This window comes from Acinetobacter sp. YH12140 (assembly GCF_013418475.1).
Taxonomy (GTDB): domain Bacteria; phylum Pseudomonadota; class Gammaproteobacteria; order Pseudomonadales; family Moraxellaceae; genus Acinetobacter; species Acinetobacter amyesii.
Window position 1 is genome coordinate 55,401 of record NZ_VPBZ01000007.1, and the last position, 57,671, is coordinate 113,071.

Sequence of the window (57,671 nt, forward strand, 5' to 3'; positions counted from 1 at the left end):
ACCTTTCTGAGCGTTAGTTACGCGAGATTCGCGACGTTCACCAGTAGTGATTTGAATCGCTTGATAACCATCAGTTTCAAGCGTTTTGATTTGTGTGATGCGGTTAGGATCAACCTCAATCACTGTTACAGGTACAGAAACACCAGCATCTGTAAAGATACGTGTCATACCGCACTTGCGACCGACTAAACCAATAGCCATGTGCATAAACCTCTAAAAAAGCGGCCTAATTAACTTAGAGCGTTAATTAACCGAAAGCCTTAACCCAAAGCGATCTGAACATCAACACCAGCTGCAAGATCCAACTTCATCAATGCATCAACAGTTTTATCTGTAGGTTGAACGATGTCGATCAAACGTTTGTAAGTGCGGATCTCGTATTGGTCACGCGCATCTTTGTTAACGTGTGGTGATGTTAAAACGTTAAAACGTTCGATACGTGTAGGCATCGGGATTGGACCACAAACTTGTGCGCCAGTACGTTTTGCTGTTTCTACGATTTCTTGAGCTGATTGATCAATTAAACGGTGATCAAAAGACTTAAGACGGATACGAATTCTCTGGTTAGACATACCAGTTAACTCCAAGCCAAATATATAAAGAATCACCCTTGACGCATCTCACCCCACTTTGAAAGAGGCAAGTGTCAAGAGCAGTGAAATATCACTAAGGTCACGATCGATGCCGCGACTGTCACGATGTTAACTACTTTATTCGTAGCCAACCCCCTTCATCAAAGGGTTGCCCATTATAGCTATTGTTTAATGCATAAGCAAATCTCTTTTGCTGTTTTTCTTATATTTTTCATTTTTTATGCAAGATCAATTGCTTAACTTTTAATCAACAGGCATTTTTTCTTAATACATACTCTATTGCTTGGTTTAGTATTTGATTTCCCTCAATAAATTTGTTTTTTGCGCTTTTCCGCAGATCATGTACTGGCTGTACATGTGTTCCTGAAAAAAATGCCAACTCTTCATCATTTTCCAAAAATAAATCGAGTACTTCAGGGGTAATTTCAGGATGAAACTGAAAGCCCAAAACATTTTGTCCAATTTGATACATTTGATTACGACATGCATCATTTTCCGCCAGTAGTACCGCTCCTTTGGGAATTTCAAATGTTTCACTGTGCCACTGCATGACTTTAAACTCTTCCGGTAGTTTGAAACAGCCATGCGGTACGTTAGCGACCTTACGGATGGTCGTCCAACCCAATTCTTGTTGTGCATTTCGACTCACCGCACCACCCAAAGCATTAGCAATCAATTGCCCACCTAAACAAAGCCCGATTGCGGGTTTACCGAGGGCTAAATAGCGTCGCAGCCAACGCTTTTCTATTTTTAACCATGGGAAATTTGCCTCATCATTTACGCTCATGGTGCCACCCATAATGATAAGTAAATCGACATCTTCAACATGCGGCAAAGCCTCGAGATCCAAGGCTTGATCGACAGGTAATGCAAAAAATTCTGTGGCCGTAATTTGAGCCTGATGCTGTTTTAAAAATTCATAACAGCTGCCGAACCCTTCGCCAGCAATATGCTGAAAATAATGTACTTTTAAATGCGACTTCATGCGCTAAACCTATTGTTGTTGCTCTGATATCGGTTTTGCAAGAATGAAGCCAACTTTGCTTTTCACTTAATTTTCTATACAAAAGCATCGTAAATCCATGCGTTTTAGTCGTATTCTTTTGAACATTCATTATTATTTTGATCATTTCAGAGCGCCACGTGAAAAAGAATCCTCAAACTGAACTCATTCATGCACCAAGAAAGGCACCGCAATACATCAATAGTATTCAACCTCCCCTGTTTCGTGCATCCACTATAATTTTCGAAAATACAGATGCGCTTTTTAATCGCCATTGGACTGATGATTATGACTATAGCTATGGCACACATGGCACACCCACTACATTTACCCTAGGCGATCAGATTGCTCAGATTGAAGGTGGCTTGTATCACTTACTCGCACCAAGCGGTTTATCTGCAATTAATTTGGTCAATTCATGTTTTTTAAGTCAAGGGGATGAAGTGTGGGTCGCAGATAATATCTATGGCCCAAATATGGACCATTTACGCAATTTAGAAACCCGCTATGGCATCGTGGTCAAGGTTTATAACCCTATTAATGTCGATTCATTTAGCCCTTCAGCGCAAGCCAAGCTTATCTGGTTAGAAGCGGCGGGTTCTGTCACTTTAGAGTTTCCAGATTTAGTCGGCTTGGTCAAAAAAGCTCAAGCGCAGAACATTCTCACTGCACTGGACAATACGTGGGGCGCAGGACTTGCCTTTAATGCTTTTGATTTTAGTGCTGAGCACCTGGGTGTCGATATCAGTGTGCATGCCTTGACCAAATACCCAAGTGGCGGCGGGGATATTTTGATGGGTTCGGTAATTACACGAGATAAAAAGCTTCATCACAAACTGTTTCGTGCGCACGCCATTCAAGGCATTAGTATCTCTGGTGATGACGCCGCGCAAGTACAACGCAGTCTGGCTTCTATGCGCCTGCGCTATGAACACCAGTCACAAAGTGCTTTAACTTTATTAAATTGGCTAAAACAGCAACCAGCATTTGTACAGGTTTTACATCCTGCTGATGAAGCTTCCGCAGGACATCAGTATTGGAAAGAAATTTGTACAGAACAACACAGTGCCGGCTTGGTCAGCGTGGTATTTAATGAAAAATATAGCTTGCAAGATGTACGCCGCTTTTGCGATGCGCTGAAACTATTTAAGCTCGGTTTTAGCTGGGGTGGTCCAGTCAGTTTAGTCATGCTATATAACTTAAAAGATATGCGTATACTCGAACATTCACACATTCAAGCTGGCTTACTTGTTCGCTTTTGTATAGGACTAGAACATCCTGCAGATTTAATACAAGATATAGAAAACGCACTACAACATTTAAATAAACAGCAACTCGAATAAATACAGGAACATCTATGGGTACACCAATAATTATTGGCAAAAAAACACAAGACACCACACAGGATGTGGTGCTTCATTCACAATTTGCAAACCGCCATGGTTTGATTGCTGGGGCCACAGGTACTGGTAAGACGGTGACGTTGAAGGTGTTGGCAGAAAGTTTTTCTCGGCTGGGTGTACCTGTATTTTTAGCTGATGCCAAAGGGGATGTTTCTAGCCTTGCCAAAGCAGGTGAAAGCAATCCTAAGTTTGACGAACGAATTAAAAGTTTAAATATCGAGAGCATTCCTTTTGCTGCCTCCCCAGTGGTGTTTTGGGATTTGTTTGGTGAACAAGGACACCCCATTCGCACCACCATTTCTGAAATTGGTCCACTGCTCCTTGCCCGAATTCTGAATTTAAACGACACCCAAGAAGGTGTGCTATCTGCGGTCTTTCGTATTGCCGATGATCAGGGCTTATTGCTCATCGACTTTAAAGACTTAAAAGCCATGATTAGCTACGTCAGTGAACATGCAGCCGAATTTAAAAATGAATATGGCAATTTATCGCCTGCAAGTTTAGGTGCGATTCAACGTAATTTACTCGCATTGGCCGATCAAGGTGGTGACAAGTTCTTTGGTGAGCCTGCGCTCAATATCATGGATTTCATTCAAACGGATGCACAAGGTCGTGGCAACATCAACCTGCTCGCCGCCAACAAGTTAATGAATACCCCTAAGCTCTATGCAACTTTCTTACTTTGGATGCTGTCAGAACTGTTTGAACAATTGCCCGAAGTTGGAGATATGGATAAACCCAAACTGGTGTTCTTCTTTGATGAAGCGCATTTATTGTTTGATAATGCCAGCCCTGCTTTACAAGAAAAAATTGAACAAGTGGTACGTCTAATTCGCTCTAAAGGGGTCGGCATTTACTTTGTAACGCAAAACCCACTTGACCTACCTGAGAGTGTTTTAGGCCAACTGGGTAACCGCGTTCAGCATGCGCTACGTGCATTTACCCCGAAAGATCAGAAAGCTGTTAAGACGGCAGCAGATACTTTTCGAGCCAATCCTGCGTTTAAAGTCGATCAAGTGATTACGGAACTGGCTGTAGGTGAAGCATTAATTAGCTGTCTAGATGAGCAAGGCACACCCCAAATCGTTGAACGTGCTTGGGTGATGCCACCCTATTCTTCATTTAGTCCAATTGCTGTAGAAGAACGCAAAGCACTCATGGCAAATAGCGTTGTTGCAGGTGTGTATGACACCGAAGCAGACCGTGAAAGTGCCTATGAACTTTTGCAAAATAAAGTGGCGGAGCGCCAACAACAAGCCGTCCAAGCGGAACAAGATAAAATAGAAGCCAAAGAACAAGAAGCGTTGGCCAAACAACAAGCCAAAGAAGCAGATGCACTCGCCAAACAGCAAGCACGTGAACAAGAACGCCTTGCGCGCGAACAACAAAAAGAAGCTGAGCGTGCAGCCAAACAACGTGAAAAACTGATTCAAGACACGGTAGGAACTTTTGCAAAAAGTGCTGCACGCAGCTTGGGCGGGTCGACAGGTCAGAAAATCGTACGCGGTTTGCTAGGTTCACTGTTTGGTAAAAAATAATTCGCCATTTCGATTATCTATGCTTAATTTATGGGATATTTTAATATCCCATATTTTTTTTATGGTTTTATCAATGGGACATATTGCAAATGCATTTTTAAATATGTATTTTAAATACATCTTATAAATAACAGCCATGAGAGATCAGCTATGACTCCGCAGCAAATTGACCTAGTAAAAGCTACTGTTCCTGTTCTACGTGAAAATGGTGTCGCGCTGACTGGTTACTTCTATAATCGTATGTTGGGCAATAACCCTGACCTCAAAGAAACCTTTAACATGGGACATCAGCGCAGCGGTGCTCAGGCACAAGCCTTGGCGGGTGCTGTATTGGCTTATGCTGAAAATATTGAGGACCCATCTGTACTTTTACCAGTTGTAGAATTAATTGCGCATAAACATGTGAGTCTTAACATTCAAGCGCCAGACTATAATATTGTCGGCGAAAATTTGCTGCACTCGATCAGTGAAGTATTAAGCATTTCAATGGAAGATCCACTGATTGCAGCTTGGGCAGCAGCATATGGACAATTGGCAGACTTGTTTATCAGCACTGAAAAAGCGATTTATGAGCAACATCAGCAAACTAAAGGCAGTTGGTTAGGTTGGCGTAATTTCAAAATCGCGAAAAAAGTGGCTGAAAGTGATGAAATCACCTCATTCTACCTTGAGCCTTCTGATGGTGGTGATTTACCAAAATATGAAGCAGGTCAGTACATCTCTGTACGTGTATTGGTCGATGAGCTGGGTCTAAAACAACCACGTCAATATACATTGTCTACCAGCCCACAAGACAACTACTTACGTATCTCTGTAAAACGTGAAGATCAGAAAGGTGACTTGGTTCCAGGTTGGGTATCAAATACACTGCATGGCTTGGAGATCGGTTCAGAAATCGAAGTGTCTGCACCAACAGGTAATTTCTTCCTGATTGATTCACAAAAACGCAATGTCTTTATCAGTGGTGGTGTAGGTCTAACACCAATGATTGCGATGCTGAATCAGTTGGTGACTTTAGACATGCCACAACCTGTAACCTTTATCCATGCCTGCCGTAGCAAACAAGTGCATGCAATGCATAAACACATTCAGGATTTGGAAGCAAAATACCCACGTCTTAGCACTTTTACAGCGTATGAGTTCCCTCATGCTAATGATAAATTAGGTGAAGATTATGATGCTGCTGGTCGTCTAGACTTAGGCAGCATGGATACTGCACTGTTACCGATCAATGCGGATTATTACCTTTGCGGTCCAATGCCATTTATGGCTGAACAACAGAAAGCTTTAATTGCTCGTGGTATTCCTGCTAGCAATATTCACAGCGAAGCTTTCGGCACTGGTGGTGTAAAACACTAACTAAGCTATTCACCTGAAATACAAAGGGTTAGTTTAGTTATGCTAGACTAGCCCTTATTTATTTCTCTCAGACTCACAGTATTATCATGCAACTCAATAAATTCACCGATTATGCATTACGCATTTTGCTCTATATCGCACGTCCTCGTGATGTGCCTTATAACATTGCTGAAATTGCAGAAGACCTGCACGTTTCGCGTAATCACTTGGTGAAAATTGTGCATTTTATGGCAAAGCAAAACTGGTTAATCACCAGCCGCGGCAAAGGTGGCGGTATTCGTCTAAACCCTGAAGCACTTGACGCTCAACTCGGTCAAATTGTGCGAATTTTGCAAGGTAATCACCAGATTGTTGAATGTAACGACCCACCCTGCGTACTGCGCAGTCAGTGTGGTTTAAAAAGCATCTTAGACCAAGCTTTAGAACAGTTTTATCAAAGTCTCGATCAGTACAAACTTGCTGACGTCTTACAACCAAGCAGCGCATCTAAATTTACAACACAATCTCCAATTCAAATGATCAATCTCTAATTTCACTTTGCCTGCGACAAAATTCGCTTGCCTGCCCGACTTCCTTTATAATGCGTGTTGTTAAATCAGTTATTGAAGTTGGGTTATGCATCAGCACAGAGGAAAATCACGAAACAGTAAAGCGGCCAATGCGCCGAAGCAAAAGATTACTTATGAGAAAAAAGTAGACTCTGCGATTACTGAATATGCTGTGCGCTCGCTCAACTGGCTACGCAAAGCTGAGTTCTTAATGAGTGCGCCTAAACTCAACCTCTGCGTTGAAGATACCGGCTATGAAATTGCCTTTGCTGGCCGTTCCAATGCGGGTAAGTCGAGTGCTATTAATGCGCTCACTAACCAAAAACAATTGGCACGTGCGTCGAAAAAACCGGGTCGTACCCAAATGATCAACTTTTTCAGTCTAGGAAATCCTGATCAACGTTTGGTCGACTTACCGGGTTATGGCTATGCCGCTGTACCTGAAGCGATGAAAATCGTGTGGCAAAAAGAGTTAGAAAACTATCTGATACACCGTGAAAGTTTACAAGGTCTTGTGCTGTTGATGGATATCCGTCATCCACTACAACATTTTGACGTCATGATGTTGGAATGGGCACATTCACGTAAATTGTTCGTGCATGTACTGCTCACCAAATCAGATAAATTAAACCGTGGCCCAGCCTCTAAAGCACTACAAGAAGTGAAAGCGGCATTGAAAAAAATGAAGCTGAACTTCTCTATCCAATTGTTCTCATCATTGAATAAACAAGGTTTAGAAGAGTTAGCGAGTGTCATGGCGGGTCGTCTTAACTTCACTTTAGAACAATCAACAGAGTTTGATCTCGATAGCATTCCTGAAGCATCCGAAGATGATATTGAAATCGATGCAGATGCGGAAACATTCGATGACGTCGATACAACATCTGAAGATTTACCCCAAGCTGAAGGCAAAAATTCAGACCACTAATCCAGTAATTTTAAAGTCAGCGCAAGGATGATTGTCTGACAAAAAGTATCATCTGAAGATAATGAAATGTCCTGTATTGCTAATCACAATGCAGGATTTTTTTTGGATACTGAATACATCAGATGTGCACTCGATCACATAAAAACAAGGATAGGTCATGAAATTACTCTCCCGCTTGAAAAACACAAAACTTGGATCATCAATCGAATATAAAATTAAACCACGTAAAGTGAAATTTGAGTGGCAAGATACTCAAGTTGACTGGGTGCCCAACCAACCTTTTGTCAGCTATTTTATTAATGAAATTAATATGATCTTACCGGCTGGTGAGTTTTGGTTTTGCCGTCTGTATAACAAAGTATTGCCACAAATTAGAGATGAAAAACTAGCCGAGGACGTTAAAGCATTTATCCGCCAAGAAGCCATGCATGCTCAGGCGCATAACTCTGCCAATAAAGAATATCTGTCTCAGCGCAATATCAGTATTCAACGCAACCTTGAAATCATGGATTTTCTCTTTGGCAAACTGCTTGCAGACCAACCTTTAGGGCTCAACGTACCCAAAGCTTTAGATCATCAATGGGATCTCTTTCGTTTAGGGGTGATTGCAACGGTTGAACACATGACCTGTGTACTAGGCAAATATGCTTTATATAATAAAGAGTGGGAACGCCTCGGTGCCGATCCGAATATGCTCGATCTAGTAAAATGGCATGGTGCAGAAGAAATAGAGCATCGTACCGTGGCTTTTGATTTGTATCGTCATCTCGGTGGGGGCTATATTTCTCGCTATTATCAAAGTGTAATCGTGATTGCAGCCGTACTTGGTCTATGGGTCGATGGTGCAGCACATATCATGCAGCAAGACGCGCGCTATGAATCGATTAAACCAGCCGTATATAAACCGTGGATTTGGCGTGAATGGGCACATATCGCGCAAAAAGACAATCGCTTATTACCACATCCACTTTGGTTAGTGTCGCAGCAATTGGGATATTTAATGCCTTGGTACGATCCTGTGCATGAAGCAAAAACTGAAGATGCGATTGCTTACCTCGACAACTCTCCTGCTGCAAAACGTGCCGCACTGAAAGTTGCATAAACACCATTTAAAATCTGTATTAAGCAGGGTTCGCCCTGCTTTTTTTGTGCTCACTTCCATTACGCTCTATTTTTTTATTGAGCAATCAACAAACTTAAGATGAATAGGGTCGTCATAAGTTCGAGGTTTAAAGTACAGTTCTTCCGAACTCCCTATTCTCTTTAAAATGCATTTATACTCAGCCTCATCCTAAAATAAAAATAAGCCATTCAGGAGCATCTCCATGCACGCTCACATCTCCGTCATTACACTGGCCGTGAAAGATTTACACGCTGCATTCGCGTTTTATCAAGAGGGTTTAGGTCTAAATAGCACAGGGATTATTGGGACTGAATTTGAACATGGCGCTGTGGCATTTTTTGATTTACAACACGGTTTAAAGCTTGCACTCTGGCCGCAAGATAGCTTTAGTCATGACATCGGAATCAGCACTTCAGCGTTTTGTCCAACTTAAATGTCTCTGGGACATAACGTTAAAAGTCCCGCAGCCGTCGATCAAATCATGCAACAAGCCCAACGCGCTGGTGCAAAAACAATTAAGCCCGCACAGCCCACGTTTTACGGTGGTTAAGCAGGCTATTTTCAAGACTTAGATGGGCATCTGTGGGAGATCGTCTACAACCCACATTTCAGTACTTTATCTGCTTAATTCGACAATGCTGGTTCATCTACATCTCGCGTATGGCGATCAACCACCACGCTAATCATCATATCGCCCTGTACGTTCACCACAGTCCGTACCGTATCTAAGAGTCGATCTATCGGCAGTAAAATCGCAATGGCTTCCGCAGGGAGTCCGACTGATTGTAAAACCATAATCATTGTCACCATTCCAGCACTTGGAATACCCGGCGCACCGAGTGAAGCAATCATGGCGGTTGCACAGACAATTAACTGCTGCCCCAAACTCAAATCTAGTCCCATCAAATTTGCAATAAAAAGTGCGGCAGCAGCTTCATATAGCGCAGTACCATCCATATTCAACTGCGTGCCCAATGGAATCACAAAACCTGCCGTTTGAGGACGGACGCCTAAATTTTCCTGCGCACATTTCATCGACAGTGGCATCGTTGCTGAACTCGAACTGGTTGCAAAAGCAGTGATTAAGGCAGCTCGTGTTCCTCTAAAAAACGTCAGAGGACTCATTTTCCCAAAGATCCAAAGCAGCAAAGGTAACACCACTGCCCCATGGAAAATCGTGGTCCCTGTGACTACGGCAGCAAACTCCGCGAGGCGACTCAACACCGAAATATCTTCTGTAGCAATCAATTTAGCCAATAATGCAAAAATACCAATCGGTGCAAGCTTCATCACCCAGCCGATGATCATCATCATGATGTCGAAAAATTGCTGACTGAGCTTTCTCACACTTCGGAACTTTTCACCGCCTTTGACCAAGGCCACACCGAGAAATAGTGAAAACACCACGACTGCGAGTACGTTGCCATCACTAAAGGCTTTAAACGGATTAATCAGTGTATTTTGAATAAAATTGGTAAAGAATGAACCTGCTGTGAGGGTGTCAGGGCTCTGATGCTGTTGCATTGCATCTTGGAACATGACGATGTCCACGCCCTGCCCGACTTTAAAAATATGCGCGCATGCTAGACCCAAGATCAGTGCCAAAGTTGTGGTAGTGACACAGCACGCTAAGGTAATTTTCCACGTTCGACTCAGCTGACCACCCGCTTGTAAATTCGACACCCCTACCACAATCGAACTAAAGATCAACGGAACCAAGATCATTTTCAGCAAACCAATAAAAATACTACTGGCAATCCCCAAGCCATACAGGCTGGCGGATAAAAACTGCGTCTCTGGAAACTGAATTAATAAAAAGCCAAATGCCACACCCAATATTGCGGCAATTAAAATCTGCGTATTTAAGCTCATTGTGCCTTGCATTTATCATCCTTTATTCAGGCACTATGCCATGCGCCCCACTGGGAATCGAGGAATTTTTTGTCACATGTACTGCTGCATTTCTGCAAAGCCCGAATTCAGCTTAATTTAACCTATGCCAAAAGACACTAATGAGATAGATCAAATCTACGAGTAGGCTCATACAGATAAATAAAGGTAATAAAAAACCGAATCTTCTGATTCGGTTTTTTCAATATTCAGCTTTTACGACTTAACACATCTTGTTCAAAACTTATTGGGTTTCAATTTCGCGTAAACGGATCAAGCCTTCTTGTGTCGTACTACAGACCAGCTCACCGTTTTGCCACATGCGACCAAAATTTAGACCACGTGAACTAGCGCTGACTGTGGCATCCATGTCATAAAGCATCCATTCATCTACACGGAATGGCTTATGGAAATACATGGCATGGTCAATACTGGCACACTGCAAACTTGGTGATAAATAACTTAAACCATGTGGACGTAGTGCAGTCGTCATCAGCGTAAAGTCTGAATAGAATGCTGCAATGGCCTGATGTAAAGAGATGTCATCAACATCGGCAGCAATCGTGTCATGGGTACGAATATAGTGTGCATACGATGGCGCAGCAGGCTGCGGTTGGTACGGGTTTTGTGGATCAATCGGGCGAATTTCTACATGACGGTCGCGCATAAAAGACGTACGGACGTTTTCAGGGACAAACTCTACCATCATCCGTTTTAGCTCAGCTTCAGATTTTAAATCCTCTACAGCTGGATATTCTGGCTCTGCAACTTGGTAGTTCAACCCTTCTTCTTGCTCTGCAAATGACACCATACACATAAAAATAGTTTTACCATGTTGAATCGCACGAACCTGACGACTCACAAAACTGCGTCCATCGCGAATACGATCCACTTCATAAATGATTGGTGCACTGATATCACCGCCAAATAAGAAATAGGCATGTAAAGAATGAGCAGGTCGATCTGTCGTATAAGATGCCGCACGTAGCGCCTGACCTAAAACCTGTCCGCCAAAGACACGTTTCCCGACCAAATTTCGGCTTTGCCCACGAAAAATATTTTCTTCTAATTTTTCAAGGCTGAGTAAATCAACCAACTCTTGTGTTAAGGCATTCATAACAAACCTATCTATCATTCGGGATTAAGCTAACGCAGGCAACATCAACAGATGTTTAAATATGTTTTCCATTTTGCCATAAATCCAGACTAAAACCCTAAAGATTCGCTGACTGATCTGTCACCTTGCTGATGCAATATAACTGCTAAAAATACGTTTTTTAACGATAAAATCTTACAATATCTATGCAATTTGTCAGAAAATGACATACAGTTTTTAAGTACAATTACGCAGAATAGATTCCCCTCAGAATTTCTGTGGTTTGGTCATGAAAAGTAGGAGTTTGTATGTCCAAGAGCGGCTTTGGTCAGATGTATCGAAAGCTTTCGAGTAAACTGCTTGACCTTGTGGTAACACCGCATGTTTTAGGTGAAGTCCCTGTAGAACCTGTAGTGACTGAAACCGATACAGATACCGGCGTACAGACAACGAAAATTACCTGCTACGTTCTGCAAAATCATTCACGAAGTAATGCTTTAATTGTCGATGGTGAAACCCGTCGTTTAAAGCTACACCCTGCACTCGACCCAATGACTGTGGGTACGCAAACAGAAAAAGCATCTGTGGTGTTTTTACAACATCATGATGAAGACAACTTACTCAATCCACCGCCACATGCCTTTCCACCTCGTTTATTGCGTTTAATTGAGGTTTTGGAAAAAAATCCTGATGCGGATGTTGAGCTCGTTCCTGTAACCGTGCTGTGGGGCCGTGAACCCGACAAAGAAGATTCTTGGTTTAAATTATTATTTACCGATACATGGTCTACACCAAGCAAAGTGAAGCAGTTGGTGAATATTGGTTTGCACGGTCGTCAATCGTACCTCGAATTCCATGAGCCACAGTCTTTGCGTCGTTTGGTTGAATATGCCAAAACTACACATCCAAACTTGTCACCTGCGACTTATATTGTTAGCACACTGAATGATTATTTAGATGCGCAGCGTGAAGTGGTTTTGGGTCCGGATTTATCTGACCGTCGTAATGTGATGCATGGCCTGATCAAATCTACGGATGTGCAAGATGCGATTCGTCGTGAAAGCATTCGCAGTAAAATCAGCATGGTTGAAGCTGAACGTCGTGCGATTGGTTATTTAAATGAAATCGTTTCTGACTATTCTGCATCAACAGTACGTTTTGCTGACTTAGCCCTGACTCGTCTGTGGACACAGCTTTATGATGGCGTCGAAGTGCATAACTTCAGTACCGTTCGTGAACTAGCCAAAGACTACGAGATCATTTACACCCCATGTCATCGTAGCCATATCGACTATTTATTATTGTCATATGTGATCTATAAGCGTGGTTTGATGGTGCCGTACATTGCTGCGGGTGATAACTTGAACATGCCATTTGTCGGGCAAATTTTACGTGGTGGCGGTGCGTTCTTTATTCGTCGTTCATTCCGTGGCAATGGTCTCTATACCACCGTATTTAAAGAATACCTCTATAGTATTTTGGCGCGTAATACACCACTTGAATACTTCATCGAAGGGGGTCGTTCACGTACTGGTCGTTTATTACCACCGAAGACCGGCATGCTCGCCATGACGGTCCATGGTCATTTACGTAATCCAGCCAAACCAATCGTGTTCTTACCGACCTATATTGGCTATGAGCGTTTAATGGAAGGTGCGACCTACGTTGGCGAAATGAATGGTAAGCCGAAAGAAGGCGAATCGATCATTGGGATTATGAAAACTCTGCGTAAGATCGAACGTATTTTCGGTAAAGTTCATTTGAACTTTGGTGAGCCAGTTTTCCTTGATGATATGCTGAAACAGCACAATGCAAGCAACATCAAAATCGAGAAGAATGACGATCCAATTCCGCCAGAAGTTTCGGATGCCATTAACAGTTCTGCACACGTGATTTTAGAAAATATTAACCGTGCAGCAGTGGTGAACCCAGTTTCATTGCTTTCACTGATTTTATTGGCAACATCTAAACACACTTTAGATGAAGAGATTTGCATTAAGCAGTTAGATACCTATCGCGATCTTTTAAATGCCTTACCTTACGATGAGCGCATGCAAGTAACACCGCTGTCAGGTAAAGAAATCATTGCTTATGGTTTAAAACTCAAGCTGATTAAACGTGTTAATCATGTCCTTGGCGATATTATTGCCATTGCTGATAATCAAGCGGTGCTGTTAACCTACTTCCGTAACAACATCCTGCACGCATTTATTTTGCCATCACTCATTGCCGCTTTGGTTGAACATAATGGTTCTATTCGCCGTGGTGATTTGATTAATGTCATTCGTACACTGTATCCATTCTTAAAAGCTGAGTTATTCCTCAAATGGAATAATGAAGAGCTTAAAGATCAGATCTGTGCGTATGCAGAAGTACTGATCAAAGCCAAGCTAATTTCTGAAGATGCAGAAGGCAACCTGATCTCCCCTGCGCCTAACTCAGAGCAGCACAATCAGTTAGTGGTCTTGGCTGCACCTGTGATGCAAAGTCTAGAACGTTACTACATGACTTTGGCTTTAATCACACAACGTGGTTCAGGCAATATCTCGACGCGTCAGGTTGAAGAACTCAGTCACTTGGTTGGTCAACGTCTATCTGTGTTGTATGAATTTAACTCGCCAGAGTTCTTTGATAAGGCCTTATTCCAAAGCTTTATTAAAGTCTTAACCCAACAAGGTTATATCAGCACCAATGAAAACAATGCCATTGTGTTTGATGAAAATTTCCAAAATGTTGCGCAATATGCCAACCTCGTTTTGGATGATGTGACACTCCAAATGTTGCAACACATTACGACCTTTAGTGATGAAGAGTTAAAAGAAGCACTTGATAAAGTTGCTGCGGAACAAGCCAAAAAACGCTTGAAACGTAAGAAGAAATAAACCGTTTTGATTTTTTCGCTATAAAAGTGGAAGAATATAAGCAGAATCAGGGACAAGTTGTAAAAGGCTTGTCTCTTTTTTTGGACTATACAAAAGTATTTAATATTTTCTTTTTTTAAATTAAGGTATATACATTCCAAAATTTTGGAGTTCCATTGGCTAGCGGTTTATTGCCTTTAAATTCATCGATATAAATAATATCAAAGTCCGCATCAAACAATTGTTTAAGCTCTTCCTGTTCAAAACCTATAAATTTTTCAGAAAAATTATTTACCCAATCATCATCTTTCCCTAACAGTTGTATGAGTAAGATGCCTTACTCACTTAAGGATTCCTGCATTTTCTTTAAAACACTTTCAAGCGAATCCGTAGAACAAAAAAATAAACTGAATAAAGCAATAATTAAACTAGCTTCAGGAAAGCTATGGTCTTCAAAGGCCTGATTAGAAAATAAATAATTCTTATTGTCTTTAAATTTACTTAGACAGACATTTTTAGCGTCAACAGATGGATCAAATGCATATACTTTAAAATGATGACGGAGTAGAAATGATGATTCATTTCCTGCACCACAACCACAATCAATCGCGATCTTTGGTAAATTCTCAAAATAACTCAAAGCTTTTTCCAAAATCGGTCTATGGGGTAAATTCTGAGTAAGTTCAGCAAATGATTTTGTCATTATTTAAATTTTATCCTTTGAGATCCATTCGAAAATTTGAACAATACATGTTGTAAAAGACCTATCTTATTCATTTATAGAATTTCTTTTAATACTCACAAAGCTGCACTGAATTTTATACGTCACGCCAATTTTACACTGCACATCACAATCAATCGTGCGCTAACTTAAAACCACTCTCCGTCATTCGCGTCGGATAAAGCTTTTTCCCTGTTTCTACTTCGCTCTCTAAAACTAATTCAGGTAAATGCATAGCTCTTTGTAATTCCAAGATTCGCTCATGCAAGGGTTGAGGTTGGTTATTAGTACAAATATATGATTTTTCATGATGTTCCCCGTGAAGTAGATGACACAGAAATTTTGCCAAATCATCGATATGTATTCGATTTGACCAATGGATATTGGGATAGTGATGAGTCGTTTCTGCTAGTTTACGCATTCGCGCTGTCGATGTGCCATAAATCCCAGATGGACGTACGATCACGCATTCGGTAGGAAATGCTTGTGAGTAGTGACGCTCCATTTCAAGTAACAACATCCCCTGCTCATCAATCGGTTGTGGCACAGTGTCATCATCAATGCGCTCCCCCGCATGTTCACCATAAACACGAGTGGACGACACCACGATTAAACGTTGTATTGGATGACTTGCTAATGCTTGAACAATCGGCTGTACAGAATCGACATAAGTGTATCGATAAGCATCCACAGCATTGAATTGAGCATGACGTGCAGGAGCCAAAAGAACATAGACAGCATCAATCGGTTGAACCTGCGATAAATCCAGTTGGTGAACATCTTGGATTAAATGTTCTGCAAAATCATCCTCTTTTACACTACGACTCACTGTGGTAATTTGGTGACCTTGCTGAAATAATTGTTTAGCAACACGTTGCGATGTTTTACCATAACCGATAAATAGAATATGCATCAAACGACCTATTCTCAGAACTGATCCATTTAGATCATAGAAACCGAAGTTGAGGGGACATGGCTGCCGTCCATCAATTGCAAGGGGTTGGCAATGCCGCCGCTGCTTTACTTGAAAAACTAAATATTTTCACGACAGATGATCTTTTGTTTCATCTGCCACGCGACTATGAAGATCGTAGCACGATCATCCCCATGAACCAATTGACCGTGGGTCGCAGTTATTTACTAGAAGGTACAGTCACAAGTATCGACTTTCCACCCGGAAAGCGTAAATCGATGGCCGCCCTTTTGGATGACGATTGTGGCAAAGTCACCTTACGTTTCTACCATATCTACAAAGGCATTACTGATCGGGTAAAACCGGGCAATCGTTTACGGATTTTTGGTGAAGTCCGTGTTGGTGCTCGTGGCTTAGAAATGTATCATCCTGAACTACAGGTGATTACTGAACACACGCCTTTACCACAAACCCAACTCACTGCGATTTACCCTGCAACCGAAGGCTTAACACAGCCCAAACTACGTGAATACGTCAAACAAGCACTACAGTTATATAGTGATGACTTACCTGAATTACTGCCAGAAAAATTCACCAATGGCTATGCACTAAAACAGGCTTTGGACTATATTCATCATCCCCCTGTCGATGCCAATATGTTGCAACTCAGCCAAGGTTCTCATCCTGCACAGCAACGTTTAATTTTCGAAGAATTGGTTGCCCATCAGGTCAGTTTGCTCAGCCGCCGTGCTTATATTCAACAAATCGAAGCACCGTCATTCTCTACAAGTAAGAACTTCACCAAACAACTTTTAAGTACACTGCCATTTGAAATGACCGGCGCACAAAAACGTGTGTCCAAAGAAATTGCGGTCGATCTGAAAAAGAACAAACCTATGCTTCGACTCGTACAAGGCGATGTGGGTGCAGGTAAAACCTTGGTTGCAGGTGTGGCAGCCTGTCATGCGCTTGAGGAAGGTTGGCAAGTGGCCATGATGGCGCCGACAGAAATTTTGGCCGAACAACATTATCTAAATTTCAAAAAATGGTTTGAGCCGATGGGACTGACCGTGTCTTGGCTTTCCGGTAAACAAAAAGGTAAAGCTCGAGCTGCGGCAGAACAATGTATTCAAGATGGTTCAGCCAATTTAGTGGTCGGCACACATGCTTTATTTCAAGACAATGTACAATTTGCCAAATTGGGTTTAGTGATTATTGATGAACAACACCGTTTTGGCGTCGATCAGCGTTTGGCGCTACGAAACAAAGGTCTCAATGGCATGACACCGCATCAACTTGTGATGACGGCAACCCCTATTCCTCGTACCTTGGCCATGTCGGCTTATGGCGATTTAGATACCTCCGTCATTGATGAACTGCCGCCCGGTCGTACACCGATTCAAACAGTCACTATTCCACTTGACCGTCGTGAAGAAGTGCTACAGCGGATTGCCAGCAATTGTGCTGAAGGTAAACAAGCCTATTGGGTCTGTACCTTAGTTGAACAATCAGAAACTTTAGATGCTCAGGCCGCTGAAGCGACTTTTAATGAAATTAAAGAACGCTTTCCAGACCTCAATATTGGTCTTGTTCACGGCAAAATGAAGGCCGATGAAAAACAAGCAGTGATGCAGCAATTTAAAAATAATGAATTGCAATTACTGATTGCAACCACAGTGATTGAAGTCGGTGTTGACGTCCCAAATGCCTCAATCATGGTAATTGAAAATGCAGAGCGTTTAGGGCTTTCACAATTGCATCAGCTACGTGGTCGTGTAGGACGTGGTGCCAAAGCCAGTTTCTGTGCCTTGCTGTATAAAAATCCCTTATCGCAAAATGGGCAAGAGCGTTTACGCATCATGCGCGAGACCAATGATGGCTTTATCATTGCTGAAAAAGATTTGGAAATTCGTGGTCCCGGCGAGCTCCTCGGCACTAAACAAACAGGCGATATAGGCTTTCGTGTAGCAAAATTAGAGCGAGATGACCATTTACTCAATCAGGCACACTATGTGGCTCAACAAGTCCTAAATGATTATCCTGCACAGGCTCAAGCGCTGTTAAAACGATGGCTGCCTGAAGCACCCCGTTATGCCTATGTATAATTAGGAGAACGTAATGGAGCGATCATCCTAAAAATACAGATTGGCTTTAACCAATAAGCTTGTCGAACAGGTTTCTGTGGTGTTGTGATTGCACTTCACCACAAACTGTGCAGAATACTCAAAAAAGAATGATTAGAATAAAAATATGCTCCAATCCATCCAACATTTCATCCGAAAAGGAATGCAGAGCGTTTCCCCTTGCCTGCTCTGTGGTATCGATCGACAACAACATCATTCGCTTTGTACTGACTGCTGGGCACAACTGCCTTGGTTTAAACAAATGGTTAATCGCCATGAACACAGCATCTCTTGTGCCTTTCACTATGATTTTCCAATAGATCGCATCATCCAAAGCTATAAGTATGAGCAACAATTGCACTATCAAAATTTACTGGCACAGAGCCTTTTAAGCATGCGCTTAGCTCGAGTTCAGGCCATTGTTCCCATGCCTATTTCAGTTGAACGCCTCAAGGACCGTGGATACAACCAAATGCTGCTCGTTGCACACATGATGGCAAAGCAATTGCGCATCCCTGTTTGGCAACCAGTGATTCGTCAAGCACAGCACGCTCAAAAAGGTTTAAGTCGGCTAGAACGCCTAGAAAATATCGAACAGCAATTTATTATCAACCCAACTGAAAAACGCCGTTTCCGTAAAGTCCTCATTATCGATGATGTAGTCACCACAGGGAGTTCAATCCATGCATTAAGCAAGCTGTTACATCAGCTACATTGCACGCAGGTATATGCCGCATGCATTGCTGCGGCACAGCCTTAGTTTCAAACATCAACCTCTAAAGAAAATGAACAAGCGAAGCGGTTTAGCTTTCAACAAGAGATCCCGCCTGCTGCTTCACCCAAGGAATCACCACCTCACGTGTTAAAGGGGCGAGTTTTGTTTGTGTATCATCCAAGCTGACCCATTGCATTGCTGCAATTTCCGCATCAATTTTCGGTTCACCTTGCAACTGAACTAAATAGACATAACTCACCAGTAGATGATCAGCTTCGTTCGCAGCTGCCGTTTCAAAACGACCAATGAATTGTTCAATCTGTGCAGCGCAGCCAATTTCTTCCTGAATTTCACGCAGCATGGTAATTTCAGGGGCTTCATTGGGTTCTAACTTGCCACCGACCTGCATAAAAAATGCCGTGTGTTTTTTACGAACCACTAAAAGTTCATGCTGTTCATTTAAAATAATGGCTGCGGCAACAGTGATAATTTTCATCTATCTTGTTCCAAATCCGCAATAAAGGCTGTACGTTCAACCATGCCCCATTTCGGCTCTGGCGCAATGAAATGTTGAAACTGCTCAACAATCGTTTCGATATTATCTTCTGCAATTAAGCCTTCGATAAAACGCAGATGGGTAAAGCCTTTTTCTGCAGTTGTTTTTAGAAAATTCAATAAATCGTCATAAAAACCATCTACGTTGAGAAAGGCACATGGCTTTAAATGAATGCCCAATTGAGCCCACGTCCACTGCTCAAAAATTTCCTCTAAAGTCCCTGCTCCACCTGGAATCGCCACAAAACCATCCGAGAGTTCAGACATTTTGGTTTTCCGTTGTTGCATATTTTCTACCACATGCAATTCGGTTAAATCTGGATGTGCCAATTCTTTATCGACCAAGACTTTTGGAATCACCCCAATGACTTGTCCACCTGCACGCAAAGCACTATCTGCCACGACACCCATCAAACCTGAACGGCCACCACCATAGACTAATGTAATACCTTGGGCCGCTAAATGACGACCGACTTTTTCAGCAACCTGTAAATAGATAGGATTGTTACCAAGGGCGGAACCACAGAAAATTGCGATAGATTTCATTTATAATCACCATCAGATCAGGAGTACTATGCTGGAAAAATCAACTTTAAACAGATTTTTTCATAAAATAATCATTAGAACAGTGTTTTTAAGCAAATCCTTGTCTAAAATACACCCATTCATTTTTAACTTACTGCGTAAGGGGAAAAGACAACATGCTTGAAGCCTTTTACGCCACAGAGCGCGGTAGCCTGGAAGATGTCACCATCAATGGTGACTTCGATTTACATCAGGATTTAGTCTGGCTCGATCTCATTGCCCCATCCCAGGAAGAACAGCAATGGATTATGGATGCCTATGATCAAAATTTACCTACATTAAAATCATTAGAAGATATTTCGTCGAGTGCACGATTCTACCGTGATGACGATGGTATTTTGCACATCAGCACCTATTTTTTAACGAAAAATAAAAATTTTCAGGTCGATGGTGAACCCGAAGAAAATGCTAGCACCTTAGCTACCGTACAAACAGTTGCCTTTATTTTACATAAGGAGCGCTTATTCACTTTACGAGGTGAAAAGCTGGTTGCTTTCCGTGCCTTTCGTGCCCGCGCGCGTCGTAATGACTATGAAATTGACTATAAAGATCCAACTTGGATTTTATTAGGACTTTTAGAAGCCAAACTCGATGAGCTTGCGGATATCTTGGAAGATATCCACAAGGACTTAGAAAAGTATTCCACAGAAGTGCTGAATAACCGTCATCGTGAGATGATTTTAGACTTAGATGACATGATTACCCGCCTTGCGCATTTAGAAGATATGCTCGGGAAAGCACAGCTGTGTCTGATCGATTTACGTCGTGTTCTCACCTTCCTATCACGTCCTCGCGCCTTGGGCAGTCATATTTATGATGCCGACATCCGAGAACTCAGTGAGGACGTGCGCTCTCTTGTTGAGCATGATGCCTTCTTGTTCCAAAAGGTTCGATTCTTACTGGATACCACTTCTGGGTTCATTAACACCGAACAGAACGATACGATTCGTCGATTCTCGATTTTACCAAGTATGCTTGCGCCACCGATGTTAGTAGCTAGCGTCTATGGAATGAACACCGATGTACTGCCATTCGCGCATGGTACCACCAGTTTTATCGTGGTCAGCTTAATCATCGTGGCATTCTTTATTGGCCCATTGATGTACTTCCGCTGGAAGAAATGGATTTAATCCTTTCCTATTGCGTGGACTTGCGAGAACTTCTTATCGCACTGCAATAAAAAAAGCACCTTACGGTGCTTTTTTTATTTAGATCAATTGCAAGTCATGCTCAAGATGACAGGCTTGAATAATCTTCATCATTTTTTCAGGGACTGCTTTAAACTGCAAACCTTGCGCTTTTGGCGTTTGACGTAACCAACGAACCAAAACAGCTAAAGCTAAAGTACTGCCATGCTCAAGCTCAGCAAGATTGACCACTAAGGGAAAAGCTTGCTGTTGTTGAATCAATTTCAAGCCGTCTTGATAATACAATTCGGCATTGTTGTAATCGATTTTGCCTGAAACCATCAATTCTTGTTGATGAAGTTTAATCACACATCACCTATCTTATTTTTTCTTGTCTAATGCTGCATCAGCATCAGGTTTAAAGTTCGCAATTGCTTTCTCAATGTTACCGCCATTACGTTTTACAGTGGCCGCAAACTGATTACGGAATTGTAGGCCTAGGTCGATACCCGAAACGTTGATATTACGGATTTTCCATTGTGAACCTTTATCCACCAACTGGAAAGAAACTGGAATTTTTTCACCGTTGTTATGGAAATCAATCGTTACAACAGGGTTCTTACTGTTCGACGCTTTATATGGACGCATGCTATATGTTTGGTTACTAAACTTGGCAAAAGCTGAACCATAGTTTTCGATCAGTGTTGCACGGAAGTTACGTTCAAACTGCGCACGTTGAGCCGCTGAGCTGTATTGATTCGTTGCATAAGTACCCATCACGATACGTGTGAACGCTTGTGAATCGATATACGGGTCTAAGTTTTGACGAACAATCGTTTTCACAGCCGCAGGGTTATTTTGTAGTTTTGCGTGGTCTGCTTTTAAACGTGTAATGAGGCCATCAGCCACTTTTTTTACAAATGCAGGTGGTGCTTCGCTTGGAGCAGCAAAAGCTGTACCTGCCATCATAGTTGATAAGATACTTGCTGTAAGCGTATGTTTTAACAATGTGTTCACTTAATTTCTCCTAAAAATTATTCAACAAATGCAGGTTCTTCTGCCGTTGTTGTGTCAGCAGCTTCTGTTTTTTGTTCAGCATCTGCTGTGTTGTCAGATTTGTTCCCTGCACCACCGGTCACAAATTTAGACACCAAATCTTCGATTTCCATCGTACCTTGGGTATTACCAATTTGGTCACCACGTTTTAAGAAGTTGACACCACCACCCGGTACAATTTTCAAATATTTCTCGCCCAATAAACCATTGGTTGCCACCATAATGTAAGCATCTTCATCGATATTGGTGATGGATTTCATGTTAGCAATCAGTTGCTGTTCCATTTCTTTTTGTTTCGCAGGTGTCGCTGCTTCATAGTCTGATGTGTAACGCAGTTCTTCGAGTGCATTCTTTTGCACTTCTTTTAATTGTTCTGCATTGTAAGAGGTTAATGAGCCATCCATAATCAGATGTGCTGTCACTAAACGCGTCACAGGATCGAGTTTCAACGATTCCACTTGACCAACTTTGACACCACTTAAGGTAACTTTAGCACGGGGTTTAATCCCGTTTACATTTTCAAATGTCGCGGTCAATTCATAACTGTCTTCGATGTTATTGCCGACCAAACCACTCACACGCATCGCCAAGAAGAAAATAGCGATAGCAAACAGAATGACAAAAAAACCGACGGCCAGTTCACTCGTACGTGATTTCATTAAATACCTCCGAACATGACCGCAGTCAACACGAAATCTGAACCTAAAACACACAACGAAGAATACACGACAGTACGTGTGGTCGACGTTGCAATACCTTCTGAAGTTGGGACACAGGCATAACCCTGATAGACCGCAATCCAAGTACAAATTAATGCAAAAACAAAACTTTTGATGATGGTGCCATTAAAGACGTCTTTAAAGAATTGCACACTGTTCTCGATGCCACTCCAATAAGAGCCTTCATCTGCACCCAGAAAATCAACACCCACCAATTTACCGCCCATGATGCCGACCGCAGCAAAAATCACCGACAACATTGGCAAGCTAAAAATACCGGCCCAAAGTCGAGGCGAGATCACTCGTTTTAATGGATCGACCCCGATCATTTCCATACTCGACAACTGCTCAGTGGCTTTCATCAAACCAATTTCAGCTGTCAAAGCAGAACCTGCACGACCAGCAAAGAGTAAAGCCGCAACCACAGGTGCAAGTTCACGCAGTAAAGTCAGTGCAACTGCGGTGCCGAGCATCGCTTCACTACCAAAGGTCGACAGAATGCTATACATCTGCAAACCCAGTACCGAGCCAATAAATAAGCCAGATACCACAATAATCAGTAATGAGAGCACACCAACACGGTACATCTGATAAATAAACAATTTCACGCCAAGTAAAGTCGGCATGGAAAAAAGAATCTGCAGCAACATAATGGTTGCTACGCCGATTCCTCGAACACGTTCAATGACGCGTCTACCTAATGCGGCAATAGCATTCATGAACGAACCTCATGATTTAAATAGGGCTGATGACTGAATTGATAATCGACCGGACCTTCTACCGAACCCGTCAAGAACTGCTTCACAAACGGCGAGGCATGTGCTTTTAACTGCTCAGGTGTTCCCTCGCCCTGCACTTTCCCTTCAGCCACAACGTAGATGTAATCTGCAATTGATAAAGTTTCAGCTACATCATGCGAAACAATAATCGTGGTTAAATCTAAAGCTTCACGTAGCGAACGAATCAAGCGGGTTAAAACCCCCATCACAATCGGGTCTTGCCCTGCAAAAGGTTCGTCATACATGATTAACTCAGGATCCAGTGCAATTGCACGGGCCAAAGCCACACGACGATTCATACCACCCGATAGTTCAGAGGGCATCATTTGTTCCGCGCCACGTAAACCAACAGACTCTAATTTCAACGCAACAATTTCAGCGATCAAATGCTCTGGCAACTTGGTATGGGCACGAATTGGAAAGGCTACGTTTTCATATACCGACATATCGGTAAATAATGCACCGCTCTGAAACAACATCCCCATACGCGCACGCGCAGCGAAGAGCTCCTGACGTGACATCTGTGCAATGTCCTGCCCATCAAGCAACACTTCTCCATTATCGGGAGTCAATTGACCACCAATTAAACGGAGTAAAGTCGTTTTACCTGTACCAGATGGACCCATAATTGCAGTGATCTGACCACGACGAATTTTTAAACTGACATTGTCATAAATGACGCGCTCTCCTCGCTTAAAACTCAGGTTTTTCACTTCGATCAGTGCCTGAGTTTGAGAAGACGTTTGATTATTCATAGCTGAGGATTTTCCTGCATTTTTTTCAGCATGCATACTATAAAGGATTGAAGTTTAAAATGTTACCATTGCATGAGCGCATATCCCTGCATTCCATCAGGTAAATTGTTTTTTATTATTAATGCGATTTTATAGAGGGTGTTTTCAACCCAATAGAAGAATTTAGTTAAAATAATTGTATATATAGTAAACGATATTACACAATAAGAGTGTTAAACCGATATAAGGCATAAGTACCTCGATCATCACTATACGCATATTTGCCAACGCGTTTCCGTTCATATTAATTATCATTAAACACATAAAGTTTGATCAAGTATACATTTTTCTGATTAAAAAGCTAATTTAAATCCATAAAAAAAACCGGTGTTTCCACCGGTTTTTTCGATATTTCTTTCGAAATTCAATTAGTCATTGAATTTACGACGTGGACGGTCTTCACCGAAAGTGCGTTCGCCACGTGGTTTATCATCACCGAAACGTTTTGGACGGTCATCGCCGAAACGTTTTGGACGATCTTCACCAAATGAACGTTGAGGACGGTCACCGTTGAATTCACGACGTGGACGATCTTCACCAAATGAACGTTTTGGACGATCGCCGTAACCTTCACGAGCTGGTTTGTAGTCTACACGGTTACCACGGTTGTCATCGTTAGAACGACGGTCAAAACCACCTTCACGACGTGGACGATCGCTGTTAAATTCGCGACGTGGACGATCTTCAAAACCGCCTTCACGACGTGGACGATCGTTGTTAAATTCGCGACGTGGACGATCTTCGAAACCGCCTTCACGACGTGGACGATCGTTGTTAAATTCGCGACGTGGACGATCTTCGAAACCACCTTCACGACGTGGACGATCGTTGTTATATTCGCGACGTGGACGATCTTCGCCACCGAATGAACGACGTTCGCCATCACGGTTGCCTTCACGACGTTTGAAGTTTGATTCACCTTCAAAACGACGACCGCCACCGAAACCACCACGACCACCGCGACCGCCATCACGACGACCACGACCGCCATCACGGCTACCGCGTGCAGGAGGTGGAGATGGCTCAAGACCTTCAATTTCAGATACATTTAAACGTGCGTCTAAGAAGTCTTCTAAAGCACGGATTTTACCGCGTTCACGGTAAGTCGCTAAAGTAATCGCGTTACCAGTACGTCCCGCACGACCTGTACGACCGATACGGTGTACATAGTCTTCGTTCTTCATTGGAAGTCCGAAGTTAATTACGTGAGAAATAGTTGGTACGTCTAGACCACGTGCAGCTACGTCAGTCGCAACTAAGATTTTTGCACGACCTTCACGAATGCTGCGTAAACGACGGTTACGTACAGTTTGTGGCATTGCACCGTGAAGAGCGACAACTGAGTGACCTGCTTCTGCAAGTTCTTCAGCCAACATATCTGTATCTTCTTGAGTAGATGCGAATACAACTGCTTGATCTACAGACTCATCAGATAACCAGTGAGTCAAAAGTTTTTTCTTGTGTTCGAAACCGTCAGTCCAGTGAAGAGTCTGAGTAATGTCAGTATTTGTAGAGTGACCAGTTTCAATCGCAATACGCTGTGGATCATTCATCATGCGTTCTGCAAGTGTAATGATACGCGGCGCAAATGTTGCAGAGAACATTAATGTTTGTTTACGGTTAGCAGCCAAGTCGCTGATCGCTTCTAGGTCTTCAGAGAAACCTAAGTCAAGCATACGGTCAGCTTCGTCAACGATTAACGCATCAACGTTGTCTAGTTTAATTTGACGACGGTTCACCAAGTCAAGTAAACGACCTGGAGTCGCTACGACAACTTGTGCACCTTTAAGCTGTTGAATTTGTTTACCGAAAGGCATACCACCCATAATTGCAGCAATACGAACACCTTTCATATGACGTACTAAAGCAATTGCGTCTTGGCTAACCTGTTGAGCCAATTCACGTGTAGGGCAAAGTACAAGAATAGACGGTGCAGTTACCGCTTTCATGCGCTCTTTGAAAGACATCAAAGTGTCTTGACCTGCCAAAGCATTCACAGTTGGGAGTAAGAATGCAGCAGTTTTACCAGAACCAGTTTGGCTTGATACAAGAAGGTCTTTACCTTCTAATGCAGCTGGAATTGATTGTTCTTGCACTGGAGTCGGAGTAGTAAAACCTAGACCTTGTAATGCTAGTTGTAACGACTCATGTAAAGGAAAATCAGCAAAAGTTTTGCTCATAGAGTATTTCACCCCAAAAATGGGTGCTCCATTAAAAATATAAATTCAGATGGACATCGGCAAAAAGCGGCACAGCAAAAGACGCTGAAAATATAGAATCAGCGGCGATCCGAGAACGACGATGTGTATAACGCACACATGATTACAGCCGCAACCTGAAGGAATCGCTTAGCGATTGGGTGGGGCGCGAAATATCGTCCTCTCTTTGGACCGGAACGCGCATACACAATGATAGAAGAGAATGTTCAGGTAATGAACGAAATTTAGTGCGTGCGGGGATTATAGCAGAAAGTTTTTAAATGTCACCTGTTTTAGTCAACTTCAGAATATTTTTTGTAAGAAGCTTTAAATTATAGGTGTTTAAGCCATTATTTTTGACCGACTAGACAAAAATAAAGCCCTCATAAAGAGGGCTTTATTTCATTATTCTGTCAATAAACTCGAACTAAGTGTTCTATTATTTAGCAGCTTCACCCCAAGCTGGAACAACAGCTTGCATAAGTGGTTTAAGCATTTTCATAGAACATGCAAGTACTTGACCATTGTCCATTGAGTCGTTACCACCACGAGCATCAACCACAGTACCACCCGCTTCTTTCACAATAAGTTCGCCCGCAGCGATGTCCCATGGTTTCAAACCAAGTTCGAAATAACCATCGAAACGACCTGCAGCAACATATGCTAGATCAAGAGCAGCAGAACCTGAACGACGGTATTGAGCACCGGCTTCAGTCACATTTAACAATGAGTTGAAATGGTTTTTCGCATAAGAAACCACTTCGCCATTACGAATTTTACGATACGCATGACCCACTGAAAGGAAAGTGTTTTCTAAGCTGTCTTTTACATTTACACGAATACGGCGTTGGTTCATCATCGCACCGCGACCACGGCTTGCAGAGAACAACTCATCTTTCACAGGGTCATAAATAACACCGTGCTGAGTTACACCTTTATGTTGAACTGCGATGGAGATACAGAAATGTGGAACACCATTAACGAAGTTTAATGTGCCATCAAGTGGGTCGATGATCCAACACCAATCAGCGTCATGACCTTTACCTTCTTGAAGACCAAACTCTTCGCCTAGGAAACTGTGATTTTTATAGCTTTTACGTAGGGTATCGATAGTCAATTGTTCCAAATAACGGTCTACACGCGTTACTGGACCATCAATTCCTTTTTCTTCGACTTGTAGATCGAGTTTATGACGATTTTGATGCGCTTTTAAAAGCTCTTGACCAACTAATTGAGCCGCACGCGCAGCCATAACCACCATAGGTTCCATTGAACACCCACTACAAATTTGAAGATACTGATAAAGAATAATGCATAAAAGCCCTTATATCTTATCAAATATAAGGGCTTTTAGGGAAAAAATGTTTCTAAAAATTAGAAATTCAGCAAACTACAGTTGACTTATGTTTTATCCAGCTTTGTGTCACAGAAGTGATAATGCCTTCAGCATCTAGTCCAGCTTGTTGTAGCATTTGAGCATGTGTCGCCTGATGCATAAATTCATCTGACAAACCTAAATTCAGCATCGGTTTAACAATACTAGCCTGCGCTAAATATTCATTTACCGCACTACCCGCACCTGCCATCACTGCATGCTCTTCAACTGTCACAAATAGTTGCGTGCTTGCCGCGATTTGATCGATCAACTGTGTATCTAATGGTTTTACAAAACGCATATTTACCACACGAACTGCAACATCCAGTTTTTCAGCCAATACTTTAGCCGCCTCAACCGCTGCCTGAACACGGCTACCAAATGCTAAAATCGAAATTGTTGCATCTTGCTGATCATTAAAGCTTATAAGAATTTCACCACGGCCAATTTCAAGCTCGGTCATCTCTTGCTGAATCTCGACACCTAGTCCATTACCTCGTGGGTAACGTACTGCCGCTGGGCCTTTATACAAATAAGCCGTATGTAACATTTGACGACATTCATTTTCGTCTTTCGGCGCCATGACCACCATGTTCGGCACGGTACGCATAAAGGCATAATCATATGCACCGGCATGCGTTGGGCCATCTTCACCAACCAAACCTGCACGGTCGATACCAAATGTCACATCAAGATTTTGCAAAGCGACGTCATGAATCAGTTGGTCATAACCACGTTGCAAGAAGGTTGAATAGATTGCAACAACCGGTTTTACCCCTTCACAGGCCATACCCGCAGCCAAAGTCACCGCATGTTGTTCTGCAATGGCAACATCAAAGAAACGCTCAGGGAACTGCTTGGCAAATTGCACCATGCCTGAACCTTCACACATCGCTGGGGTAATCGCCAATAAACGATCATCCTGTGCTGCTTCATCACATAACCACTGACCAAAAACATCTGAATATTTCGGTGCAGTTGCCACTGCAGCAGGTGCATTCACTTTACTGATGGCATGGTATTTGATTTGATCTGCTTCGGCAGGTGCAAAGCCTTTACCTTTTTTGGTATAGACATGCATTAAACGTGGGCCTTTGCGTTTTTTTAAGGCTTCAAACACGTGTGTTAATTGTTCAACATCGTGCCCATCAAAAGGACCAAAGTAGTCAAAGCCAATGGCTTTAAATAGGTTGTCTGCAGCATCGGTCGCAGCACAATGTAGGCGTGAGTTATACGCCCATTCAGGATGAGGTTGAATATAGGCTTCGCCATTTTCAGAAATATTCACCGATTGACCACTTTCCCAAATCGCAGCCAAATGCTTAGCAAAACCACCAGTACTGCATGAGATCGACATATCGTTGTCGTTCAATACCACCATGAGGTCAGCATTGTGTGCCACCGCATCGTTCATGGCTTCAAAAGCCATACCCGCTGTCATCGCGCCATCACCCACGATTGCAACCACATGACAGGGATCTTGCTTGAAGCGACGTGCCAATGACATCCCAAGACCAGCAGAAATCGCTGTTGATGAATGGCCTACACCAAAGGTGTCAAATTCAGATTCTTCACGGGCAGGAAACGCAGCCAAACCATCTTTGGCACGAATCGTCACTAATTGTTCACGACGACCAGTTAAGGCTTTATGCGGATAGGCTTGATGACCCACATCCCAAATCAGACGATCACGTGGTGTATCAAAACAGTAATGCAATGCCACGGTTAATTCGATCACCCCAAGATTGGCACCAAAATGCCCACCACTTTGTCCGGCCGCATACAAAATAAATTGACGTAACTCATCCGCCACTTGCTCTAATTGGCTGCGCTCGAGTAAACGAAGTTGTTGAGGATGGTTAATCGTATCCAGCAACGGTGTTACAGGGCGTTGAAATGGTATTTCTTTATACAGCATAATGTGGCAAAGCCTTCTAAAGCCTGGCAAATTCCTAAGCTCGGTCTAAATGGGTAACTCGATCATATCGTCGAATTGTATCACCTTACAATCAGCCAAACTTGTAGCGATGTAATTTTTAGCAATGATCTCGTTGGGGAGATTTTGAATGAGTCAGATTATCCTGAATAATCTTCCTATTTATCAACTATTATCGTTCGCTTTATACAAAAAAGAAAATGTTCTGCATAAATTCGTCGTTGCAATTCTACCAATGTCCAAGCATTACGCTATACTTTAGCCAATTTATAATCGAATAAACGGGTTAAGCAGTGCCTATAGAATTTGTCGCAACGTCAAGATTACCGACCGCTTTTGGTGAATTCAATATTACGGTTTTTCAGGATCCTGAAACCGGTGAAGAACACGTCGCACTCTCTAAAGGACTAGAACAAGCTCCCACTGAACCTGTTTTAGTTCGTATCCACTCCGAATGCCTCACCGGTGATGCCTTCGCTTCACTCAAATGTGACTGCGGCCCACAGCTTCAAGCGACCCAAAAATTAATTAATGAAGCAGGTCAAGGGGTGATTTTATATTTACGCCAAGAAGGTCGTGGTATTGGTTTAACCAATAAAATCCGTGCTTACGCCCTACAAGACCAAGGCCATGACACAGTGGATGCCAATTTATTATTGGATCTTCCTGCCGATGCACGTCGTTATGATATGTGCCCTATCATGTTGAATCATCTCAACATTACGGCTGTGCGTCTCATTACGAATAACCCATTAAAAATTGAAGCGCTCCAAGAGCAAGGAGTGAATGTCGTTGATCGTGTTCCGCTGACTGTGGGTTTAAATCCCTTTAACGAACAATATTTAAAAACCAAACATGATCGTATGTCGCATATGTATCAAAAGGACGATTTTTAAAAGTCCTTTAAATTCTCCATCTATAAATCCCTCCAAACCTCCCTTTTGTAAAGGGAGGCTTTCCCCTCTTTATTTAAAGAGGGGTTAGGGGAAATTCAAATCGTCATCGAAAAAATACGATTTTCCGGCACACGGCGTTTTAACCTTAAGTCAAAAGCCATGCAGATATTACGTACAAAAGGTTTGCCTTTTTCGGTAATTTGGATGCTCTGATCACCCAACTCTAATAATTCATCCGCCTGCATTTCTGTTAATTGTGCAACCACTTCATCAATTTCTGGAAATTGCATGTCTGTATTTGCCCACGAAGTATGGAATGTACACATCAAATTCAGAATATGTTTACGGATAATCAAGTCTTCTTCAGTCAGCACATGACCTCGATAAACAGGAATTTGGTTTTGCTCTAAACGTGCATAATAGTCTTCAATTTTCTTTTCATTTTGTGCAAAGCTGTACCAACTATCACTGATCGAAGATAAGCCGAGACCAATCATCAGTTGGGTTTTCGATGCGGTATAGCCCATAAAATTACGGTGCAAACTGCCCTGCTGAAAAGCTTGATACATCGGATCTTGGGTTAATGCAAAATGATCCATCCCAATTTCATGATAGCCCTGCGCCAGTAGCTGTTTTTTACCTTCTTCATAGCATTGACGCTTTAAATCATCTTTCGGGACATCGGCATCTTTAAAACCACGCTGACCATTGCCCTTAATCCATGGTACATGTGCATAGCTATAAAAGGCTAGACGATCTGGCATCAAACGATTGGTCTGTTCAATGGTATGCAACACGTCGTTTAAATCCTGAAATGGCAAACCAAAAACCAAGTCATGCGAAATAGAGGTATAGCCAATATCACGTGCCCACTGTGTCACTTGTTCAACATGTGCAAAGGGCTGAATACGGTGGATGGCTTTTTGCACCTTCTCATTATAATCCTGCACTCCATAACTTACGCGTCGAAAACCAACATCATACAAAGCTTGTAAATGCTCACGTGTGGTATTGTTCGGATGCCCTTCAAAGCTAAATTCATGTGTATCGGCAATATCAGCATGCACTAGAATGCCTTGAATCAACTGGGTGAGATGCTCAGGAGAAAAGAAAGTAGGCGTTCCACCGCCCAAATGAATTTCTTTAATTATTGGCCGATCAACCAAGAGTTGACAATATAAGTCCCATTCTTTCAGCACCGCCTGAATATAAGGCAGCTCCATCTCATGTTTTTTTGTGACTTTTTTATGGCAACCACAAAACGTACATAAGCTTTCACAAAATGGTAGATGGATGTACAGACTGATGCCTTCGCTGTGATTGGTCTCATCAAATGAACGCTTCAATCCCTGTTTCCACTGTTGCAATGAAAACTCAGCTTCCTCCCAATACGGCACGGTTGGATAACTGGTATAGCGTGGACCTGGTACATTGTATTTTTGAATTAAAGAATTCGCCTGCTGAGACATCGATGCACCATTTCAATCAATGAGATTCAATTTAAATCTACCTGATGATTATTGTGCTGAGCTTCAGAAGTGAATTCAACCTAGCAAATTTGTCGGAATAAGCCCAATTTGAGTCTGAGCAATTGCTGCTAACTTTGCATGATCTTTTGGTTTAATCACTAGATTTCCAGATTTAAAGTAAAGAGCCGATGCTGAGTATCGGGAAAAATGCCTTAAGTTTTCACGTAATTTATGCTTTGATGACACTTATCTTTAAATTATTTTAATAAAGGTCACCATGCAGAATCCAACTTCAGCCGATATTCAACGTGTAGATGAATTCCTTCGCGATTTACAGGCACGGATTTGTGCCGCATTGGAACAGCAAGAACGTGCTGGTGGCGGAAGTGCCGAATTTGCGATCGATGACTGGGAACGCCCTGAAGGTGGTGGTGGTCGCTCACGTGTTCTTCAAAATGGAACGGTGATTGAAAAAGGCGGTGTGATGTTCTCGCACATCAATATTTCAAAATTACCCGCCTCTGCGACTGAACGCCATCCCGCTATTGCAGGTGCAAAAGCACAAGCCATGGGCGTGTCGTTGGTAATTCACCCGAAAAACCCCAACGTCCCAACCTCACATGCCAATGTGCGTTTATTTGTCGCCGAAAAAGAAGGCCAAGATCCGATTTGGTGGTTTGGCGGTGGTTTTGACCTCACTCCATTTTATCCAAATGATGAAGATGTCTTGTCTTGGCATCAAACTGCCCATGATCTTTGTGCCCCATTTAGCGATACACTCTATGATGAACATAAGAAATGGTGTGATGACTATTTTTATCTCAAACACCGTGATGAACAACGTGGTGTGGGTGGTTTATTCTTTGATGATCTCAACCAATGGGACTTTGAAACCTGTTTCAAATATATGCAGGCCGTGGGTAATGGTTATTTAGAGGCAATTTTACCGATCTTCCAAAGAAACCAAGACAAAGCCTATACCGAAGTACAACGAGACTTCCAACTTTACCGTCGTGGTCGTTACGTTGAATATAACCTAGTGTATGACCGTGGCACCTTATTTGGTTTACAAACTGGTGGGCGTATTGAATCCATTTTAGTAAGTATGCCACCTTTGGCGGGCTGGTCGTATCGTCCTGAATGGGAAGAAAATTCTGCCGAGAAAAAGCTCACCGACTTTTATTTAAAACCGCATGATTGGCTTAATATATTGAAATAAAATAGATAGACATGTATTTGCCTCTGTCCATCAGGGGCTTTTCATTGCCTTTTAATTAAAGTATTTATATTTCTAGGTAATATCTTGATGCATAAATAAATTTTTTAAGCATTTACTTTGTAATCATATTGCTCAACAATGACACATCTTTTAAACAGCTTTACGCTATGTCATTGCACAATGTGTCAATAAACTCATGGCTGTAACTTTCTTGTACGGAGTACAACGCACATGACACATCAAACACTCAATAAAAAAGCAGTCAGTCTTACTGCCTTGGTGTTTTGGAGCTTTGCTGTTGTGCTGATCAGCGCTATCAGTACTAATATTTTTTCCGAAACGTCTTTGAATGACAATTTGGCTATTGGCTTCATGGTGGTTGCCTTGATTGGTTTAGTCATCAGTGCTGCCAGCATCTTGATTCAAAGCGTCTTAGATATTTGTAATCCTTAATTTTCCTCCTTTATTTCACGATTTTAAGACTGCCCGAACTTTAGCCATCATCACATTTGGCGTATATTGTCTGCTCTTTCACATCTACATGGACGCTGTGCAATGAGCAAACAATTTGCAGTGATTGGCAACCCGATTGAACAATCACGCTCACCTGAACTTCATCATGCCTTCGCTGAAAAAACAGGCCTCGACATTCAGTACAGCAAACGACTTGCGCCACTCGATGGTTTTCAGCACAGTATCGAATCCTTCTTTGCCGAAGGTGGCATCGGTATGAATGTTACTGTTCCATTTAAAGAACAAGCCTATGCACAATGTGCCGTCCTTACTGAACGTGCCAAAATTGCAGGTGCGGTCAATACATTATGGATGCAAGACGGTCAATTACACGGTGATAATACTGATGGTCAAGGCTTGGTGAATGCCATTCATGCCTTAGACTGGTCGCTCAAAAATACGGATATTTTAATCATTGGTGCAGGTGGCGCAACACGTGGCGTGATTTATCCATTGGTTCAGGCAGGTGCGAAAAAAATCGTCATTGCCAACCGGACTTTAGCACGTGCTGAACAATTGGTCGCTGACTTAAAAACTGCCGTACCGAATGCCGAACTTGCAGCCATTGCCCTCACCGACTTAGCTGGTCAATTTGATCTGGTGATTAATGCCACATCGGCCAGCTTAACGGGTGATCCGCTAATTTTGCCTGAAGCTTTACAATTCACGCACGCCTATGAAATGGCCTATGGCAAACCATCGACATTTTTGGATCAAGCCAAAGCACGCCACGTTCCAACCTCAGAAGGTTTTGGCATGTTGGTTGGTCAAGCGATTGAATCTTTTTCCATTTGGAATGGCGTCAAACCTGATCTAAAAGACTTTCTATAATTCAAAATGATTTGCTCAATTTACTTTCAAAGCAGTCGAAACACCTAAAAAAAGAACCTCAATTGAGGTTCTTTTTTTGATCCAACTTAGTTCTTGTGTTTTTGTATCGCCTTATAGGTCTCATAATAAGCCGATTGGCTGAACAACTCTTCGTGTTCTGCTGCTAGGCCTTGCAATGACGCTTCTGATAATTTTCCTTTGATATCATCAGCAAAGGCTTGCGCATAGATTTTTGATGCTTTCACCAAATGCGCTTTTTCAGTTCCTTCCAGTTCATAGCTAGCTAAAAAGTTTTGTTGATATAAATGTGCAAAAATCGCCTGATCAGTCTTATAGGTTTTTTGCAATTGTTTCCACTCAACCTGAGCTTTGTACTCACCAATCCCCGACTGCACATAATGATTGACTGAAGAACCTAAGTCATCAAAGTCTTGATAGCGATGCAAAGCATGCTTATCACGTAATTGATTTAAACGTTTCAGCGCATTGCCTGTTGGCTCTTTTAAGCCATCAACAAATCGATATGCATAAACTTCTGCAATTTCATTCAAATCATTGGCCGAGTAATAACGCACATACTGAGCGCGATAGTTAGCAAATGCCACGACAAATGCCGCTTGATAGGCTTTCACTTCAGATTGATGGCGCTTATAACTTTGCAAAGCCACAGTACTTAGATATTCAGGAAGTTCGATTTCTTCATTTGCAGCACGGACATCATCAACCGATGCAGTTTCTGCTTCAACAAGCAGAGGATCATTTCCCGTGATTGGCGCAAGCAGGCCTTTCAACATATTTTCAAAGAGTGAATCTTTACTGACTTCCTCAATGGATTTTGCCTGTTTCATGGCTTGACGATCAATTTTAGTCGCATTGCCATAATTCAAAATTTGGTTGCTACTTTTCAGCTTTAATTGACCTAAACGTGGCTCATTAAAGTCCAATTGATAGTCCATTACTTGGACTCGGCCTTTATGATCTAAGCCTACATCCATCACGACATTCGAAGATGATTTATCCTGTGTATTCAGCACCTGCGCAATTTCAGCTTGATGCTTTTGCCATAATTGCTGGAATTGTTTTACATCGATAAGTTGTTCACTTTGATATTGCTGGAATACTGGTTTTAATTGCTCAACAGCATCCGAAATCTCTGAATCTGTATTGGATGCGTCCGCAGCAGAGGCCGATGGTACAGAATCTTCTTGCAGCGGTATCACCCGAACATCTTGATAATCCTGACACAGTGTGACTTTACCAATCGGCACCTGTTTGGTGTTCATCAAGGCCTGACAGACTTCCTCAGATAAATTCGCTGTTTCATCATCTTCTTCTGAAGCCGCATAAGCTTCGGTTACTTCAGTATCCGAACTATAGGTTTCTTCGTCATCACCCGCGGTCGCCTCCGCATATGCACTTGCAGTATCAATCGCGTATTCAGCAGATTCAGCGGCAGAAGACGTTTGTTCTTCTTCCGTTTCATGTTGGTGATACATCAGGCCATGCATTTTCGCATTGAGCAGCTCATTCACACGTTCTACAGATGCATAAGCCTCATCAAAGTCTTCATCCTCAACTGCTGCCGCTACTGCAGTCCCTCCCGCCGCTTCAGCCGCAGCCATCGCCTCTTCGGAAGCACTGTGATGCACAGCAGCGTCCACAGATTCATCTTGCTCGGCGTCACTATTACGCTGACCTTTGATTTGCGTGGTGTAATAGTTGGCATTCACAAAATCGAAAAGTTCAAGCTGGGTGTATAGCGCATTAAGATCACCCACATAGCGGATTTTTTTAGTCAGCCCTGCATTTTTTTCATCACGTGTTAAAGCAATATTTTGCACTTGATTCGGCTCTGCCAAGACATAAGGCAATGCATTCATTTGTTTTAAATAGTCAGCAAATTTTTTCAAATCGTACTGAGCAATCGTGTCTTTATGTTTTGAAAAATCCACATAAGCCAAGCTGCTTTGGCTTTCACGATTTACCATAAACGGCATGAACGCAAAGTAGTTGGTATAAAATTTATGTTGATTAAAATCAATGATCATCGGCAACTGTGCATTGACCTGCAAAGTCGGTTTTTGATAACTCAATTGCAAGGTTAAGGCAGCAAGTTTTTCTCTAAAATGTACTGAACCGCTATAGCTAAACTGTAAATCATTCAACACATTCAGCAGTGATTGAGCAATTTTAGATTGCGGAGAAACGCCATCCTCTTCATCGCTATAACGCGCTGATGGTGGGATCGATTCATTGGCAATCGCTTGATAGAGCTGTTTCTTTTCTTTTTGGCTAAATGGAATATTTTGGGTTTTAATCAACTGATCCAGTTGTTTTTTAAGTTTAGGATCCAGCTCTGGCTGTGTGCTTATCGCAGGTTTTGACTTGGTTTCAGGCTTTTTTTCATCGAACTGAATATCGGTCTGAATTGAAAATTGCCCTTTCATGTCATAACTGGCATTTTCAAACATTGCGTTTAAGCCTTGAGTGGCTTGTTGCCCGAGAGACTGCTCCGTTGAATTGGTTTTTATGACATGTTGAGCACACCCAGTAATGCTCAAACCCAGTAAACAAAGTGTTATATATTTTAATCGCATAATTGTACGAAAGACCTAAGTTCTTTATGATTTATTAAAAGAAAAAAATGATCAAAAGATCAACACCCAGTCTATCAGAAGTTTACTTTTCACATGTTGGTTAAATATTACAATTCGCCTTTCTGACATTTTTTAAGGGCGTATTCATCAATGTTTTTTGGATGAAATTATGAATAATCAAATCATCAATACAGATAATCCAAAAAAATTTAGATATTAGGATTAAGACTATGCCTGCATATAAAGCGCCTTTACACGATATTCGTTTCTTAATGAATGAAGTGCTCGATTACCCAGCACACTACAAAACTTTGTCTAATGGTGAAGCTGCTGATGCAGACACTGTCGACATGATTTTAGAAGGTGCAGCGGATTTTTGTGAAAACATCCTTTCACCTTTAAACCAAACGGGTGATGAAGAAGGCTGTCATTTTGAAAATGGTGATGTGAAAACACCAAAAGGGTTTAAAGAAGCCTATGACCAATTTGTACAGGGTGGCTGGCAAGGTCTGTCTTTCCCTGAAGAATTCGGCGGTCAAAACTTGCCACAGTCGTTGAATCTCATCAAATCTGAAATGATGGGTACAGCGAACTGGTCATTCCAAATGTATCCAGGTCTCAGCGTAGGTTGTATCAACACCATTCTTCAATTTGGTTCAGAAGAACAGAAAAACCAATATTTACCGAACCTTGTTGCTGGAACTTGGTCAGGCACCATGTGCTTAACTGAACCTCAATGCGGTACCGACTTAGGTCAGGTTAAAACCAAAGCGGAACCTCAAGCTGACGGTAGCTATTCAATTTCTGGTACAAAAATCTTCATCTCTGCGGGTGAGCATGATTTAACCGACAACATCGTGCATATCGTACTTGCTCGTCTTCCAGACGCACCTTCCGGCACCAAAGGCATTTCATTATTCATCGTTCCAAAATTCCTTGTAAATGCAGACGGTTCAGTGGGTGAACGCAACCCTGTGACTTGTGGTTCGATTGAACACAAAATGGGGATCCGTGCTTCAGCAACAGCTGTGTTGAACTTTGACAATGCCATTGGTTACTTGATCGGTGAAAAACACAAAGGCCTACACGCAATGTTCACTTTTATGAACACTGCACGTATTGGTACAGCGATCCAAGGCATTGCACATGCGGAATTGGCATTCCAAGGCGCTCTTCCATATGCCAAAGAACGTATGTCTATGCGCGCACTTTCAGGTAAAAAAGATCCTGAAAAAGTAGCCGATGCGATTATTCACCATGCAGACGTACGTCGTATGCTTTTAACTCAAAAAGCGATCGCTGAAGGCGGCCGTTCAATGATTTACTATGCGGCTCAAATTGCGGATAAAATGACTGATGCTCTAAACCGCGGTGATACAGCAGCGTTTGAAGCACATGATGACCACTTAGGTTTCTACACCCCGATTCTTAAAGGTTTCTTGACTGAATTGGGTTATGAAGCTGCGAACCACGGTATGCAAGTATACGGCGGTCATGGTTATATTAAAGAATGGGGCATGGAACAAATCGTTCGTGACTCACGTATCTCTACCCTTTACGAAGGTACAACTGGCGTTCAAGCACTAGACCTGATTGGCCGTAAAGTTCTACTTACTTCTAAAGGTAAAGTGATCCGTGACTATACAGCTGAAATCTTGAAGTTCTGTGGTCAACATGCTCGTAATAAATATATGCGTCGTTTTGCGTGGGACTTAACCAAGCTTTGCGCACAGTGGAATGCTTTAACTGTTCGTATCATGCTTGCAGCACGTAAAGACCGTGACATCGTGTCTTCTGCTTCTGTCGATTTCTTGATGTTCTCTGGTTACGTGATGATGGCTTACTTCTGGGCACAACAAGCTGCGGTTGCTTCTGAAAAATTAGCAGAAGGCAATGGTGCAGAAGTTCCTGAGTTCTATAAAGCAAAAATCAAAGTGGCTGACTTCTACTTTGAACGTCTATTACCACGCTCACAAGGTCACGCTGAAGCAATGGTTAACCCATCGAAGACCATGACTTCTTTGGCTCCTGAACACTTTAGCTTTGACTACTAAGCTTTAAACCGAGTTAAATGACTCTATAAAAAGACCGCTTCGGCGGTCTTTTTTGTCTTCTCTTTTAATTTTGATCTATAGGAATTACGAGTAGTATTCTTAATTTCTTCATGAGGTAACAACAATGTATAACGATGGACTTTATATGGAGAAATATTGTTGTATTTTTCAACAAAAATAGAACACCTTATCGCTAAAACATAATTTTATTTAATAAATATTAAATACTTAAAGTAAATTTTACTCCATAATTTTAGCTTTACATTTGTATCTCATACAACTTCATATCTTCTCCACTGCCTCCCCCTATGATGACTTCATTGATTCATAGAGAGCGTAACCATGAAAAAATTGATGTCTTCATTGATGATTGGTCTGATTGCAACAACTGCGACAATGTCTGCAATGGCAGCGCATGCATTCGATCATAAAAATCCACCACCTGCTGCACACTTTGATAAAAAACCTGTGCCACCTAAAGCAACACATCACAAATCTGCTGGGCCCCACATGGTGAACAAAGAACATCAACAAGCTCATGCGAAATTTGCCAAACAAAACCATAAGGCCACAGCATTTAAAGCCAATCAACACAAACCTGTACCGCAGCATAAATTACCCCCTATGCCACCGAAACATCGTTAAGTTAAACTCAAAAAAAGACCGCGAATGCGGTCTTTTTTAATCTTTACTTTGCTTTATCAGCAATAAATTCTTTGATCTCTATGGGTTTATCTTTCACCAACTCAACTGTCCCTTCATTCACACCATTAAAGTTTTTAAAATGAATAGAAACGCCTTGTTCATTGGCAAGTCGTACACCACTTCCAGAAACCGCTCGTTTCAACTCATAAACCCGATCAGAATTATCCGTCAATTGTGCAGTTTCAAAATTATCTTTGGTTTTTAGCTCAATCGTCAGATCTTGCGGCCCAGTAAAATGAATAACTTGCTCGTCCTGAGCAATAGCAATGTCATTCGACGGAGTAGTTGCTGACGCTGGTTCAGTTGATACCGTGTTTTCTACTGTAGCCTTTTTATCTGCACAACCAATCAAAGCTAAACTGAATACTGCAGCACTTAAAATATATTTCATTTTTAGGATAGTCCTTCTTGTAATATGTATTGGATTATTACAGGTCTAATTTTACAAATTGGACGCAAACTACATTAGAAATATAAAAATTTACGTGCTTTTTAAATTAAAAAAACAATTTTTCAATAGCATTCATTACAAAAACTCTTCCAACACTGAGTTTAAAAAGATATGCCCCTGTTCAGTACAAGACAAACGCGCAGGATCATTCACCATCAATTGACGCTGACGTAATGAAGCCAATAATTCAGAGATTGGCGCTAAACTCTCACCCGTTCTCTGCGTATACAAACTTGCATCTACACCATGATTTAGCCGTAAAGCATTCATCATAAATTCAAAAGGCATATCTTCTGACTCAATGCGTTTAAACTGAAGATTCTCCGCTGGGACTTTGGCTAAATAGTCTTTTGGCAGGCGGGTTTTTTGGAAACGATACACCCCATCAGGCTGGGTCACTTTGCCATGTGCGCCTGCACCAATCGCCAAATAATCGCCAAACTGCCAGTAATTTAAATTATGTGCAGACGGCTTTTCTTTACGCCATGCCGACACTTCATAATTGATAAAGCCTTGTGCTGTTAAATAGGCTTCGCCCTGTGCTTGAATCTCTTCAAGCACATCATCGACAGGCAGAATCGGCTGGGTGCGGAAAAAGACCGTATTCGGCTCAATCGTCAACTGATACCACGACACATGCGTTGCGCCATTTTCCACAGCCAATTTCAAATCCAAAAGCGCTTGCTCAATGGTTTGTTCAGGCAGGCCATGCATCAAATCGACATTCACCCGTTCAAAACCTGCTTCCCGTGCATGCTGAATGGCAGAAATCGCATCATCATTCGAGTGAATCCGCCCCAGTTTTTTCAGCTGCTCAGTATTAAAACTTTGCACCCCAATGGATAAACGATTGATCCCTGCCTCTAAATAACCGGCAAAAGGATCGTGCTCAACCGTACCGGGATTGGCTTCCAAGGTGATTTCACAGTCCGCTTCAAATGGCACTAACGCTTTGAGTTGAGCAAATAACCATTGATAGCCTTTGGATGAAATGAGCGATGGTGTACCCCCACCAATAAATACACTATGAATCAGGCGACCCTGAGCAAAATCGACTTGGGTTTTAAAGTCTTCAACCAACGCCTGTAAATATTCTTGTTCTAAGTCTAAAGACAATTCACCATTCGGCACTGCATGCGAATTAAAGTCACAGTATGGACATTTGCGCACACACCACGGCATGTGAATGTATAAAGATAACGGAACAACTGCAGGATTTAATTCAACCAAGGAAAATGCTCAAAAGGAAAAAAAGAAGTAAGCGCATTTTAACATGACTGCATCAGAGCGCTTATGAAATCTCATCCACAATACAGTAGACTAATAAATTTAAGAAGAATTAGATGATTAGAAGATGAAAATAAGCAGCCATTTATTGTACTTACTGCCGCTCGCGATGGGTGTTGGTATCGCTATGACCATTCAAACAGCGATCAACAGCCAATTGCGTGAATATTTATATTCACCGCTGCAAGCTGCCCTTTTTTCTTTTTTGATTGGTACAATAGTCCTCGCCTTTATGGTGTTTTTTCAATCGGCCGAAAAACCGGACTTTGCAAGTTTTGCTCAAATCCCTTGGTATTTATGGCTGGGGGGATGTTTGGGTGTTTATGCCATCAGTATCAGTATTTATACCGCACCGAAACTGGGTTTTTTATCCCTCTCCGGTCTGATTATTTTTGGACAGATCTTAATGTCGATGGTATTTGACCATTTTGGCTTGCTCGGCACTGAAAAAACCCCGATTAACTGGCAACGCTTATTGGGTGGCGTGGTGATTTTTATTGGTGTGCTTCTCACTTTCCAACGCTAAGACCTCATTCCTAAGCACCTCACAAGAAATGAGTACATTCTGTGTCTACTGTCACGGCTGTAACAAGCAGCAAGTATGAATTAAAACAACTGTTTCATTTAATGATCCCGATATTGATAACACAGTTTGCGCAAGCGGGATTTGGTCTCATTGATACCATCATGGCTGGACACATGTCCGCCAATGACCTTGCAGCCATTGCGGTCGGGGTCGGCTTATGGATACCAGTCATGCTGCTGTTCAGCGGCATTATGATTGCCACCACCCCATTGGTTGCCGAAGCCAATGGTGCTCGGACGCCTGAAAAAATTGCCACCATCGCCCGTCAGTCTTTGTGGGTCGCATTATTTTTAGGGATCATTGCCGCATTAGTCTTACAAGCTATGCCGCTGCTTTTACCGTTATTGGGTGTCCCTGAAGTATTACTTCCGAAGGCGAGCTTATTCTTACACGCCATTAGTTTAGGTATGCCTGCTGTCACCATGTACGCAGCTTTACGTGGTTACTCAGAAGCATTGGGGCATCCACGACCAGTCACTGTGCTGAGTCTACTGGCCTTATTGGTGTTAATTCCACTGAACTTTATTTTTATGTATGGTTTAGGCCCAGTCCCTGAATTAGGTTCTGCAGGATGTGGTTTTGCAACGGCGATTTTGCAATGGTTAATGTTCTTTGCTTTGGCGATGTACGTTTTCAAAGGATCGGCCTATCAAAAAACCCAACCTTTCGCTGCTTTTGAAAAAATGAACAGTGAATGGATCAAACGTATTTTAAAACTTGGCTTTCCGATTGGCTTAGCTATTTTCTTTGAAGTCAGTATTTTTAGTACAGCCGCTATTGTGTTGAGTCCCTTGGGCGAAGTTACCATTGCCGCGCATCAGGTGGCCATTTCGATTACCTCGCAATTGTTTATGATTCCAATGTCACTAGCGATTGCGCTAACCATTCGGGTCGGTACCTATTATGGGGAGAAGAACTGGCTAGCAATGCGAAAAGTCCAGAAAGTCGGTATGTTGACTGGGACGGTATTTGCCCTAATTACCATGCTCTTGCTTTGGCTTTTACGTAATGAAATTGTGTCACTGTATACCAATGACTATGATGTGACTCAGCTTGCGGTGTACTTGGTCTTGTTCGCGATTGCCTATCAGTTGATGGACGCATGGCAAGTCAGTGCCGCAGGGTGTTTACGCGGCATGCAAGACACTAAAGGGCCGATGTGGATCACCATGATCGCGTATTGGATCATTGCCTTCCCTGTCGGCATCTATCTTGCACGCTTTACCACGACTGGTGCTGCAGGCGTTTGGATTGGCCTGATTGTGGGCCTGACTGTCGCCTGTATACTGCTACTTACACGTTTATTTATGATGAATAAACGTTTAGCACATGCGGGATAAGCCCTTAAAAATCATCTAAAAAGTTACTTAAAAAAGACGGCTACGCTATGCAGAAGACTAATGCAAATTAACACGCTGCATAGCAACGCCATAAATAAAAAGCACGAAGAAGAGGAAAATAAACATGTCCCATGTATTTCGCTCGATCAGTCTCTGTCTGAGCTTAGGCTTTTCCATGTCACTACAGGCTGAACAGTCAATCAACCGACATGAATTTCCTTTATATTACGCACCCATCAAAGTTCAATCACAACCCGAATTTGATTACATCAATCAAGCACTTTGGACAGCCTTTCGCTTTTATCATGAACAACAGGCGGACTCATATACCGCACGTTTAAAATTAAGTTGTCAGCAGTCTGGTATGGCGTATACCTATCAGGACTTCATCAAGGCCAATCAAAAGTTTGCCTCTGCGGACGATCAGGATTTTATCGTGACGCAAAACCTCATCACATTGAATGAAAATTTACACCATAACCAATGCAGTAAATATCTCGGTCCACATTTAGAACTGGAAAAAACTGAATCTAGCGAAGCAGCAAAAGCCAACTAATTAAGCGCCTCGATGGCATTTTTTAAACCTTGTGGCACTTGGCTGTCGTCTTCTACGTCTTTCACGATCGCCTGCCCGACGATCACATCTGTCCCATTAAAACTCATGGTTGGTGAGCCATACAATTCATAGCCTTCATTTAAAGCTTTGGTCACACGAGCACAGAAATTGACATCATCTTTACCGGTTAAATAGCGATACACTTTCATCGTTCAGTTCTCTTCTAGCGACGCGATATTTTAAACCATTCAGCGCGTGGCTTAAATTTGCCTGAATTATTTTCAGTATTTACATTTTTGCCCATCATTTTATCAATGGAAATAAAGTCTTAACAATTTAAAGTAGGCAGTTTGTGTTTTGTCGCCTATGATCGGTAATAGATAATAAATGATGATCTTGAGGAACATCACATGGCAAAAACGGCTAGCACACCGGGTCGTCGCTTTATGAAACTTGCCAGTATGACGGCAAGCATTGCTACTAAAACCGTTTCCAATTCCATCCGCAATATCACTGCCGATGAAGAACAGAAAAATGCATCTCGCAGTAAACTTTTTCAGGACATCGGTCTGCAAATTGCAGACACTTTGGGTGAAATGAAAGGTGCGGTGATGAAAGTCGGACAAATTGCCTCGCAGTACAAAGACATTTTTCCACCTGAAGTCGCAAAAGCCATTAGTAAATTACAACGCCAAGCGCCAGCCATGCCTTTTGCTGAAATTAAGGCCCAAGTAGAACAAGAACTCGGCAAGCCCCTCGCGCAGATTTTTAAAAGTTTTGAAGAACAACCTTTTGCCGCTGCATCCATTGGGCAGGTGCATAAAGCCGTGTTACCTAATGGTCAGCAGGTGGTGGTGAAAGTGCAATATCCGGGTGTCGAAGAAGCCTGTGAAAGTGACTTAAAACAAGTTCGCCTTGCACTTCGTTTGATGGGCGTATTGAAAATTGATCGGAAGTTACAAGACAAGCTATTTCGTGAAATTCAGGACAGTTTAGACAACGAATTGAACTATGAAATTGAAGCGCAAAACTTAGATGTAGCCCGTGCTTTTCATAGTGCGCTGGATGACAAAATCATTATTCCACAGGTCTATAAAGATTATTCTTCACGTCATATTTTGACTCTAAGTCTAGAGCTTGGCGACAGTATAGAAACTGCCAGTACGTGGTCACAAGAAACCCGAAATGCCTTGGGAAGACGCTTATTCCGTGCTATAGGCCGTGAAATTTTCTTCCTTAAACGTTTCCACTGTGACCCGCATCCGGGCAACTTCGCCTTTCGTGAAGATGGTTCAGTCATCGTATATGACTACGGCGGTGTGAAAACCCTATCTCCTGAAATCGTGTCGCACTTTAAGCAATTGATCAATGCTGCACGCAAGCACGATATTCCACTGATGGAACAGCAACTCGATGCCCTACATTCCCTCAATGAACTCGGTAAATTCCCTACAGAGTTGTATGAGCAATGGCTTGAAGTACTGATGCGTCCGCTGACCACACAATACGACTTTGCTGAAAACTCAGCACACCATGACGGGGTAGAATTAATTAAGCCTTCTCTTAAATACTGGGATGTGTTTAAACCATCACCGGATACCCTGATGGTGAACCGGACTGTTTCAGGACATTATTGGAATTTGATTCATTTGAAAGTGAATGACAATCTCAATGATCTCTTTGATGAGTTGGTCCCACCTAGCGCTTAAGAGAACATGAAGCGCTGATTGCCTGATAAATTTCGGGCAATATTTGCATTTTTAATTGTTATGTTATAACATTTTTTTAATCAATAAATTTAAGGAACAGAAGAATGCGTGCCAACATCCATCCCGAATACCGTGAAGTGCTCTTTCATGACACCAATGCCAATGCCTTTTTTGTGATTGGCAGTACTTTAAGTACTAATCAAACCAAAGAGTTTGAGGGCAAAACTTATCCATATGTGACGCTCGATATTTCAAGTGCATCACACCCTTTTTATACAGGTGAACAACGTCAAGTGAATAATGAAGGACGTATTGCGAACTTTAATAAACGCTTTGCGCGTTTCAAACGCTCACAATAAGTTCTGTTTCGATTAAGTTTTTTCTTTTAAAATTAAAACATTAAAGAAGTTCAGGGTTCCCCTCCTCCAGCCTGAACTTCTTTTTTTATGTCTAAAATTTTGTGGATTTCAAGCGTTGTTTTAAACATCTATTTTTAAAATCGACTGAAATAAGTAATATCCCAGCCCCAATACGATGATACCAATCACCACACTGGAAATGGCATAACTAAATGCCAGCCCACTTTGCCCTTGTCTGAGCAGTTGAAAGGTTTCTAAGCCGAAACTGGAAAATGTGGTAAAGCCACCTAAGATCCCGACCATAAGCAATAAGCGTGCTTCATTTTGTAGAACGGGATATTTTTGGCTAAATGCAAACAACACACCTGCACAAAAGCAACCTAAAATATTCACCCACCATGTAGCCCATGGAAAGAGTACTGTTGGCTTGGCCAATAACAGTCCTGCTGCATAGCGAAGTGTTGCTCCAATTGCGCCGCCACATGCGACCAAAAGCCAGTTCATAGTTGTCCTACTTCAACATCATTGGTATCTACAATTTAGGCAACAGACTGCCTAAGGTCGCCCTTCAATATACACGCATTTAATTTACGCAAATAGTGTTAAATGTTTTGGCCAAAGCTTGCTATAGTCTGCAACACTTTGCGGTATTTTTTATTGAAAGAGGACATTATGGCTCAGGAATTATTAGATCAACTTCAAGCAGGGACTGCGAAATTTTCAGATGTGATTGCATTTATTGAAGCGCGTTATAACCACACACCAACTGCTTTTACCAATGGCAAACAAGCCAATGCAGCGACTGAAAACCAAGGTAGTGCCAAAGTATTTTCTTTTGCTCAATTGAATGGTCTAAACCAAGCTGAAACCTTAAGTCTTTTTGCTGAACATTATGCTGCTGTATTGGCAACACCAGACGCAACTGACCACCAAAACATTCGCCAATTTATGCAAAATGGTTGGGAAGGTATTCAATTTGACGGTCAAGCGCTCAGCGCGAAATAATGCATACGTGGACGTTCTAAATCAGTTCGTCTGCCATAAAAAAGCCAGTATAAATACTGGCTTTTTTATCTTTTCATCAGTGGTTCAAATCAAGACACTCGTACTCTACAAGTCCATTCAGCCATCGCGGTTTTTTCCCAAGCCCTTGCATGCTTCAAATGTAGTAATTCTTCACCCGCAGTCGTTGCGGTAAAACGATAAGTTTTTTGACCGCCTGCGCCTAGTACTGGTGTCGTATCCGCAGCAGCTTGTTGTTGAGCTGACTGAAACACTTCTTCAACTTTAAAAAGTTTCGGTTGCTCAGCCAAAGACCATACATAACCAGTACTTGGATTTTCGTTTAACAGCACTTCCAAAGTCTGTCCACGATCCATCTCAAGCAAGGTCGGACAACTTTGCTGTTCAGTAAATACATGGGTTTTCCCATCTACAGTTGAACTCATACTGGTACATCCAGCAAGCGCCAAACCACTCGCCATCATTAGACTCAAAATAAACTTTTTCTTTATCGTCATTTTCATCATCAAATTATTTTACCTTGAATCTAATGCACACCGAATTCAATACAATCTCGATGTAATCGAAGTTTAGCCTTTGACTTTTTCAATCCACTGAATCGAACTTACACGAAAAACTTCACAAGCCCCATCACCCGTATCTGTTGGGGTCAAAGATGAAGTCCAAACCAAATCTTTGTCTTTCACCTCAACCAAATCCCCTTTTAAACGCACAAGATCGCCACGTTTTACTTGAGTAATTTGTTTAGCAATTTGCGGGTTTGCAGGAATGATGTGCATATTCGACACCATCATCATGGCTTGCTTTTGCGGTACAGGAACACGATCCATTTTCCAGTTTAAGAAACGGTCATATTGATTGACTGAAATCGTACGAGCAATTTCTGGCTCTGCAAATAAGCCCCAACTGACTGCATAATCAATCGGAGAAAATTTTGCTTGTTCATCTGTTTGATAGGTTTTAGAACCTAAAATTCGGAAATCACCTTTAAATTCTTTCAAAGTGGAAATCGACTGACCTTTGGCAGCAGGTGCTAAGCCTTTGGCAATATTATAATCTGAAGACGCTTGGACACCGACATTCAATAAAAAGCCTGCAAGCACAGTACTTAATGCAATTCGCTTGATCATCGCGTTATCCTCTTACCCTGTAATACTTCACATTACTCAATTTTAATTCTGCAATTGAGCCAACTTCATCTATTCATAATGCCCCAACCTGAACATGAGCTTAAAATCGCGTAGGTTGAGCCTGATGAATGTCGTTTTCACTAGTTGTAACTCTATATTACGCACACAGTCTGCATAAACCTTATGAACTTGGTAACAAAATGCTGTTATTCAGTCAATTGGCCCATATTCACGCCCTACCACATGATTTAAAATTAAAAAGACATGAATTACACTTTAAAAAAACCTACAACAATGCCCGCTATGATTTATAAATTTTATCAACAACACATTTTTCCGCATCTTTTAAATCAAGTCATGCAAGTACCAAGCTTGATGGATAAACGACGCGAACTCCTGTTAGCCGTATCTGGTGAGGTGCTCGAAATTGGCTTTGGTACAGGTTTGAATTTAGCGTTTTATCAAAATGTCGATACGGTTTTTGCCCTAGAACCCAATCCTGATATTTTTCATTTAGCTGCTGAACGTGTACATGCAGCGCCCTTTGAGGTACAGCATATTTTAGCCGGTGCTGAAAAATTACCCTTTGCAGATGAAAGTCTAGATCATGTCGTGAGTACATGGACCTTATGCAGCATTGCCGATATTGAAACTGCGCTTGAAGAAATCTACCGTATCCTTAAACCAACAGGAACATTTCATTTGGTTGAGCATGTACAACACAATGAAAATGGGAAAATTAAGCAGTTACAACACTTATTGACGCCCATTCAAAAGAAAGTCGCGGATGGCTGTCATCTGGATCGTAATATGCAAAAGTTGCTTGAAGATGCCCAGTTTGAATGTTTTGAAACGCAGTATTTTGATGCTCAAGGCATTCCAAAAATTGGACAGCGCATGTTGCTCGCCCGCGCACGGAAGTTGAGTTAAAGCTTCCAAGGCCATGTTTAAGCACAATCAAATCTAGATAAAAATACCTAGTCTTTGATTAATCGAATGGCATTAATTTTTAGGATATGACAGGGCTTTTTATTCAACACATTATAGGTGTTATACGACTTCCCTGTTTTGATGGAATGTACATCCACCCATGCACCCAAAATCTCCACACGATCCCCTGATTTTAAACGACGAATACGATTTGCAACGTCTTCGGATTGAGCAATCACACTGACATTTTGCAATTCAGACTTGAGCTGTTCAACTTGTGTCGAGGGTACATTTTTCGCTTGTACGTTAAAACAGCGGTTCTGCTGCGACCATTCAAGATGATATTTTAAAGACTGGAAATCATTTGCGCCTGAACCCAGTAGCAAATCAATATTGCTGACATAGGCCAAGTCTTGAAAGCCACCCACCACGGTCGGTGCGGCCGGATGTAATGTACGACTACTCGCACTGTAGTAGCGTTTATCCAACAGCAAATATTCACCGGAAAATGCCTGAGTCGGTGTGACCTGAAAATTTTTCAGCACACCAGTTTGCTCTAAATGTGGAATGGCACGAAAATATTCAGACCATATCCACAGCATGAGCGCAAAAACGGCTGCAGTCGCTAAGAGTTTTTCCATGTGGATATTCTGTCCTTATTACTTTTCGACGGTTCTGAGGCTGAGTCACGCGAGCTTAAATATGCTCAAAATCAATTCGGATGGTTTCAAAACGTACTCGCCCTTCGGCAATGGCTTGAGCAATCGCTTGTTGCCCTTTGGTCAAACGTGCGCCACCACTTTTAATATCAATCAGCACCACTTCGATGTCTTCAGCGAGTCCATCACCATCACGAAAGTCGGTATAGCCATCAAAAACCACATAATCGATCGGGTCACCGAGAAACTTTGCATCGCTAGGTAAATACTGAAATTCAGGCATGATCGGCGCCATTTGTTCGGCCATTTTGCCTTTTAAAACAGCACGACTGGTATTTACACTGCGTTTTTGTGCATGGGCCAAGGCCTGCTGATGTTCCAATTCTAGTTCTGCAATATATTGCTCGTATTCTGCCTTAATCCTTCCATTGCGACTGCCACTTAATATTAAGGTGGTCAGTACAATCCCAATACACGCGCCAATGAGCATGGCCATCCAGACAGACATTTAAAATTCCTAATCTTTTTAATATATTACAGCGAAACCTATAGAAAAAACTTAGACTTTGGTTCTTTGTCATATTCCCCGCATTAAACAATGATATGCTAGGGATGAGCAGAATAAAATCTATTTAGGTCGATGAAAACGATATTAATTGCCAATCAAAAAGGTGGTTGTGGCAAAACCATCACAGCAATCAGTTTAGCCTCTGCACTTGCGCAAAAAGGTTATAAAGTGGCCTTGGCAGATGCTGACAATCAAAAGTCTGCACGTCAATGGCTCAAACAGCGCCCAGAGACTGCAGCCCCAATTCAGAGCCTAGATTGGCGTCATGAAAAGTCGATTGGTGATGTGCCGAAAGGGATTGAATATCTAATTATCGATGCACCGGGTGCGTTATCGGGTGAACATGCAGATCAGTTGGTGAGTGAAGCTCACGCCATCATTACCCCGCTACAACCATCTTTCTTCGACATCGACTCGACCCGTCGTTTTTTAAAGCATTTGCAAGAAATTAAGCGGATTCGTAAAGGTAAAGTCCAAATCCTATTGTTGGCCAATCGTGTAAAACCCAATTCTGCTCATTCCAAAGAAATTCAAGATTTTTTCAATAAAGTTGAACAACAGCCCGTTGCTTGGATTTCTGAACGTACCGCTTATGGTCAACTTGCCATGCAAGGTCTTTCGGTTTTTGATAAAACGCAAAAATTGTACCTCGGCATGCAGCAACAATGGCAACCTGTGCTCAATGCCATTATTGAAGACGAAGCCGAGTGGTTTTAACCCATCATTCCACATTTTGTTGATATAAAGGCCAATCTTGCAAGGATCTAGCCTGCAAGATATTCACCATAAGTTAACAAGCTCTCGTTTTCGGGAGCTTTTTTTTCGGTTAAGATTGAACACAACATGATGAAAAAATCAGAGCACGCATTGCCAACGTTCGCACCTACATTACAAAAAGTCTTATTGTTCGGATTATTTTTTATCCTGATTTTTTTGAGCTTTAGCGTACTCAAATACTTTATTGTGCCCGTTGTTTGGGCAGCGATTATTGCTTATATGACTTGGCCGCTGTATCAATCGGTGCATCGTTTTTGTGGCAATCGTGCAAATCTAAGTGCGGCGCTGATGATCTTACTGGTGGTGCTCGTGGTGGGTCTGCCGGTGATTTTTGCGATCTTCTTGCTACAACATGAAGGCCGTAACTTGTATTTTGAATTACAAAAGCAAGTTTTCTCTGGTCATGTCAATGTGCCTGATTTTATTCGCCAACTACCGTTTATTGGTAAAGAAGTCAGTCGTACCCTGCATGAACTGAACAATGACCCAAACAGTATTATTCAATCGGTACAAATTTGGATTCAGGGGCATTTGAACTACGGTAAAGTTTTGGTCGGCGAAGTCAGTAAAAATATCTTTAAGCTGTGTTTTGCCGTGATGTCTTTATTTTTCTTTTATCGTGATGGTCAAACCATTTTAAGTCAGGTCAGTAAAGCCCTTGAAATGGTGATCGGGCCACGTATTCATCATTATCTTGCCACCATCTCGGATACCACACGTGCCGTAGTGTATGGCATCGGTCTCACCGCCATTGCCCAAGCTTTACTTGCCGGTGTGAGCTATTTTGTCGCCGATGTCCCTAACCCAATGTTATTAACCATCATTACCTTCATGTTGGCACTGATTCCGTTTGGCCCACCAATTTCATATACCGCTGTGTCGTTGTGGTTATTTTCACAAGGTCAAACCATTGAAGCCATTGGCGTCATGGCTTGGGGTGTTTGTGTGGTGAGTACGGCCGATAACGTGATTCGTCCTTTAGTGATTTCAGGGGCAACGCAGATTCCATTCTTATTAATCATGTTTGGTGTTTTGGGTGGGATCGCCAGTTTCGGTCTTGTCGGTTTATTTATCGGCCCAGTGATTTTGGCAGTATTGTTAGCCATTTGGCGTGAATGGTTGCATGAAACCCAAATTGAACCCGTCATGATGCCCAAAGCAACGTTGGCACATAACTTAGACAATATAGATGATAAGCCTGAACAACCTTAATTCAGGCTTGAATTCATTAAACAAATATTACAATCAAATACTTAAATTATCTGTCATCCTGTATCCGCATCTGTTTCAATGGTTGAAACTCGATAAAAACAGACAGGATGCCAAACATGTTTTCACTATTTAAATTCGGTGCGCTTGCTGCGGTCAGTGCCCTGATGTTTACAGGCTGTGCGAGTACCTCGACTTCAACAGGTCTGAATGCAAAAACCGTGACGGTCAATGCCGTGACTGCTCAAGGTATTGGTCAAAGCATCGGTCAAATTAACTTGGTTGATAGCCCTGCTGGCTTGGTTATTCATACCAATTTAACCCAGCTTCCTCCGGGTCCACACGGTTTCCATATTCATGAAAAAGGCTCTTGTGCCCCAGCTGAAAAAGATGGAAAAGCGGGTGCTGCTCTTGCTGCAGGTGGTCACTTTAACCCTAAAGCTGCACCTAACCACGGTACGCCGCTAACAGGTCACTTGGGTGACTTACCGATCCTTCAAGTTCAAACCGATGGCACAGCAAAAGTGAATTTAATTGCACCACGTTTGAAATTGGCGGATGTACAAGGCTTAGCCATCATGATCCATGCTGGTGGTGATAATTACTCTGACGACCCTAAACCTCTAGGCGGTGGCGGTGACCGTATTGCCTGTGGTGTGATTCAATAATCGACCTTATGCATAGATTTGAACAAGCGGACTTTAAGTCCGCTTTTCTATTGAATAAAAATTGACAGTTCACAGAAAAAAGCTCAGTCTAATTTACAAAATCATTCGAATACTTCATAACTCTGTGAACACGCGACTCTCTTGGTTTCAACAGTTTCAATCCAGTGCAATCATTATGTATTGCCTGCAAATTTGTATTGTTTTGAGTGGCACCACGCTCGGATTATATTTTCTCGGTTTTCATAGTGTTATTGTGCCCGTCACCTTAGGTGCGATTGCCACCGCGCTCACGGACTTTGACGACCGACTCAGCATCCGACTGCGTAATTTGCTCTATGTCTGCGTACTCTTCTTTAGTGTCAGTAGTATTTTAGATTTTCTCTATCCCTATAAGCTGCTGTTTATCTTATATCTTTCACTGTCCAGTGCAGGATTTATTTTATTAGGAGCTTTGGGGCAACGCTATGCCACGATATCTTTTGGCACGATTTTACTATCGATTTATACCATGTTCGGCTTGGGCGAATATGACACCTGGTATTTTCAACCCAGCTGCTTTGTTCTAGGGGCCTTATGGTATGGCCTGACCTCAATTCTCTTTTACTTGATTAAACCCACCCTCCCCGTACAGGACAATCTCTCGCGTTGTTTTTTACAAATCGCCGAAGTACTGAATGCAAAAGCACGCTTATTTGACCCAGATAATGTCAACAATGTGGAACACTTACTATATGAATTATCACTCAAAAACAGTGATGTCATCCCGAGTTTAAACACGACCAAAGCTTCTTTACTCACCCGTTTAAAAGCCTCAAGAGCAAATAAAAACACCATCTACTGGCTGAATTTATATTTCTTGGCACAAGATATTCACGAACAGGCCAGTGCGAATTATTTACACTACGAACAAATTCATCAAAATTTTAGCCGTACCGATTTAATTTTTCGTTTTCAAAAAAATATTCGATTACAAGCGCAGGCTTGCCAACAGTTGGCCTACTGTATTTTGCATCGGCAGCCCTATCAGCCTGATCCCATTACTGCGCAAGCACTGGCACATTTGCATGCCTCTTTGCAGGAGTGGATGGCCAATAATCCGCAAAATATAGAAGTGAAAAATCTACAGCTGATCTTGAGTAATTTGGACAGTGTGCAAGAACGCTTTTCGCATGTGCAGGATTTAGATCATTCACAGCAACAGGCCTATCAGCAGCATATCGACAACCTCAATTTACTCGACGACGACATTCATGGCTGGCATGATTTATGGCTCAAACTGAAACAGCATTTGAGTCCCGAATCTGCCTTATTTCGCCATGCTGTTCGCATCGCTTTTGTCTTTGCTATGGGCTATGCCATTTCGCTACTGCCCTTTGCAAAAAATGGCTACTGGATATTATTGACCAGTTTATTTGTCTGTCAGATGCGCTATTTTGCGACCAAAAGTCGTTTAAAAATGCGGACTTTGGGAACCATATTAGGGGTCTTACTTGGCATTCCTATTTTGTATTTTGTGCCGAGTGTCGAAGGTCAATTGCTACTGACAATTATTTTTGGCGTATGCTTTTTCTATCTGAGTGCCAAAAAATATGCCATGGCGACCCTCATGGCAACCTTAATGGTCTTGCTGATTTTTAATTTAAAAGGCGCAGGTTATGCGGTTATTTTACCGCGTATCGTTGATACCTTACTCGGCTGTTTTATTGCATGGTTCGCAGTCAATGTCATCTGGCCAGATTGGGACTTTCGCAATATTTCCAAGACCATTCAAAAAAGCTCTGCTGCGACCCTGCATTATTTTGATGCCGTAGTTGAGCAATATCTCCATGGGAAAACCAATAGCATTGCTTATCGGCGTGCCCGTCGTTCAGCCCATAATGCTCAGACTGAACTATCGAGCATGATTTCAAGTTTAAGTACGGAACCTGATCCTGACCAGAACCTAATACAACACGCCTTTCGCTATTTGGTGTATAGCCATAGTCAGCTCAGTTATATTTCGGCACTGGGGAGCCACCGTGAACAAGTACAAGACCAACAAGTCCTTGAACTGCTGCAATGGTGTCAAAGCACCCTAGACGACGTCTTAATTCAGCAAAAACCGCTCAACCCTGAGAAAATTCAGCAAAAACTTTTCGAAATTCAAACACTCAGCACTGAAGAAATGCGGTCTAATCACCTACAACTGGTGCTCAAGCAAATCAGTTTATTACTTGAAACCTTGCCTGAGTTAATTCAACTCAGAACACAATTAATTCGTGCTGAAATTAAATAGAACGTTGTAATGAATAGACCTATATTTTTAATAGGCCGAATAGACAGAATAATGATGTCCTTTATAAACTATAATTTTAAAAATGCATGCATTTCTGTAGCTTTGGCTTCTACTGCTCTTGTCGCTACAAATGCAGTAGCTGCACCGACCGCAAGTGAATTAAAACAAGTCTTAGAATGTCAGTGTGACTATGATCATTACCATCAGGCGCTTTCGCACTACGAAAAAGATTTACCAAAATTAGGTTGGAAACGCCATGATGACCCACATCAACCGTTTATTTATATCTATAAAAATACGCAAGCTGTTGAATTTTTGTGGCATGCCAACCCAAGAAATTGGCCTGTCTTCCAATGCAGTATTCGCGATCTATCGCCAAGCCGATGTGAAAAAACTTGCCCAAAAATATAGTATTGAACAGCATCCGATGTTTGCCAATATGCCGTTTTTCCGTGGTGAAAAAATCCTACGTACGGAAGCTGAAACGGATGATCTGCATGCGATCAATCACAAACTAAGCCTGTCTGAAATGACCGGAAAAAGCCCGATGATTTTATTCGGCTGTAACTATGAATTTGATCAGGGTTCAATTGAGGATGCCTTAGCGGATCTAGAAAATTAATCCGAGCAGACGACTCAGAATTAACTTTGAAAACATCAACTTAGATTCAATATGCGGATCAATTATTTCAACGGGAATGCTTCGTTCCTGCAGTGCTTTCAGGTAGACTCAAGGCTGAAATCACTTTGAATTTAGACTTCGCATGAATATCAAGACCTTACGCTTTGTGGGCCTACTCGAAGGCATCTCCTTTTTATTATTATTGTTCATTGCTATGCCAATGAAGTACCTGATGGATAATCCAATATTGGTCAAATACGTCGGTATGGGACATGGCGTCTTGTTTATTGCCTTCTTGGTGGTGCTATTTGTGGTCTGTGAAAAGCAAAAATGGTCGCTTAGCGTATTTCTAATGGGCTTAATTGCATCGATTTTGCCTTTTGGTCCATTTATTTTCGATCGTAAATTAAAAAATGCAGAACAACCTGCAACATCAAATTAAGACGGTATACAACAAATAAAAAAGCCCAATGTTGTTCTACACAGCATTGGGCTTTTTCTATAATGGCATGGACTCGAATTTAAAATTCACCCGTCAATTTACGCTGTCGCATAATATCTCGTACCACCAAGCGTGGTAGGCTGAACCACAAGATAATGAGGGTAAAACCCGCCAAACTATAGGCCCAAAGTCCAAAGTTTTCATATAGCACGCGCACGATTTCGATCACGGCAAAGAACGTCAGCATCATGATCACAGACACTGCCGCAGCCACTGTGCCCTTCGACATTTCAGACGACATTAAGGCAAAACGATAGAGCACAGAAAAGCTAATCCCTTCACCAAAACTGACCAAACTCATGCCGAGAATGAGAAAGGTCAGAAAATAACTTTCAGTTATCGTCCCAATCACCACGAGGCTCGTCCCGAGTAACATCAGCGGTAGCCCGATCATCACAGACTGACCTAATGGCAGTTTGTCGATGATTTTAATCAGGACAATATTACCGAGGATCAGACCGCCCAAAACGGGAAACTGTGCCATGCCATATTGCACGCTACTCAGTCCTAGCTGCTCCACCAATATGACCGGAGATAGCGCAATCCACAGCATCAGTGGCATTGCCACCATCGGTAGACCCAGTGTCAGTGCCAAAAAGCGTTTATTTTTTAACACCTGTTTAAAGTCATCAATGATATAGCCCACCGGTTGCTTTGGAATGCTGATGTGCTGAGTCGGCATCTTGGCTTTTAAACCAAACCAACTCAGAAAAGATAGAAATGCGATTCCTATAAAACCCCAATGCCATGACACGTGATCAATCATAAAGGCACCGAGGACGGGACCGATCAGTGGCG

The 57,671-nt window shown here is 42.1% G+C and carries 57 protein-coding genes and 2 pseudogenes (2 of these 59 cut by a window edge); 31 read left to right on the top strand and 28 right to left on the bottom strand.

Annotated elements, in window-relative coordinates; translation table 11 throughout:
- From rplC to FTU75_RS11285, 3 genes are all read right to left on the bottom strand, one after another.
- A protein-coding gene (rplC, locus tag FTU75_RS11275; RefSeq protein ID WP_078189280.1) for a 50S ribosomal protein L3 crosses the window boundary here: on the bottom strand, window positions 1–201 show its 5' portion. 438 nt of this gene lie to the left of the window's left edge; only the first 201 of its 639 coding nucleotides appear in the window; the start codon lies at window positions 199–201; its stop codon lies beyond the left edge, outside the window.
- A 59-nt stretch (window positions 202–260) separates the two neighbouring features.
- Window positions 261–572: a 30S ribosomal protein S10 gene (gene rpsJ / locus FTU75_RS11280; RefSeq protein ID WP_000070912.1), complete on the bottom strand. Its 312-nt coding sequence runs from the start codon at window positions 570–572 to the stop codon at window positions 261–263.
- Between the two features lie 268 nt (window positions 573–840).
- Complete coding sequence (locus tag FTU75_RS11285; RefSeq protein WP_180115978.1) at window positions 841–1,578, bottom strand: type 1 glutamine amidotransferase; 738 nt, start codon at window positions 1,576–1,578, stop codon at window positions 841–843.
- A gap of 158 nt (window positions 1,579–1,736) precedes the next feature.
- Between FTU75_RS11285 and FTU75_RS11290 the strand changes: the two genes are divergently transcribed.
- The 7 genes and pseudogenes from FTU75_RS11290 to FTU75_RS11320 all read left to right on the top strand — a co-directional run.
- Window positions 1,737–2,939, top strand: coding sequence for a PLP-dependent transferase (locus FTU75_RS11290; RefSeq protein ID WP_180115979.1), 1,203 nt, complete (start codon window positions 1,737–1,739; stop codon window positions 2,937–2,939).
- A 14-nt stretch (window positions 2,940–2,953) separates the two neighbouring features.
- Window positions 2,954–4,537, top strand: a complete 1,584-nt coding sequence (locus tag FTU75_RS11295; RefSeq protein ID WP_180115980.1) for a helicase HerA-like domain-containing protein — start codon at window positions 2,954–2,956, stop codon at window positions 4,535–4,537.
- 150 nt (window positions 4,538–4,687) lie between these two features.
- The gene (gene hmpA / locus FTU75_RS11300) at window positions 4,688–5,896 is read left to right on the top strand and encodes an NO-inducible flavohemoprotein (protein ID WP_078192460.1); all 1,209 of its coding nucleotides are present in this window, start codon (window positions 4,688–4,690) and stop codon (window positions 5,894–5,896) included.
- 86 nt (window positions 5,897–5,982) lie between these two features.
- Complete coding sequence (locus FTU75_RS11305) at window positions 5,983–6,426, top strand: Rrf2 family transcriptional regulator (RefSeq protein ID WP_078189285.1); 444 nt, start codon at window positions 5,983–5,985, stop codon at window positions 6,424–6,426.
- An 85-nt stretch (window positions 6,427–6,511) separates the two neighbouring features.
- Window positions 6,512–7,372, top strand: a complete 861-nt coding sequence (yihA, locus tag FTU75_RS11310) for a ribosome biogenesis GTP-binding protein YihA/YsxC (RefSeq protein WP_180103010.1) — start codon at window positions 6,512–6,514, stop codon at window positions 7,370–7,372.
- 157 nt (window positions 7,373–7,529) lie between these two features.
- A complete protein-coding gene (locus FTU75_RS11315) occupies window positions 7,530–8,474 on the top strand; it encodes a metal-dependent hydrolase (protein ID WP_180115981.1) in 945 nt (314 codons plus the stop codon).
- A 223-nt stretch (window positions 8,475–8,697) separates the two neighbouring features.
- Window positions 8,698–9,042, top strand: a pseudogene (locus tag FTU75_RS11320) (VOC family protein); the annotation flags it as partial.
- A 77-nt stretch (window positions 9,043–9,119) separates the two neighbouring features.
- On the opposite strand, the gene FTU75_RS11325 reads toward FTU75_RS11320, so the two are convergent.
- Both FTU75_RS11325 and FTU75_RS11330 read right to left on the bottom strand, forming a co-directional pair.
- On the bottom strand, window positions 9,120–10,379 hold the full coding sequence (locus FTU75_RS11325; RefSeq protein ID WP_180024345.1) for a dicarboxylate/amino acid:cation symporter: 1,260 nt from the start codon (window positions 10,377–10,379) through the stop codon (window positions 9,120–9,122).
- 250 nt (window positions 10,380–10,629) lie between these two features.
- Entirely contained in the window at window positions 10,630–11,502 is an 873-nt protein-coding gene (locus FTU75_RS11330) for an acyl-CoA thioesterase II (protein ID WP_111885408.1), read from the bottom strand.
- 287 nt (window positions 11,503–11,789) lie between these two features.
- On the opposite strand from FTU75_RS11330, the gene plsB reads away from it, so the two are divergent.
- Window positions 11,790–14,363 (top strand): glycerol-3-phosphate 1-O-acyltransferase PlsB, encoded by a 2,574-nt coding sequence (gene plsB / locus FTU75_RS11335; protein WP_180092998.1) that lies wholly within the window; start codon window positions 11,790–11,792, stop codon window positions 14,361–14,363.
- Window positions 14,364–14,478: 115 nt separating this feature from the next.
- Here plsB and FTU75_RS11340 read toward each other — a convergent pair.
- Together FTU75_RS11340 and FTU75_RS11345 are read right to left on the bottom strand one after the other, a co-directional pair.
- Window positions 14,479–15,045 (bottom strand): annotated as a pseudogene (locus FTU75_RS11340) (methyltransferase domain-containing protein).
- Between the two features lie 151 nt (window positions 15,046–15,196).
- On the bottom strand, window positions 15,197–15,976 hold the full coding sequence (locus FTU75_RS11345) for an NAD-dependent epimerase/dehydratase family protein (RefSeq protein WP_180115982.1): 780 nt from the start codon (window positions 15,974–15,976) through the stop codon (window positions 15,197–15,199).
- Window positions 15,977–16,035: 59 nt separating this feature from the next.
- On the opposite strand from FTU75_RS11345, the gene recG reads away from it, so the two are divergent.
- The gene (gene recG / locus FTU75_RS11350) at window positions 16,036–18,081 is read left to right on the top strand and encodes an ATP-dependent DNA helicase RecG (protein ID WP_180115983.1); all 2,046 of its coding nucleotides are present in this window, start codon (window positions 16,036–16,038) and stop codon (window positions 18,079–18,081) included.
- A gap of 145 nt (window positions 18,082–18,226) precedes the next feature.
- Window positions 18,227–18,859 carry a ComF family protein gene (locus tag FTU75_RS11355; RefSeq protein WP_180115984.1) on the top strand — a complete coding sequence of 211 codons (633 nt, stop codon included), beginning with the start codon at window positions 18,227–18,229 and terminating at the stop codon, window positions 18,857–18,859.
- Window positions 18,860–18,902: 43 nt separating this feature from the next.
- On the opposite strand, the gene FTU75_RS11360 is transcribed toward FTU75_RS11355, so the two are convergent.
- Complete coding sequence (locus FTU75_RS11360) at window positions 18,903–19,310, bottom strand: NUDIX domain-containing protein (protein ID WP_180115985.1); 408 nt, start codon at window positions 19,308–19,310, stop codon at window positions 18,903–18,905.
- Complete coding sequence (locus FTU75_RS11365; protein WP_180115986.1) at window positions 19,307–19,915, bottom strand: TIGR00730 family Rossman fold protein; 609 nt, start codon at window positions 19,913–19,915, stop codon at window positions 19,307–19,309. Before FTU75_RS11365 ends, FTU75_RS11360 begins: the two co-directional genes overlap by 4 nt.
- Window positions 19,916–20,070: 155 nt before the next feature.
- Between FTU75_RS11365 and FTU75_RS11370 the strand changes: the two genes are divergently transcribed.
- Complete coding sequence (locus FTU75_RS11370) at window positions 20,071–21,084, top strand: CorA family divalent cation transporter (protein WP_078189297.1); 1,014 nt, start codon at window positions 20,071–20,073, stop codon at window positions 21,082–21,084.
- A 78-nt stretch (window positions 21,085–21,162) separates the two neighbouring features.
- Here the strand turns inward: FTU75_RS11370 and FTU75_RS11375 are convergent, their stop codons facing one another.
- From FTU75_RS11375 to dxs, 8 genes are all read right to left on the bottom strand, one after another.
- Window positions 21,163–21,423 carry a lipid asymmetry maintenance protein MlaB gene (locus FTU75_RS11375; protein WP_218945760.1) on the bottom strand — a complete coding sequence of 87 codons (261 nt, stop codon included), beginning with the start codon at window positions 21,421–21,423 and terminating at the stop codon, window positions 21,163–21,165.
- Window positions 21,424–21,462: 39 nt separating this feature from the next.
- Window positions 21,463–22,098 carry an ABC transporter substrate-binding protein gene (locus FTU75_RS11380; RefSeq protein ID WP_180115987.1) on the bottom strand — a complete coding sequence of 212 codons (636 nt, stop codon included), beginning with the start codon at window positions 22,096–22,098 and terminating at the stop codon, window positions 21,463–21,465.
- Between the two features lie 17 nt (window positions 22,099–22,115).
- Window positions 22,116–22,796, bottom strand: a complete 681-nt coding sequence (locus FTU75_RS11385; RefSeq protein ID WP_180024337.1) for an outer membrane lipid asymmetry maintenance protein MlaD — start codon at window positions 22,794–22,796, stop codon at window positions 22,116–22,118.
- Complete coding sequence (mlaE, locus tag FTU75_RS11390) at window positions 22,796–23,575, bottom strand: lipid asymmetry maintenance ABC transporter permease subunit MlaE (RefSeq protein ID WP_078189301.1); 780 nt, start codon at window positions 23,573–23,575, stop codon at window positions 22,796–22,798. The genes FTU75_RS11385 and mlaE overlap by 1 nt, the downstream gene beginning before the upstream one ends.
- Window positions 23,572–24,390 (bottom strand): ABC transporter ATP-binding protein, encoded by an 819-nt coding sequence (locus tag FTU75_RS11395; protein WP_111885426.1) that lies wholly within the window; start codon window positions 24,388–24,390, stop codon window positions 23,572–23,574. The genes mlaE and FTU75_RS11395 overlap by 4 nt, the downstream gene beginning before the upstream one ends.
- Before the next feature lie 407 nt (window positions 24,391–24,797).
- Window positions 24,798–26,609: a DEAD/DEAH box helicase gene (locus FTU75_RS11400; RefSeq protein ID WP_078189302.1), complete on the bottom strand. Its 1,812-nt coding sequence runs from the start codon at window positions 26,607–26,609 to the stop codon at window positions 24,798–24,800.
- Between the two features lie 457 nt (window positions 26,610–27,066).
- Window positions 27,067–27,897 carry an inositol monophosphatase family protein gene (locus FTU75_RS11405; RefSeq protein ID WP_078189303.1) on the bottom strand — a complete coding sequence of 277 codons (831 nt, stop codon included), beginning with the start codon at window positions 27,895–27,897 and terminating at the stop codon, window positions 27,067–27,069.
- Between the two features lie 112 nt (window positions 27,898–28,009).
- Complete coding sequence (dxs, locus tag FTU75_RS11410) at window positions 28,010–29,920, bottom strand: 1-deoxy-D-xylulose-5-phosphate synthase (protein WP_180115988.1); 1,911 nt, start codon at window positions 29,918–29,920, stop codon at window positions 28,010–28,012.
- Window positions 29,921–30,231: 311 nt separating this feature from the next.
- Between dxs and ribA the strand changes: the two genes are divergently transcribed.
- Window positions 30,232–30,834, top strand: a complete 603-nt coding sequence (gene ribA / locus FTU75_RS11415) for a GTP cyclohydrolase II (RefSeq protein ID WP_168379100.1) — start codon at window positions 30,232–30,234, stop codon at window positions 30,832–30,834.
- Window positions 30,835–30,929: 95 nt separating this feature from the next.
- Here the strand turns inward: ribA and hemN are convergent, their stop codons facing one another.
- A complete protein-coding gene (gene hemN / locus FTU75_RS11420; RefSeq protein ID WP_180115989.1) occupies window positions 30,930–32,303 on the bottom strand; it encodes an oxygen-independent coproporphyrinogen III oxidase in 1,374 nt (457 codons plus the stop codon).
- Window positions 32,304–32,580: 277 nt separating this feature from the next.
- Between hemN and hemF the strand changes: the two genes are divergently transcribed.
- From hemF to aroE, 3 genes are all read left to right on the top strand, one after another.
- Window positions 32,581–33,522 (top strand): oxygen-dependent coproporphyrinogen oxidase, encoded by a 942-nt coding sequence (gene hemF / locus FTU75_RS11425; RefSeq protein ID WP_180115990.1) that lies wholly within the window; start codon window positions 32,581–32,583, stop codon window positions 33,520–33,522.
- 231 nt (window positions 33,523–33,753) lie between these two features.
- Window positions 33,754–33,975, top strand: a complete 222-nt coding sequence (locus FTU75_RS11430) for a hypothetical protein (RefSeq protein ID WP_078189308.1) — start codon at window positions 33,754–33,756, stop codon at window positions 33,973–33,975.
- A 102-nt stretch (window positions 33,976–34,077) separates the two neighbouring features.
- Window positions 34,078–34,866, top strand: a complete 789-nt coding sequence (gene aroE / locus FTU75_RS11435) for a shikimate dehydrogenase (RefSeq protein ID WP_180115991.1) — start codon at window positions 34,078–34,080, stop codon at window positions 34,864–34,866.
- An 86-nt stretch (window positions 34,867–34,952) separates the two neighbouring features.
- On the opposite strand, the gene FTU75_RS11440 is transcribed toward aroE, so the two are convergent.
- Window positions 34,953–37,463, bottom strand: coding sequence for a hypothetical protein (locus FTU75_RS11440; protein WP_180115992.1), 2,511 nt, complete (start codon window positions 37,461–37,463; stop codon window positions 34,953–34,955).
- 230 nt (window positions 37,464–37,693) lie between these two features.
- Between FTU75_RS11440 and FTU75_RS11445 the strand changes: the two genes are divergently transcribed.
- Both FTU75_RS11445 and FTU75_RS11450 read left to right on the top strand, forming a co-directional pair.
- Window positions 37,694–39,517 carry an acyl-CoA dehydrogenase C-terminal domain-containing protein gene (locus FTU75_RS11445; RefSeq protein WP_180115993.1) on the top strand — a complete coding sequence of 608 codons (1,824 nt, stop codon included), beginning with the start codon at window positions 37,694–37,696 and terminating at the stop codon, window positions 39,515–39,517.
- A 342-nt stretch (window positions 39,518–39,859) separates the two neighbouring features.
- The gene (locus FTU75_RS11450) at window positions 39,860–40,162 is read left to right on the top strand and encodes a hypothetical protein (RefSeq protein WP_180115994.1); all 303 of its coding nucleotides are present in this window, start codon (window positions 39,860–39,862) and stop codon (window positions 40,160–40,162) included.
- Between the two features lie 43 nt (window positions 40,163–40,205).
- Here FTU75_RS11450 and FTU75_RS11455 read toward each other — a convergent pair whose 3' ends face one another.
- Window positions 40,206–40,613 carry a hypothetical protein gene (locus FTU75_RS11455; protein WP_180115995.1) on the bottom strand — a complete coding sequence of 136 codons (408 nt, stop codon included), beginning with the start codon at window positions 40,611–40,613 and terminating at the stop codon, window positions 40,206–40,208.
- 135 nt (window positions 40,614–40,748) lie between these two features.
- Window positions 40,749–41,903, bottom strand: a complete 1,155-nt coding sequence (gene hemW, locus FTU75_RS11460; protein WP_180115996.1) for a radical SAM family heme chaperone HemW — start codon at window positions 41,901–41,903, stop codon at window positions 40,749–40,751.
- A gap of 124 nt (window positions 41,904–42,027) precedes the next feature.
- On the opposite strand from hemW, the gene FTU75_RS11465 reads away from it, so the two are divergent.
- The 3 genes from FTU75_RS11465 (at window position 42,028) to FTU75_RS11475 (ending at window position 44,442) form a co-directional block, all read left to right on the top strand.
- Complete coding sequence (locus tag FTU75_RS11465) at window positions 42,028–42,486, top strand: DMT family transporter (RefSeq protein WP_180084595.1); 459 nt, start codon at window positions 42,028–42,030, stop codon at window positions 42,484–42,486.
- Between the two features lie 41 nt (window positions 42,487–42,527).
- Entirely contained in the window at window positions 42,528–43,886 is a 1,359-nt protein-coding gene (locus FTU75_RS11470) for an MATE family efflux transporter (RefSeq protein WP_373685866.1), read from the top strand.
- 124 nt (window positions 43,887–44,010) lie between these two features.
- On the top strand, window positions 44,011–44,442 hold the full coding sequence (locus FTU75_RS11475; protein ID WP_180093035.1) for a hypothetical protein: 432 nt from the start codon (window positions 44,011–44,013) through the stop codon (window positions 44,440–44,442).
- On the opposite strand, the gene FTU75_RS11480 is transcribed toward FTU75_RS11475, so the two are convergent.
- Window positions 44,439–44,651 (bottom strand): DUF1737 domain-containing protein, encoded by a 213-nt coding sequence (locus FTU75_RS11480; RefSeq protein WP_078189319.1) that lies wholly within the window; start codon window positions 44,649–44,651, stop codon window positions 44,439–44,441. The two genes, FTU75_RS11475 and FTU75_RS11480, sit on opposite strands and share 4 nt — an antisense overlap.
- A gap of 201 nt (window positions 44,652–44,852) precedes the next feature.
- On the opposite strand from FTU75_RS11480, the gene FTU75_RS11485 reads away from it, so the two are divergent.
- Window positions 44,853–46,151, top strand: a complete 1,299-nt coding sequence (locus FTU75_RS11485) for an AarF/ABC1/UbiB kinase family protein (protein WP_078192488.1) — start codon at window positions 44,853–44,855, stop codon at window positions 46,149–46,151.
- Between the two features lie 104 nt (window positions 46,152–46,255).
- Window positions 46,256–46,510, top strand: coding sequence for a type B 50S ribosomal protein L31 (locus FTU75_RS11490; RefSeq protein WP_078189321.1), 255 nt, complete (start codon window positions 46,256–46,258; stop codon window positions 46,508–46,510).
- Between the two features lie 120 nt (window positions 46,511–46,630).
- Here FTU75_RS11490 and crcB read toward each other — a convergent pair whose 3' ends face one another.
- The gene (gene crcB / locus FTU75_RS11495) at window positions 46,631–47,014 is read right to left on the bottom strand and encodes a fluoride efflux transporter CrcB (RefSeq protein WP_180115997.1); all 384 of its coding nucleotides are present in this window, start codon (window positions 47,012–47,014) and stop codon (window positions 46,631–46,633) included.
- Window positions 47,015–47,182: 168 nt separating this feature from the next.
- On the opposite strand from crcB, the gene FTU75_RS11500 reads away from it, so the two are divergent.
- Window positions 47,183–47,515, top strand: coding sequence for a HopJ type III effector protein (locus FTU75_RS11500; RefSeq protein WP_078192490.1), 333 nt, complete (start codon window positions 47,183–47,185; stop codon window positions 47,513–47,515).
- 89 nt (window positions 47,516–47,604) lie between these two features.
- On the opposite strand, the gene FTU75_RS11505 is transcribed toward FTU75_RS11500, so the two are convergent.
- Window positions 47,605–48,030: a protease inhibitor I42 family protein gene (locus FTU75_RS11505; RefSeq protein WP_180115998.1), complete on the bottom strand. Its 426-nt coding sequence runs from the start codon at window positions 48,028–48,030 to the stop codon at window positions 47,605–47,607.
- Between the two features lie 72 nt (window positions 48,031–48,102).
- Window positions 48,103–48,663, bottom strand: a complete 561-nt coding sequence (locus FTU75_RS11510) for a hypothetical protein (protein WP_078189325.1) — start codon at window positions 48,661–48,663, stop codon at window positions 48,103–48,105.
- Between the two features lie 128 nt (window positions 48,664–48,791).
- Between FTU75_RS11510 and FTU75_RS11515 the strand changes: the two genes are divergently transcribed.
- Together FTU75_RS11515 and FTU75_RS11520 are read left to right on the top strand one after the other, a co-directional pair.
- Window positions 48,792–48,977, top strand: coding sequence for a hypothetical protein (locus tag FTU75_RS11515; RefSeq protein ID WP_180115999.1), 186 nt, complete (start codon window positions 48,792–48,794; stop codon window positions 48,975–48,977).
- The gene (locus FTU75_RS11520) at window positions 48,967–49,593 is read left to right on the top strand and encodes a class I SAM-dependent methyltransferase (protein WP_180116000.1); all 627 of its coding nucleotides are present in this window, start codon (window positions 48,967–48,969) and stop codon (window positions 49,591–49,593) included. Before FTU75_RS11515 ends, FTU75_RS11520 begins: the two co-directional genes overlap by 11 nt.
- Window positions 49,594–49,640: 47 nt before the next feature.
- Here FTU75_RS11520 and FTU75_RS11525 read toward each other — a convergent pair whose 3' ends face one another.
- Window positions 49,641–50,234 (bottom strand): hypothetical protein, encoded by a 594-nt coding sequence (locus FTU75_RS11525; protein WP_180116001.1) that lies wholly within the window; start codon window positions 50,232–50,234, stop codon window positions 49,641–49,643.
- A gap of 55 nt (window positions 50,235–50,289) precedes the next feature.
- Window positions 50,290–50,760, bottom strand: coding sequence for a Holliday junction resolvase-like protein (locus tag FTU75_RS11530; RefSeq protein WP_078192492.1), 471 nt, complete (start codon window positions 50,758–50,760; stop codon window positions 50,290–50,292).
- Window positions 50,761–50,892: 132 nt separating this feature from the next.
- On the opposite strand from FTU75_RS11530, the gene FTU75_RS11535 reads away from it, so the two are divergent.
- The 6 genes from FTU75_RS11535 to FTU75_RS11560 all read left to right on the top strand — a co-directional run bounded on the left by FTU75_RS11535 (window position 50,893) and on the right by FTU75_RS11560 (window position 56,813).
- Window positions 50,893–51,537 (top strand): ParA family protein, encoded by a 645-nt coding sequence (locus tag FTU75_RS11535; protein ID WP_078192493.1) that lies wholly within the window; start codon window positions 50,893–50,895, stop codon window positions 51,535–51,537.
- Window positions 51,538–51,687: 150 nt separating this feature from the next.
- Window positions 51,688–52,809 carry an AI-2E family transporter gene (locus FTU75_RS11540; RefSeq protein ID WP_180116083.1) on the top strand — a complete coding sequence of 374 codons (1,122 nt, stop codon included), beginning with the start codon at window positions 51,688–51,690 and terminating at the stop codon, window positions 52,807–52,809.
- A gap of 116 nt (window positions 52,810–52,925) precedes the next feature.
- Complete coding sequence (gene sodC / locus FTU75_RS11545) at window positions 52,926–53,474, top strand: superoxide dismutase family protein (protein ID WP_180116002.1); 549 nt, start codon at window positions 52,926–52,928, stop codon at window positions 53,472–53,474.
- 124 nt (window positions 53,475–53,598) lie between these two features.
- Window positions 53,599–55,749, top strand: a complete 2,151-nt coding sequence (yccS, locus tag FTU75_RS11550; protein WP_373685867.1) for a YccS family putative transporter — start codon at window positions 53,599–53,601, stop codon at window positions 55,747–55,749.
- Window positions 55,750–56,005: 256 nt separating this feature from the next.
- Entirely contained in the window at window positions 56,006–56,371 is a 366-nt protein-coding gene (locus FTU75_RS11555; RefSeq protein WP_180116003.1) for a hypothetical protein, read from the top strand.
- A gap of 142 nt (window positions 56,372–56,513) precedes the next feature.
- Window positions 56,514–56,813, top strand: coding sequence for a DUF3817 domain-containing protein (locus FTU75_RS11560; RefSeq protein ID WP_078189335.1), 300 nt, complete (start codon window positions 56,514–56,516; stop codon window positions 56,811–56,813).
- A 79-nt stretch (window positions 56,814–56,892) separates the two neighbouring features.
- Here FTU75_RS11560 and FTU75_RS11565 read toward each other — a convergent pair whose 3' ends face one another.
- A protein-coding gene (locus tag FTU75_RS11565) for an MFS transporter (RefSeq protein ID WP_180116004.1) crosses the window boundary here: on the bottom strand, window positions 56,893–57,671 show its 3' portion. It continues 451 nt past the right edge of the window; only the last 779 of its 1,230 coding nucleotides appear in the window; the start codon falls outside the window, past its right edge — the gene reads right to left on this strand; its stop codon occupies window positions 56,893–56,895.

Bases quoted from the DNA above. Each gene is read 5' to 3' on its own strand.
- rpsJ (WP_000070912.1), bottom strand. From the start codon at position 572: ATGTCTAACCAGAGAATTCGTATCCGTCTTAAGTCTTTTGATCACCGT.
- FTU75_RS11285 (WP_180115978.1), bottom strand. From the start codon at position 1,578: ATGAAGTCGCATTTAAAAGTACATTATTTTCAGCATATTGCTGGCGAA.
- FTU75_RS11295 (WP_180115980.1), top strand. From the start codon at position 2,954: ATGGGTACACCAATAATTATTGGCAAAAAAACACAAGACACCACACAG.
- hmpA (WP_078192460.1), top strand. From the start codon at position 4,688: ATGACTCCGCAGCAAATTGACCTAGTAAAAGCTACTGTTCCTGTTCTA.
- FTU75_RS11305 (WP_078189285.1), top strand. From the start codon at position 5,983: ATGCAACTCAATAAATTCACCGATTATGCATTACGCATTTTGCTCTAT.
- yihA (WP_180103010.1), top strand. From the start codon at position 6,512: ATGCATCAGCACAGAGGAAAATCACGAAACAGTAAAGCGGCCAATGCG.
- FTU75_RS11315 (WP_180115981.1), top strand. From the start codon at position 7,530: ATGAAATTACTCTCCCGCTTGAAAAACACAAAACTTGGATCATCAATC.
- FTU75_RS11325 (WP_180024345.1), bottom strand. From the start codon at position 10,379: ATGCAAGGCACAATGAGCTTAAATACGCAGATTTTAATTGCCGCAATA.
- FTU75_RS11330 (WP_111885408.1), bottom strand. From the start codon at position 11,502: ATGAATGCCTTAACACAAGAGTTGGTTGATTTACTCAGCCTTGAAAAA.
- plsB (WP_180092998.1), top strand. From the start codon at position 11,790: ATGTCCAAGAGCGGCTTTGGTCAGATGTATCGAAAGCTTTCGAGTAAA.
- FTU75_RS11345 (WP_180115982.1), bottom strand. From the start codon at position 15,976: ATGCATATTCTATTTATCGGTTATGGTAAAACATCGCAACGTGTTGCT.
- recG (WP_180115983.1), top strand. From the start codon at position 16,036: ATGGCTGCCGTCCATCAATTGCAAGGGGTTGGCAATGCCGCCGCTGCT.
- FTU75_RS11355 (WP_180115984.1), top strand. From the start codon at position 18,227: ATGCTCCAATCCATCCAACATTTCATCCGAAAAGGAATGCAGAGCGTT.
- FTU75_RS11360 (WP_180115985.1), bottom strand. From the start codon at position 19,310: ATGAAAATTATCACTGTTGCCGCAGCCATTATTTTAAATGAACAGCAT.
- FTU75_RS11365 (WP_180115986.1), bottom strand. From the start codon at position 19,915: ATGAAATCTATCGCAATTTTCTGTGGTTCCGCCCTTGGTAACAATCCT.
- FTU75_RS11370 (WP_078189297.1), top strand. From the start codon at position 20,071: ATGCTTGAAGCCTTTTACGCCACAGAGCGCGGTAGCCTGGAAGATGTC.
- FTU75_RS11375 (WP_218945760.1), bottom strand. From the start codon at position 21,423: ATGGTTTCAGGCAAAATCGATTACAACAATGCCGAATTGTATTATCAA.
- FTU75_RS11385 (WP_180024337.1), bottom strand. From the start codon at position 22,796: ATGAAATCACGTACGAGTGAACTGGCCGTCGGTTTTTTTGTCATTCTG.
- mlaE (WP_078189301.1), bottom strand. From the start codon at position 23,575: ATGAATGCTATTGCCGCATTAGGTAGACGCGTCATTGAACGTGTTCGA.
- FTU75_RS11395 (WP_111885426.1), bottom strand. From the start codon at position 24,390: ATGAATAATCAAACGTCTTCTCAAACTCAGGCACTGATCGAAGTGAAA.
- FTU75_RS11400 (WP_078189302.1), bottom strand. From the start codon at position 26,609: ATGAGCAAAACTTTTGCTGATTTTCCTTTACATGAGTCGTTACAACTA.
- FTU75_RS11405 (WP_078189303.1), bottom strand. From the start codon at position 27,897: ATGGAACCTATGGTGGTTATGGCTGCGCGTGCGGCTCAATTAGTTGGT.
- dxs (WP_180115988.1), bottom strand. From the start codon at position 29,920: ATGCTGTATAAAGAAATACCATTTCAACGCCCTGTAACACCGTTGCTG.
- hemN (WP_180115989.1), bottom strand. From the start codon at position 32,303: ATGTCTCAGCAGGCGAATTCTTTAATTCAAAAATACAATGTACCAGGT.
- hemF (WP_180115990.1), top strand. From the start codon at position 32,581: ATGCAGAATCCAACTTCAGCCGATATTCAACGTGTAGATGAATTCCTT.
- FTU75_RS11430 (WP_078189308.1), top strand. From the start codon at position 33,754: ATGACACATCAAACACTCAATAAAAAAGCAGTCAGTCTTACTGCCTTG.
- aroE (WP_180115991.1), top strand. From the start codon at position 34,078: ATGAGCAAACAATTTGCAGTGATTGGCAACCCGATTGAACAATCACGC.
- FTU75_RS11440 (WP_180115992.1), bottom strand. From the start codon at position 37,463: ATGCGATTAAAATATATAACACTTTGTTTACTGGGTTTGAGCATTACT.
- FTU75_RS11445 (WP_180115993.1), top strand. From the start codon at position 37,694: ATGCCTGCATATAAAGCGCCTTTACACGATATTCGTTTCTTAATGAAT.
- FTU75_RS11450 (WP_180115994.1), top strand. From the start codon at position 39,860: ATGAAAAAATTGATGTCTTCATTGATGATTGGTCTGATTGCAACAACT.
- FTU75_RS11455 (WP_180115995.1), bottom strand. From the start codon at position 40,613: ATGAAATATATTTTAAGTGCTGCAGTATTCAGTTTAGCTTTGATTGGT.
- FTU75_RS11465 (WP_180084595.1), top strand. From the start codon at position 42,028: ATGAAAATAAGCAGCCATTTATTGTACTTACTGCCGCTCGCGATGGGT.
- FTU75_RS11475 (WP_180093035.1), top strand. From the start codon at position 44,011: ATGTCCCATGTATTTCGCTCGATCAGTCTCTGTCTGAGCTTAGGCTTT.
- FTU75_RS11480 (WP_078189319.1), bottom strand. From the start codon at position 44,651: ATGAAAGTGTATCGCTATTTAACCGGTAAAGATGATGTCAATTTCTGT.
- FTU75_RS11485 (WP_078192488.1), top strand. From the start codon at position 44,853: ATGGCAAAAACGGCTAGCACACCGGGTCGTCGCTTTATGAAACTTGCC.
- FTU75_RS11490 (WP_078189321.1), top strand. From the start codon at position 46,256: ATGCGTGCCAACATCCATCCCGAATACCGTGAAGTGCTCTTTCATGAC.
- crcB (WP_180115997.1), bottom strand. From the start codon at position 47,014: ATGAACTGGCTTTTGGTCGCATGTGGCGGCGCAATTGGAGCAACACTT.
- FTU75_RS11500 (WP_078192490.1), top strand. From the start codon at position 47,183: ATGGCTCAGGAATTATTAGATCAACTTCAAGCAGGGACTGCGAAATTT.
- FTU75_RS11505 (WP_180115998.1), bottom strand. From the start codon at position 48,030: ATGACGATAAAGAAAAAGTTTATTTTGAGTCTAATGATGGCGAGTGGT.
- FTU75_RS11510 (WP_078189325.1), bottom strand. From the start codon at position 48,663: ATGATCAAGCGAATTGCATTAAGTACTGTGCTTGCAGGCTTTTTATTG.
- FTU75_RS11515 (WP_180115999.1), top strand. From the start codon at position 48,792: ATGTCGTTTTCACTAGTTGTAACTCTATATTACGCACACAGTCTGCAT.
- FTU75_RS11520 (WP_180116000.1), top strand. From the start codon at position 48,967: ATGATTTATAAATTTTATCAACAACACATTTTTCCGCATCTTTTAAAT.
- FTU75_RS11525 (WP_180116001.1), bottom strand. From the start codon at position 50,234: ATGGAAAAACTCTTAGCGACTGCAGCCGTTTTTGCGCTCATGCTGTGG.
- FTU75_RS11530 (WP_078192492.1), bottom strand. From the start codon at position 50,760: ATGTCTGTCTGGATGGCCATGCTCATTGGCGCGTGTATTGGGATTGTA.
- FTU75_RS11535 (WP_078192493.1), top strand. From the start codon at position 50,893: ATGAAAACGATATTAATTGCCAATCAAAAAGGTGGTTGTGGCAAAACC.
- sodC (WP_180116002.1), top strand. From the start codon at position 52,926: ATGTTTTCACTATTTAAATTCGGTGCGCTTGCTGCGGTCAGTGCCCTG.
- FTU75_RS11555 (WP_180116003.1), top strand. From the start codon at position 56,006: ATGATGACCCACATCAACCGTTTATTTATATCTATAAAAATACGCAAG.
- FTU75_RS11560 (WP_078189335.1), top strand. From the start codon at position 56,514: ATGAATATCAAGACCTTACGCTTTGTGGGCCTACTCGAAGGCATCTCC.